General features: G+C 62.6%; 45 protein-coding genes and 8 pseudogenes (1 of these 53 running past the window's edge). 31 read left to right on the top strand and 22 right to left on the bottom strand.

Features of this window, described 5'->3' with window-relative positions:
- Nucleotides 1-285: 285 nt before the first annotated feature.
- Nucleotides 286-2,919 (top strand): MprA protease, GlyGly-CTERM protein-sorting domain-containing form, encoded by a 2,634-nt coding sequence (gene mprA, locus OR16_RS47340; protein ID WP_063709603.1) that lies wholly within the window; start codon nucleotides 286-288, stop codon nucleotides 2,917-2,919.
- Nucleotides 2,920-3,140: 221 nt separating this feature from the next.
- Nucleotides 3,141-4,601, top strand: a complete 1,461-nt coding sequence (locus tag OR16_RS20520; protein WP_423739668.1) for an ISNCY family transposase — start codon at nucleotides 3,141-3,143, stop codon at nucleotides 4,599-4,601.
- A gap of 79 nt (nucleotides 4,602-4,680) precedes the next feature.
- On the opposite strand, the gene OR16_RS20525 is transcribed toward OR16_RS20520, so the two are convergent.
- Both OR16_RS20525 and OR16_RS20530 read right to left on the bottom strand, forming a co-directional pair.
- A complete protein-coding gene (locus OR16_RS20525) occupies nucleotides 4,681-5,442 on the bottom strand; it encodes an oxidoreductase (protein WP_006159874.1) in 762 nt (253 codons plus the stop codon).
- 90 nt (nucleotides 5,443-5,532) lie between these two features.
- The gene (locus OR16_RS20530; protein ID WP_043420465.1) at nucleotides 5,533-6,993 is read right to left on the bottom strand and encodes an efflux transporter outer membrane subunit; all 1,461 of its coding nucleotides are present in this window, start codon (nucleotides 6,991-6,993) and stop codon (nucleotides 5,533-5,535) included.
- A gap of 85 nt (nucleotides 6,994-7,078) precedes the next feature.
- Between OR16_RS20530 and OR16_RS20535 the strand changes: the two genes are divergently transcribed.
- The 5 genes and pseudogenes from OR16_RS20535 (at nucleotide 7,079) to OR16_RS20550 (ending at nucleotide 13,668) form a co-directional block, all read left to right on the top strand.
- Nucleotides 7,079-7,693, top strand: a complete 615-nt coding sequence (locus tag OR16_RS20535; RefSeq protein WP_006159877.1) for a TetR/AcrR family transcriptional regulator — start codon at nucleotides 7,079-7,081, stop codon at nucleotides 7,691-7,693.
- Between the two features lie 87 nt (nucleotides 7,694-7,780).
- The gene (locus OR16_RS20540) at nucleotides 7,781-8,893 is read left to right on the top strand and encodes an efflux RND transporter periplasmic adaptor subunit (protein WP_006159878.1); all 1,113 of its coding nucleotides are present in this window, start codon (nucleotides 7,781-7,783) and stop codon (nucleotides 8,891-8,893) included.
- Nucleotides 8,894-8,925: 32 nt separating this feature from the next.
- Nucleotides 8,926-11,890 (top strand): annotated as a pseudogene (locus OR16_RS20545) (efflux RND transporter permease subunit).
- A gap of 148 nt (nucleotides 11,891-12,038) precedes the next feature.
- Nucleotides 12,039-13,124 (top strand): annotated as a pseudogene (locus OR16_RS41585) (porin).
- Complete coding sequence (locus OR16_RS20550; protein ID WP_006159881.1) at nucleotides 13,102-13,668, top strand: hypothetical protein; 567 nt, start codon at nucleotides 13,102-13,104, stop codon at nucleotides 13,666-13,668. Before OR16_RS41585 ends, OR16_RS20550 begins: the two are co-directional and overlap by 23 nt.
- Nucleotides 13,669-13,980: 312 nt before the next feature.
- Here OR16_RS20550 and OR16_RS20555 read toward each other — a convergent pair whose 3' ends face one another.
- Complete coding sequence (locus OR16_RS20555; RefSeq protein ID WP_006159882.1) at nucleotides 13,981-14,562, bottom strand: TetR/AcrR family transcriptional regulator; 582 nt, start codon at nucleotides 14,560-14,562, stop codon at nucleotides 13,981-13,983.
- A 133-nt stretch (nucleotides 14,563-14,695) separates the two neighbouring features.
- On the opposite strand from OR16_RS20555, the gene OR16_RS20560 reads away from it, so the two are divergent.
- The 5 genes from OR16_RS20560 to OR16_RS20580 all read left to right on the top strand — a co-directional run bounded on the left by OR16_RS20560 (nucleotide 14,696) and on the right by OR16_RS20580 (nucleotide 19,495).
- On the top strand, nucleotides 14,696-15,535 hold the full coding sequence (locus OR16_RS20560) for an alpha/beta fold hydrolase (RefSeq protein WP_006159883.1): 840 nt from the start codon (nucleotides 14,696-14,698) through the stop codon (nucleotides 15,533-15,535).
- 148 nt (nucleotides 15,536-15,683) lie between these two features.
- The gene (locus OR16_RS20565; RefSeq protein ID WP_006159884.1) at nucleotides 15,684-16,778 is read left to right on the top strand and encodes an alkene reductase; all 1,095 of its coding nucleotides are present in this window, start codon (nucleotides 15,684-15,686) and stop codon (nucleotides 16,776-16,778) included.
- 86 nt (nucleotides 16,779-16,864) lie between these two features.
- Nucleotides 16,865-17,653, top strand: coding sequence for an SDR family NAD(P)-dependent oxidoreductase (locus tag OR16_RS20570; protein WP_006159885.1), 789 nt, complete (start codon nucleotides 16,865-16,867; stop codon nucleotides 17,651-17,653).
- A 129-nt stretch (nucleotides 17,654-17,782) separates the two neighbouring features.
- Complete coding sequence (locus tag OR16_RS20575) at nucleotides 17,783-18,646, top strand: alpha/beta fold hydrolase (RefSeq protein ID WP_006159886.1); 864 nt, start codon at nucleotides 17,783-17,785, stop codon at nucleotides 18,644-18,646.
- Between the two features lie 105 nt (nucleotides 18,647-18,751).
- On the top strand, nucleotides 18,752-19,495 hold the full coding sequence (locus OR16_RS20580; RefSeq protein WP_006159887.1) for an SDR family NAD(P)-dependent oxidoreductase: 744 nt from the start codon (nucleotides 18,752-18,754) through the stop codon (nucleotides 19,493-19,495).
- A 248-nt stretch (nucleotides 19,496-19,743) separates the two neighbouring features.
- On the opposite strand, the gene OR16_RS20585 is transcribed toward OR16_RS20580, so the two are convergent.
- The 15 genes and pseudogenes from OR16_RS20585 to OR16_RS41590 all read right to left on the bottom strand — a co-directional run bounded on the left by OR16_RS20585 (nucleotide 19,744) and on the right by OR16_RS41590 (nucleotide 32,719).
- A complete protein-coding gene (locus tag OR16_RS20585) occupies nucleotides 19,744-20,907 on the bottom strand; it encodes a porin (protein ID WP_006159888.1) in 1,164 nt (387 codons plus the stop codon).
- Nucleotides 20,908-21,144: 237 nt separating this feature from the next.
- The gene (locus tag OR16_RS20590) at nucleotides 21,145-21,855 is read right to left on the bottom strand and encodes a haloacid dehalogenase type II (RefSeq protein WP_043420476.1); all 711 of its coding nucleotides are present in this window, start codon (nucleotides 21,853-21,855) and stop codon (nucleotides 21,145-21,147) included.
- A gap of 79 nt (nucleotides 21,856-21,934) precedes the next feature.
- Nucleotides 21,935-22,643 (bottom strand): annotated as a pseudogene (locus OR16_RS20595) (class II aldolase/adducin family protein).
- 49 nt (nucleotides 22,644-22,692) lie between these two features.
- The gene (locus OR16_RS20600; protein WP_237717138.1) at nucleotides 22,693-24,120 is read right to left on the bottom strand and encodes a long-chain-fatty-acid--CoA ligase; all 1,428 of its coding nucleotides are present in this window, start codon (nucleotides 24,118-24,120) and stop codon (nucleotides 22,693-22,695) included.
- 16 nt (nucleotides 24,121-24,136) lie between these two features.
- On the bottom strand, nucleotides 24,137-25,273 hold the full coding sequence (locus tag OR16_RS20605) for an alpha/beta hydrolase (RefSeq protein ID WP_006159891.1): 1,137 nt from the start codon (nucleotides 25,271-25,273) through the stop codon (nucleotides 24,137-24,139).
- Nucleotides 25,274-25,294: 21 nt separating this feature from the next.
- Nucleotides 25,295-26,464: pseudogene (locus OR16_RS20610) on the bottom strand (MFS transporter); the annotation flags it as partial.
- Nucleotides 26,410-26,976 carry an MFS transporter gene (locus OR16_RS39905; RefSeq protein ID WP_237717140.1) on the bottom strand — a complete coding sequence of 189 codons (567 nt, stop codon included), beginning with the start codon at nucleotides 26,974-26,976 and terminating at the stop codon, nucleotides 26,410-26,412. The gene OR16_RS39905 and the pseudogene OR16_RS20610, both read right to left, overlap by 55 nt.
- Before the next feature lie 102 nt (nucleotides 26,977-27,078).
- On the bottom strand, nucleotides 27,079-27,666 hold the full coding sequence (locus OR16_RS20615) for an HD domain-containing protein (protein ID WP_043420468.1): 588 nt from the start codon (nucleotides 27,664-27,666) through the stop codon (nucleotides 27,079-27,081).
- Nucleotides 27,667-27,784: 118 nt separating this feature from the next.
- Nucleotides 27,785-28,474 (bottom strand): Crp/Fnr family transcriptional regulator, encoded by a 690-nt coding sequence (locus OR16_RS20620; RefSeq protein WP_006159895.1) that lies wholly within the window; start codon nucleotides 28,472-28,474, stop codon nucleotides 27,785-27,787.
- 247 nt (nucleotides 28,475-28,721) lie between these two features.
- A complete protein-coding gene (locus OR16_RS20625) occupies nucleotides 28,722-29,723 on the bottom strand; it encodes an NADP-dependent oxidoreductase (RefSeq protein ID WP_006159896.1) in 1,002 nt (333 codons plus the stop codon).
- Nucleotides 29,724-29,731: 8 nt separating this feature from the next.
- Nucleotides 29,732-30,196, bottom strand: a complete 465-nt coding sequence (locus tag OR16_RS20630) for a DUF2147 domain-containing protein (RefSeq protein WP_050983043.1) — start codon at nucleotides 30,194-30,196, stop codon at nucleotides 29,732-29,734.
- A gap of 132 nt (nucleotides 30,197-30,328) precedes the next feature.
- Nucleotides 30,329-31,141 (bottom strand): oxidoreductase, encoded by an 813-nt coding sequence (locus tag OR16_RS20635; RefSeq protein WP_006159898.1) that lies wholly within the window; start codon nucleotides 31,139-31,141, stop codon nucleotides 30,329-30,331.
- Nucleotides 31,142-31,299: 158 nt separating this feature from the next.
- The gene (locus OR16_RS20640; protein WP_006159899.1) at nucleotides 31,300-31,893 is read right to left on the bottom strand and encodes a TetR/AcrR family transcriptional regulator; all 594 of its coding nucleotides are present in this window, start codon (nucleotides 31,891-31,893) and stop codon (nucleotides 31,300-31,302) included.
- Between the two features lie 78 nt (nucleotides 31,894-31,971).
- A complete protein-coding gene (locus tag OR16_RS44900; protein ID WP_202801092.1) occupies nucleotides 31,972-32,169 on the bottom strand; it encodes a hypothetical protein in 198 nt (65 codons plus the stop codon).
- Entirely contained in the window at nucleotides 32,120-32,719 is a 600-nt protein-coding gene (locus OR16_RS41590) for a TetR/AcrR family transcriptional regulator (protein ID WP_202801093.1), read from the bottom strand. Before OR16_RS41590 ends, OR16_RS44900 begins: the two co-directional genes overlap by 50 nt.
- On the opposite strand from OR16_RS41590, the gene OR16_RS40500 reads away from it, so the two are divergent.
- The 9 genes from OR16_RS40500 (at nucleotide 32,705) to OR16_RS20685 (ending at nucleotide 40,523) form a co-directional block, all read left to right on the top strand.
- The gene (locus tag OR16_RS40500) at nucleotides 32,705-32,887 is read left to right on the top strand and encodes a GMC oxidoreductase (RefSeq protein WP_237717141.1); all 183 of its coding nucleotides are present in this window, start codon (nucleotides 32,705-32,707) and stop codon (nucleotides 32,885-32,887) included. The genes OR16_RS41590 and OR16_RS40500 overlap by 15 nt on opposite strands.
- Nucleotides 32,888-33,143: 256 nt before the next feature.
- Nucleotides 33,144-33,920: an SDR family NAD(P)-dependent oxidoreductase gene (locus OR16_RS20650; protein WP_043420469.1), complete on the top strand. Its 777-nt coding sequence runs from the start codon at nucleotides 33,144-33,146 to the stop codon at nucleotides 33,918-33,920.
- 66 nt (nucleotides 33,921-33,986) lie between these two features.
- Nucleotides 33,987-34,940: a Bug family tripartite tricarboxylate transporter substrate binding protein gene (locus tag OR16_RS20655; protein ID WP_237717142.1), complete on the top strand. Its 954-nt coding sequence runs from the start codon at nucleotides 33,987-33,989 to the stop codon at nucleotides 34,938-34,940.
- 30 nt (nucleotides 34,941-34,970) lie between these two features.
- A complete protein-coding gene (locus OR16_RS20660; RefSeq protein ID WP_006159904.1) occupies nucleotides 34,971-35,444 on the top strand; it encodes a hypothetical protein in 474 nt (157 codons plus the stop codon).
- A 16-nt stretch (nucleotides 35,445-35,460) separates the two neighbouring features.
- Nucleotides 35,461-36,270: an enoyl-CoA hydratase/isomerase family protein gene (locus OR16_RS20665; RefSeq protein WP_006159905.1), complete on the top strand. Its 810-nt coding sequence runs from the start codon at nucleotides 35,461-35,463 to the stop codon at nucleotides 36,268-36,270.
- Nucleotides 36,271-36,281: 11 nt separating this feature from the next.
- Nucleotides 36,282-37,196, top strand: coding sequence for an alpha/beta hydrolase (locus OR16_RS20670; RefSeq protein WP_043420482.1), 915 nt, complete (start codon nucleotides 36,282-36,284; stop codon nucleotides 37,194-37,196).
- A gap of 47 nt (nucleotides 37,197-37,243) precedes the next feature.
- Nucleotides 37,244-37,984 carry an alpha/beta fold hydrolase gene (locus tag OR16_RS20675; RefSeq protein WP_237717143.1) on the top strand — a complete coding sequence of 247 codons (741 nt, stop codon included), beginning with the start codon at nucleotides 37,244-37,246 and terminating at the stop codon, nucleotides 37,982-37,984.
- A gap of 32 nt (nucleotides 37,985-38,016) precedes the next feature.
- Nucleotides 38,017-39,669 carry a fatty acid--CoA ligase gene (locus OR16_RS20680; protein ID WP_006159908.1) on the top strand — a complete coding sequence of 551 codons (1,653 nt, stop codon included), beginning with the start codon at nucleotides 38,017-38,019 and terminating at the stop codon, nucleotides 39,667-39,669.
- A 5-nt stretch (nucleotides 39,670-39,674) separates the two neighbouring features.
- The gene (locus OR16_RS20685) at nucleotides 39,675-40,523 is read left to right on the top strand and encodes an IclR family transcriptional regulator (protein WP_006159909.1); all 849 of its coding nucleotides are present in this window, start codon (nucleotides 39,675-39,677) and stop codon (nucleotides 40,521-40,523) included.
- Between the two features lie 129 nt (nucleotides 40,524-40,652).
- Here OR16_RS20685 and OR16_RS20690 read toward each other — a convergent pair.
- Nucleotides 40,653-41,241: pseudogene (locus OR16_RS20690) on the bottom strand (acetyl-CoA C-acyltransferase); the annotation flags it as partial.
- A 26-nt stretch (nucleotides 41,242-41,267) separates the two neighbouring features.
- Nucleotides 41,268-41,597: pseudogene (locus tag OR16_RS20695) on the bottom strand (ISKra4 family transposase); the annotation flags it as partial.
- Nucleotides 41,598-41,678: 81 nt separating this feature from the next.
- On the opposite strand from OR16_RS20695, the gene OR16_RS20700 reads away from it, so the two are divergent.
- From OR16_RS20700 to OR16_RS20730, 7 genes are all read left to right on the top strand, one after another.
- Complete coding sequence (locus OR16_RS20700; protein ID WP_006159912.1) at nucleotides 41,679-41,924, top strand: hypothetical protein; 246 nt, start codon at nucleotides 41,679-41,681, stop codon at nucleotides 41,922-41,924.
- 465 nt (nucleotides 41,925-42,389) lie between these two features.
- On the top strand, nucleotides 42,390-43,403 hold the full coding sequence (locus tag OR16_RS20705) for an SGNH/GDSL hydrolase family protein (RefSeq protein ID WP_043420471.1): 1,014 nt from the start codon (nucleotides 42,390-42,392) through the stop codon (nucleotides 43,401-43,403).
- A gap of 126 nt (nucleotides 43,404-43,529) precedes the next feature.
- A complete protein-coding gene (locus OR16_RS20710) occupies nucleotides 43,530-43,775 on the top strand; it encodes a hypothetical protein (protein WP_006159914.1) in 246 nt (81 codons plus the stop codon).
- A gap of 176 nt (nucleotides 43,776-43,951) precedes the next feature.
- Nucleotides 43,952-44,233: a hypothetical protein gene (locus OR16_RS20715; RefSeq protein WP_006159915.1), complete on the top strand. Its 282-nt coding sequence runs from the start codon at nucleotides 43,952-43,954 to the stop codon at nucleotides 44,231-44,233.
- 20 nt (nucleotides 44,234-44,253) lie between these two features.
- The gene (locus OR16_RS39910) at nucleotides 44,254-44,688 is read left to right on the top strand and encodes a hypothetical protein (RefSeq protein WP_006159916.1); all 435 of its coding nucleotides are present in this window, start codon (nucleotides 44,254-44,256) and stop codon (nucleotides 44,686-44,688) included.
- 344 nt (nucleotides 44,689-45,032) lie between these two features.
- A complete protein-coding gene (locus tag OR16_RS20725) occupies nucleotides 45,033-45,257 on the top strand; it encodes a DUF2188 domain-containing protein (RefSeq protein ID WP_006159917.1) in 225 nt (74 codons plus the stop codon).
- A 605-nt stretch (nucleotides 45,258-45,862) separates the two neighbouring features.
- The gene (locus OR16_RS20730; protein WP_050983045.1) at nucleotides 45,863-47,566 is read left to right on the top strand and encodes a response regulator; all 1,704 of its coding nucleotides are present in this window, start codon (nucleotides 45,863-45,865) and stop codon (nucleotides 47,564-47,566) included.
- Between the two features lie 317 nt (nucleotides 47,567-47,883).
- Here the strand turns inward: OR16_RS20730 and OR16_RS20735 are convergent, their stop codons facing one another.
- Entirely contained in the window at nucleotides 47,884-48,762 is an 879-nt protein-coding gene (locus OR16_RS20735) for a sensor histidine kinase (protein WP_006159919.1), read from the bottom strand.
- 599 nt (nucleotides 48,763-49,361) lie between these two features.
- Between OR16_RS20735 and OR16_RS20740 the strand changes: the two are divergent.
- Nucleotides 49,362-51,486: pseudogene (locus OR16_RS20740) on the top strand (glycogen/starch/alpha-glucan phosphorylase).
- Nucleotides 51,487-51,512: 26 nt separating this feature from the next.
- Here the strand turns inward: OR16_RS20740 and OR16_RS20745 are convergent.
- Nucleotides 51,513-52,922, bottom strand: coding sequence for a sigma-54-dependent transcriptional regulator (locus OR16_RS20745; RefSeq protein WP_006159920.1), 1,410 nt, complete (start codon nucleotides 52,920-52,922; stop codon nucleotides 51,513-51,515).
- Between the two features lie 334 nt (nucleotides 52,923-53,256).
- Here OR16_RS20745 and OR16_RS47345 point away from each other — a divergent pair.
- Both OR16_RS47345 and OR16_RS20755 read left to right on the top strand, forming a co-directional pair.
- Nucleotides 53,257-54,071, top strand: a pseudogene (locus OR16_RS47345) (sigma 54-interacting transcriptional regulator).
- Nucleotides 54,072-54,713: 642 nt separating this feature from the next.
- Nucleotides 54,714-57,671: the 5' portion of an alpha-1,4-glucan--maltose-1-phosphate maltosyltransferase gene (locus OR16_RS20755; RefSeq protein ID WP_006159921.1), read on the top strand. It continues 306 nt past the right edge of the window; the window shows 2,958 of its 3,264 coding nt (coding positions 1-2,958); the start codon lies at nucleotides 54,714-54,716; its stop codon lies beyond the right edge, outside the window.

Below are 57,671 nucleotides of genomic sequence, written 5' to 3' on the forward strand. Positions count from 1 at the left end.
CGTAATTATCAGTACGCAATTTCTATGAAATCTGTCTTTCAATCAGATGGAAAGATGGTTTGCGAAGATTGTCATCCATGGCGAACCTAGCATAAGGACCGATATTTTGGAATCGGACTAGTCCGATTTGTGCCGAGAAAAGCCGGATTTTTATATTCAGACAACACTTGTAATTTTACGAATAGGCAGGCGCCAGGCTAGCCAAGAGAATTCACGAACCGTATGTCAGTGTTGAAGAAAAGGACATAGGAACAGTCGGAACAAACTCCTGCCTGGTTCGTCGTTTTGAAATCGCCGCAGCAACCCTCGAGGACACCGCTGGATTGGGTCGAAGCGGAAACCCACCATCGGACGAACACGCTGAACGGCGGCTGGATTCCGAACGATCCCAACTTGGCCTCTGACCAATGGAACCTGCATGACCCGGCGATCCCGGGCAATGCCAAGGGCGCGATCAACGCGGTGAATGCCTGGTCGAGCAGCAAAGGCGATGGCATCGTGATCGCGATTGTCGACAACGGCGTGAGCACAACCCATCCCGACTTGCAGGGCAAGGTGCTCCCGGGCTACAGCTTCATCACGCGTACAGGCCGTGGCACCAACACGCTGCCGCCGGCCGTTGGTGCGCAATGCGCCAACCCTGCCCAGCAGAACGGCAGCGGGCCGTTGATGGTCTACCACGGCACCAGCATGGCGGGCATCGCGACCGCGGCAACCAACAACGGAATAGGCATCGCGGGTGTCGCCCCCAATGCATCCATTCTGCCCGTAAAGGTCATGGATGAATGCCAGGCGAGCAGCTTTGACGTCGCGGACGCTATTCGATGGGCCGCGGGTTCCAGCGTACCTGGCGTTCCTGCCAACCAGAACCCGGCTCGGGTCATTAGCCTGAGTCTTGGCGCTGCCGGAGTCTCCAAGTGCGATGCTGCCACGCAAGCGGCCATAGCAGATGCAAGCGCCAGGGGAGCCGTGGTGGTCGTGGCGGCCGGCAACGAAAGTGGTGCGGTGACAACGCCCGCTACATGTAATGGCGCGATTGCCGTTGCCGGATTGACCTACGCTGGCGCCCTCGGTTCGTATAGCAATTTTGGGCCGGCGATTGCGGTCGCTGCCCCGGGAGGGGGCGGCTCGATAGCGCAGGCTGATCCGGTCTATGGCTGGTCGTTGGGGACCATCGGCGCCACGTCCTATGGTAACGATGGCGCACCCATTTATAACTCGGGGGGGATCGGCACGAGCAACGCTGTTCCGCAGGTTGCTGGCGTTGCGGCATTGATGCTTGCTTTGCGGCCGACACTGACGCCAGCCGCGGTGCGCCAGCTGCTGCGCAAGAGCGCCCGGGCCTTCGTAGACCCAAGCTGCAGTACGTGGATTTGCGGCACCGGCATGCTCGACGCGTTCGGGGCCGTTACCCTGACCGCACAGGCCGTTGTTCCCACCGCGTCGGCGAGTGCGCCGAAATCGGTGAATACTGGCACGACGGTGGCACTTGATGGCAGCCAGTCCAGCAGCGCCAACGTCTCGTATGCCTGGAGCCAGCTTAGCGGCCCGAAGGTGACGTTGCTGAATGCCAATGCGGCGGTCGCGTCGTTCACCCCAACGGTGGCCGGCGACTACCAGTTCGGCCTGACCGTGACTGACAACGCCTCAGGACTCTCGGCCGGCACCAGTGTGCTGCTGTCAGCCACGGTACCTGCCAGCACCAATAGCGGCAGCAGCTCAAGTGGAGGAGGGGGCGGCGGCGGTGCGTTCAGTCTCTTCGAGGCGGTGCTACTCCTTGCTGGCGGCTTGCTGGCCTTCGTAGGTCGCCGCCGTATCGGAGCATACGCATTCACGGCCTTGGCGACCCCGAGCGGCCTCTTCGGCGCCGGTCCGAATAGCGCCGCGTGGATGTGGGTCTTCTGGCATGGCGGCTTTCCTTTTTTTGTGATCCTCGCAGTGGCGACGCGCAGTCTTTCCTCGGCCGATCTGATCAAAAGCAAGAACGTCAGTCTGTGGACATGGGGGCTAGTAGGGGGGCCGGTCGCAATCGGTGTGGCACTTTGCGGGGTAGCGATACACGGCGGATTGCCATCCGCTCTCAACGCGGCGGGAAACGCGGGAGCGTATGAGAAGAACGCGACCGCGCTAGCAATATGGTCGCTCAATGTCGCCGCCATTGCATTCGTATTGCTGGCCGGCCGCTTGCGGGCAGTGCTCGACATCTGGCTATCGATCGCCTTGCTGGCTTGTCTCATCGACACCAGCCTGAACCTGCTGAGTGCCACCACGTTCAGCGTAGGCTGGTATCTCGCGAGGGTATTCAGCATGTTCGCGCCCGGCGTCATGGTGTGCGTCCTAGTGTGGGAAGTCACGGTACTGTACCGGCGGCTTTTCGCGGTCCATGCCACCTTGCTGCAAACGTCGGTTCGTGATGCATTGACAGACCTCTACAACCGAAGCTACTTCAGCGGGCAATTCGGCAAGGAATTCGATCGTGCGAAGCGCGCCAATTTACCGAAGCGCGCCAATTTACCGCTGTCGCTAGTCATGATCGATGTGGACCATTTCAAGCTCTACAACGACACCTTGGGACATCTGAAAGGGGACGCTTGCCTGGTCAGAGTGGCGGCTGCGCTAGCGGGAGTCGTCCAGCGGCCAACGGACTTCGTTTGCCGATACGGAGGGGAGGAATTTGTGATTGTCCTGCCGGAAACCGACCTCCGTGGCGCCGCCGAGGTCGCGGCACGAGCGCTTCAAACGGTTACGCGATTGAACCTCGAGGCGCCGGCCGCCGTCGGCTACATCACAGTCAGTGCTGGTTGCGCGACCCTTCAGCGCGAACGCTTCGCCGATGAGCTCGTCGATGCAGCCGATATCGCGCTTTACAAGGCGAAAGGCGCGGGGCGAAATCGCGTTCATCTCTCGGGAACTGTATGACGGCGATGCCCATCATTACATGGGCTGGTGGGCTGGTGGGCTGGTGGGCTGGTGGGCTGTTTTTTTGATTTAACATAAGAACTATTATGCGCGGATACAGGTGTTACGGCCAAATCAGAATGTCCGCTTCCAGCCACATCAGAATGTCCTCTGGATAGACCTATACTGGTAGCGCCTGGGTTGTACGGGAGCGCGCCATGAAGGATCGAGGATTGATCACCATGAGTCTGCGCGATGTTGACCGCTTCAAGGTCATTCAGGCAACGGCCGAGGGCCTGCTGGCGCAATGGCGTGCCGCGGAGCGCCTGGATTTGACGGCGCGACAGGTCCGGCGGCTGGTCCAGCGCTGGCGAGCCGATGGCCCTATGGGCTTGCTGTCGCGCCAGCGTGGGCAGCCAGGCCATCGCCAACTGCCGAGGATGCTCGAAGCGCAGGCACGCGCGCTAATCCAGCAGCATTACGCCGATTACGGTCCGACGCTCGCCTGCGAGAAGCTGCGCGAGCGCCATGGCATCGACCTGGCCAAGGAGACGGTGCGCCGGATCATGATTGACGCCGGCTTCTGGGTCCCCAGGAAGTTGCGCCCGCCCAAGATGCACCAGCCGCGCAAGCGCCGCGCCTGCCTGGGTGAACTGGTGCAGATCGATGGTAGCGAGCACGCGTGGTTCGAGGAGCGGGCGCCCATGTGCACGCTGCTGGTCTATGTCGACGATGCCACCAGCCGCCTGATGCAGTTGCTGTTCGTGCCGACCGAATCGACTTTCGCCTATTTTGCAGCGACGCGTGCTTACATCGAGCGCCATGGCAAGCCGGTGGCCTTCTACAGCGACAAGGCCAGCATCTTCCGGGTCAATGCCAAAGGCGTCACCACGGGACGGGACCATACGCAGTTCGGGCGCGTGTTGTACGAGCTGAATATCGAGAGCCTTTGCGCTAACAGTAGTCAGGCCAAGGGCCGTGTGGAGCGAATGAATGGCACGCTGCAGGACCGGCTAGTCAAAGAGCTGCGCCAGCGCGGCATCTCGACGCTGGCCGAGGCCAATGCCTTTGCCCCAGTCTTCCTGGCTGACTTCAATGTGCGGTTCGCCAAGATGCCAAGAAGCGACTTCAACGCGCACCGTCCCGTACGGCCCGACGAGGACCTCGAGCGCATCTTTACCTGGCGTGAATGGCGCAAAGTCTCCAATCGACTGACGCTGCAATACGACCGCAAGCTGTACCTCATCACGGACCAACCCGAGCAGCGCTCCTTGATTCATCGCTACATCGAAGTGGCCGAGTATCCGGACGGCCGCATCGAGTTGTGGGCCGACGGGACTTCCCTGCCCTACGTCCTCTATGACCGGCTGTCCGAGATCAATCAGGGAGCGGTGGTGGAAAACAAGCGGTTGGGGCATGTGCTGGAGATCGCCCAGCGCGTGCAGGCCCAGCGCGACAATCGTCGCATCCTAGCGACACCATCGCGCACGCTGACCGGTCAAAAACCGCGGCAACGGCCCAAACAGGCGACCCCGGGCACGAAACCACAACGGCAGCTGAATGCGGAAGACTTGCGTCGCGCCATTGATGAACTGGCGCAACCGCCCCACCCTGTAGATACGTTACCGCCTCAGGCCAGCTCGACTGCCTTACGGAAACAGCCCAGAAAAAGACGCAAAAGAACCAACACCATCCTGCACTAGACCGGACATTCTGATCTAGCCAAAGACCGGACATCTCAATTTAGCCTAGACAGGCCAGATCTGTTTCCGGTAACGCGCTTCAGGAGAGTCCGAACGTCTTGCGCAGACTCGCACCGACCGGTCCTGCCGGCATGAAGCGGCGCAGCTTGCTCAGAAGGGAGGCCTCGCCTTTGGGGGTACGGCGCATCTTCCACGCGCCGAGAGCGGCATCGACGACCGTGCTCGCGACGCCATCGGGGTCCGGTGCTTTTTGGACACTTCTTTGAATCGCCTGCGAAACGACGCTGCGCTCGTCGTCGTAGGCAGATACCTTGGAAGCCGCGTGGGGGGCGTTGGTATCCAGGCTGGTCTTGGTAAATGAGGGTTCGACAAGCACCACACGGATGCCGAACTTGCGCACCTCGTGATCCAACGTCTCGGACATCCCCTCCACAGCGTGTTTGGATGCCGAATATAGGCCCATGTACGGCGCCGGCAGAAAGCCGAGCACGGAGCTGATGTTGATGATTCTTCCCGAACGTTGCGCACGCATGTGCGGCAATACGGCTCGGGTGGTGCGCAAGATGCCAAACACGTTGGTGTCGAACAGCGCCTGCGCTTCGGCGTTGACGAGCACATCGATGCGCTTGGCCTGCGCGATGATGGCCTGGATCCCCCGCTGAACCGAGGCTTCATCGCGGATATCCATCTCGACCAGCTCAACGCCCGGTAGCGGCTGCGCTTTTGCGAGGTTGCGCACGGTGCCGAATACCCGGCAGCCCCGCAGCGCAAACTTCGCGGCGGTGGCACGGCCGATGCCCGAGGACACGCCTGTAATGACGACAACTTTGGAATTCGACATGGCAGTTTCTTTCGGTATGAGTGGGTCGGTGCTGCGGTAAAGGTTCGAGCGATGAGCCGTGCTGAATGCGCAGCCTCATTCGCGGAGTGACTATTTGCTAGCAACGGCGGTCGATTCGTCGGGCTGCCACCCACCGCCCAGCGCCTTGAATGCCGCGACGGCAGCGCGCGCTGATTCGGTTTGCGCCTGCGCGCGCGCGTCTGATGCACGTAACAGGCTGTCGTCGGCTTGCAGGACTTCAATCAGGCTAACGACGCCTTTTTGATACGCAGCAAACGATGCATCTCGCGCGCGGCCAAGTGAATCCACGCCTTGTGTGAGCACGGCCGCTTGCTCCTCGCGCTTGACGAGGGCAGAAAAGGCGTCTTCCACATCCTCCGTGGCGCGCAGCACGGCGAGCCGGTACGCGGCCAGCATCTCCGCCTCTTGCCCCTTGGCCTGATCGATCTGCGCGTTGATACGGCCGAAGTCGAACAGGCGCCAGCGCAGACCGAGCACGCCGGCAAATTGACTGGCACCGCTACCGAACAGGCTGCCGGCGCCCACCGATGTAGCGCTGCCGAGCAGGCCGCTGAGCGAGAACTTCGGGTAGTACTCGGCTATGGCGACACCGATGCGCGCGTTGGAAGCCGCTAGGCGGCGCTCGGCGACGATGAGGTCGGGGCGGCGCCTCAGCAATTCGCCCGGCGATCCGCTGATCGTAATTTGCGGAGCGGCCGGGATGTCGCCGCCTTGCGCAAGCTCCGCCCGGTGCGTGCCCGGCAGCGAGCCGAGCATCACATCCAGCGCGTTCATCGCCGCATCGAGGCCAGCCTCAAGCTGTGGGATGGAAGCGCGAACCTGAGCGAGTGCGCCTTCGGCCTGCCGGACTTGAAGCTCGGCCGCCAGTCCCTTGCCGTACAGCAGGTTGATGGTGGAGAGCAATTCTTCTTGCGCCTGTACCTGGTGGCGGGCCACTTTCAAGCGCGTCTGTAAGCCGCGGATGGTGATGAAGATATCGGCAGTCTGTGCGGCCACGGTCAGCCGTGTGGCGACTGCGCCCGCCTGGGAGGCCTGGTAGTCGGCAAGTGCCCCCTCGCGGCCACGGCGCAGGCCGCCGAATACGTCCAACTCCCAGCTTGCGCTGACATCGGCCTCAAAAGCGTTGCCGTAGCGGTCGAAGCCGGGCCGCGAATTCAAGACGCGGCCCAAAGGGGTTTCGACGGACTGGTACGCACGCGCTGCCTGGCCCGTGACATTGCCGGAGGGCAGCAACACGGCATTGGCAGCGCCAAGCCCCGCACGGGCTTGCGTGACGCGGGCGAAGGCCTGTGCAAGGTCCAGGTTCTGTTCCAGAGCGAGCTGCACGAACCGCGTGAGTTGCGGATCGCCAAAGCCAGCCCACCACGCAGGTAGATCGGCTCCGGCATTGGCTGTCCGCTGCTCGACTGCCGTCTGGCCCTGGAATTGTTGCGGAACCGGCGCATTGGGCTTCACATAATCGGGGCCGACGGCACAACCGGTCGCCAGGCTGGCAACGCAAAGGGCCATAAGGGAGTGTTTTGGCAACATGGACGTCTTCCATCTGGTTTTTGTGACTATAGTACAAATTGGTCACACGTTGTTCAACTATCGCGACTCGCGTAAGCTGGAGCCTATGAAGACCACCCCCTACCCCGTTTCCGCCCGTGGCCCCGCGGACCATGACGTGCGAGACCAGATCGTTGCCGCCGCCACCGAGCACTTCAGCCGCTACGGCTACGAGAAGACCGCCGTTTCCGATCTGGCCAAGGCCATCGGTTTTTCCAAGGCCTACATCTACAAGTTCTTCGAGTCCAAACAGGCCATTGGCGAGATGATCTGCGCCAACTGCCTGCGCGAGATCGAGGCCGACGTGAATGCCGCCCTGACCGACGCCGACTCCCCGCCGGAGAAGCTCCGGCGCATGTTCAAAGCCTTGACTGAGGCCAGCCTTCGGTTGTTTTCCCACGACCGCAAGCTGTACGAGATCGCGGCCTCGGCAGCGACTGAACGCTGGCAAGCGGTGATCGCCTATGAGGACCGCATCCAGAGGTTGCTGCGCGATGTGCTGCAGGAGGGCCGGGAGACCGGAGACTTCGAGCGCAAGACGCCGTTGGACGAGGCCACGACGGCCATCTACCTGGTCATGCGCCCGTACATGAATCCGTTGCTTTTGCAGCACAGCTTGGACTACACGGAAAGTGCGCCCGGGCTGCTCTCCAGCCTCGTGCTTCGGAGCCTTTCCCCCTGACGCGCAGATTTTTTGAATGTGACCATTGACTAAAGTGGTCACAAGAACCAGAATGAAAGCCCAGATCATCTTGTTGATGGGGCTTTCATGCTTTCGCGTCGCTTTGTTACCTCTATCGTTATTGGTGCGTTGCCGCTCGCTTTGAGCGCTTGCGGCGAAAAGGCCCCTGCCGACCCGCGCACCGAGGCACCGTTGGTGCGTGCCGCGTTCGTTCAGCCCGTCGCTTCCGCGTCGCGTTCATTCACGGGAGTCGTCGCTGCCCGGGTGCAGAGTGATCTCGGGTTCCGCGTGCCCGGCAAGGTGTTGGAGCGGCTTGTGGATGCCGGGCAGACCGTCAAGCGCGGGCAACCGCTCATGCGCATCGACCCTGTCGATCTGAAGCTCGCCGCGCACGCACAGCAAGAAGCCGTGAGCGCTGCGCGAGCGCGCGCGCACCAGACGGCGGAAGACGAAGCCCGCTACCGCGATCTGCGCGGAACGGGCGCCATTTCCGCCTCAGCCTATGACCAAGCCAAGGCTGCGGCGGACGCCGCCAAAGCCCAGCTGAGTGCAGCGGAAGCGCAGGCCGATGTTGCGCGTAACGCCAGCCGTTACGCAGAGCTTGTTGCCGATGGTGAAGGCGTGGTCATGGAGACGCTGGCCGAGCCCGGCCAGGTCGTCAACGCAGGGCAAGCCGTTGTACGGCTACACGCTGGCCGCCGTGAAGCGGTGGTCCAGTTGCCGGAAACGTTGCGGCCGGCGATCGACTCTGTCGCACAAGCCACGCTTTTCGGCAAGGAAAGCGCCGGTGTACCTGCCAAGCTGCGGCAACTGTCGGATGCTGCCGATCGGCTTACCCGCACGTTCGAAGCGCGCTATGTGCTGGATGGGGAACTGGCCAATGCGCCGCTGGGCGCCACCGTGACGATCCAGATTCCCGATCGGCTCACCACCGTGCAAGGCGATCTGCAGGTGCCGCTTGGTGCCGTGCTCGATGCCGGCAAGGGCCCGGGTGTGTGGGTCATCCAGGGTGATCCGGCGAAGGTGTCGTGGCGATCCGTCACCATCGTGCGCCTCGGCGACGAAAGCGCTCGGGTTGCTGGCCAAGTCAAGCAAGGGGACCGCATCGTCGCGCTTGGCGCACAACTGCTGCGTGAAGGACAGCAAGTCCGTGTGGCAGGGCAAGGCGCCAGCACTGCCATCGCGGGGGTGCGTCTGTGAGCCAAGGTCGTTTCAATCTATCGGCGCTCGCCGTGCGCGAGCGCACCATTACGTTGTTCCTTATCTGCCTGATCTCCCTGGCGGGTCTCATCTCCTTCTTCAAGCTGGGTCGCGCGGAAGACCCGGCGTTTACGGTCAAGGTGATGACCATCATCACCGCGTGGCCCGGCGCGACGGCGCAGGAAATGCAAGACCAGGTGGCCGAGAAGATCGAAAAGCGCATGCAGGAGCTGCGCTGGTATGACCGCACGGAAACGTATACGCGGCCGGGCCTGGCGTTCACCACGTTGACCCTGCTCGACAGCACACCACCGTCGGAAGTTCAGGAGGAGTTCTACCAAGCGCGCAAGAAAGTCAGCGACGAGGTGGCCAACCTCCCGCCCGGCGTGATCGGGCCGATGGTCAACGACGAGTATGCGGACGTGACCTTTGCGTTGTTTGCGCTCAAGGCGCAGGGCGAACCGCAACGTGTGCTCGTGCGAGATGCGGAGACGCTGCGTCAGCGCTTGCTGCACGTGCCCGGCGTGAAGAAGGTCAACATCATCGGCGAGCAGTCGGAGCGCATCTATGTCGAGGGACGGCGCGTTCGACGAGCTGCAGAAGATTCGGGATACGCCGGTTGTATCGCAGGGCCGAACGTTGAAGCTGTCGGACATTGCCACGGTCAAGCGCGGCTACGAGGATCCTGCCACGTTCATGGTGCGCAATGGTGGCCAGCCTGCCTTGCTGCTGGGCATCGTCATGCGCGAAGGCTGGAACGGGCTGGACCTGGGCAAGGCGCTCGACAAGGAGGTGGGCGCCATCAACGCTGACATGCCGCTCGGCATGAGCTTGACCAAGGTGACCGACCAGGCAGTCAACATCGCCGCTGCCGTCGATGAGTTCATGCTCAAGTTCTTCGCCGCGCTACTGGTGGTCATGCTGGTGAGCTTCGTCAGCATGGGTTGGCGCGCGGGCCTGGTGGTGGCCGCGGCCGTGCCGTTGACACTGGCGGTCGTCTTTGTGGTGATGGCTGCGACAGGCAAGAACTTCGACCGCATCACACTTGGATCTTTGATTCTGGCGCTCGGCTTGCTGGTGGACGACGCCATCATCGCCATCGAAATGATGGTGGTGAAGATGGAAGAAGGCTACAGCCGCGTCGCCGCTTCGGCATATGCATGGAGCCACACTGCGGCGCCCATGCTGTCGGGCACGCTGGTGACCGCCGTCGGCTTCATGCCCAATGGCTTTGCGCGATCCACCGCGGGCGAATACACCAGCAACATGTTCTGGATCGTCGGCATTGCGCTGATCACGTCCTGGGTGGTCGCAGTGGTGTTCACGCCTTACCTAGGCGTAAAGATGCTGCCCGACTTCAAGAAGGTCGAAGGCGGCCACGATGCGATTTACGACACCCTGCGTTACAACCGCTTCCGTGCGCTGCTCGGGCGTGTGATTGCGCGCAAATGGCTGGTCGCGGGTTCGGTCGTCGGGCTCTTTGCCTTGGCCATCCTCGGTATGGCGGTGGTCAAGAAGCAGTTCTTCCCAATTTCGGATCGGCCTGAAGTGCTGGTCGAGGTGCAGATGCCCTATGGAACATCGATCAACCAGACCAGCACGGCCGCCGCAACGCTGGAAGCTTGGCTCGCCAAACAGAAGGAAGCCAAGATTGTGACGGCTTACGTTGGCCAGGGTGCGCCGCGCTTCTATCTGGCGATGGGGCCGGAACTGCCGGATCCGTCGTTCGCCAAGATCGTGATCCGCACCGACAGCCAGGAAGAGCGTGACGCGTTGAAGCAGCGCCTGCGCCAGGCGATTGCCGACGGCCTCGCCCCCGAGGCGCGCGTACGGGTCACGCAGCTCGTGTTCGGTCCGTACTCTCCGTTCCCGGTTGCCTATCGCGTGACCGGCCCCGATGCGGAGACGTTGCGCCGCATCGCGGCCGATGTTCGACAAGTCATGGACGCCAGCCCGATGATGCGCACGGTCAATACCGATTGGGGGATGCGCGTACCGACGCTGCACTTCACCTTGCAGCAGGACCGCTTGCAGGCCGTGGGGCTGACCTCCAGCGCCGTCGCGCAACAACTGCAATTCCTACTCAACGGCATGCCGGTGACGGCGGTGCGCGAGGACATCCGCACGGTGCAGGTGACCGCCCGCTCGGCCGGCGACATCCGACTGGATCCGACCAAGATCGGCGACTTCACGCTGGCAGGCGCCAACGGGCAACGCATTCCGCTCTCGCAGGTGGGCAAGATCGATGTGCGCATGGAAGAGCCCATCATTCGGCGGCGCGATCGCATGCCGACGATCACGGTGCGAGGCGATATCGCCGATGGCCTGCAACCGCCCGACGTGTCGACAGCCATCAGCGCGCAGCTTCAGCCAATCATCGAGAAACTGCCCAACGGATACCGCATTGAACAAGGGGGTTCCATTGAAGAATCGGGCAAGGCGACGAAGGCCATGCTGCCGCTGTTCCCGATCATGCTGGCAGTCACCCTGCTGATTCTCATCTTCCAGGTGCGGTCCATTCCGGCGATGGTCATGGTGTTCCTGACCAGCCCCCTCGGCCTGATTGGCGTGGTGCCAACGCTGATTCTGTTCGGGCAACCGTTCGGCATCAACGCGCTGGTTGGCCTGATTGCGTTGTCGGGCATCTTGATGCGCAACACGCTGATCCTGATCGGGCAGATTCAGCACAACAAAGACGAAGGGTTGGATCCATTCAGGGCCGTTGTGGAAGCCACGGTCCAGCGTGCGCGGCCGGTGATCCTTACCGCGTTGGCCGCCATCCTGGCCTTCATTCCGCTGACCCATTCGGTGTTCTGGGGCGCGCTCGCTTACACCCTCATCGGCGGGACGTTTGCCGGGACGATCTTGACTCTGGTGTTCCTGCCGGCCATGTACTCGATCTGGTTCAGGATCCGGCCCGGCAGCGCGGCCGATACGCAGCGTGATCGACACGAGACCGTGCAGCCCGCCGGACAACTGGCGCCCGAGTCATATTGAATTGCGAGGGCATGTTTCCGCCGCATGGCCCTTGATTTCAATCCACTTGCATTAAAGCGTCTTCTAGACGGGACATTGGGTACATGGCCTCCACCCAAGGCGTGCTGCTGTGCTAGAGGTCATAAAAATCGCGGTGAGGAGACAAAATATGAAGGTAAATCCAATTCTCCTGGGCTCCTTGAGCCTATTTTCTGGCATGACATGGCTCATGTATAACGTTATTCTGTATGGCGTTGCAGATATGAGAATGGAATACGAAAATCACGTCGGTACGGTGCCATTGGCAAGCAATGGGTTAAATAGTTGGCCCGGAAAAAACGTCTATCGAATGGATTCTGGTGGTCTGTCCGGATCGCGCTGGGGGATTCGCGGAACAGAGGATATTGGTGGGCGGCCTGCAGTCCATTTTTGTCCTTGAAAGCGGCGTGAGTATCGATAACGGCACCCAGATGCAGGGTCGACTTTTTTGCCGCCAAGCGTTCGTTGGATTGCAAAGCAGCTCACTTGGAAAATTCACATTCGGGCGTCAATACACATCGCTGTTCGATTCCATTGCGAATTTTTCACCAACGATCTACGCAACGCAATACTCACCAACCGTACTTCTTCTTGGGCCGGCCTATCGAGAAGACAACACGGCGAAATATAGCGGTGCTTTCGGTCCCTTCACTATCGGTGCTCATTGGTCCTTTGGAACAGGTCTTACGTTACCCGCCACCGCGCCAAGCACAATCCCGCTCACAGGAACCGGCGAGGTTCCGGGGCAATTTCACAGAGACTCTGCGTATGGCGTTGGAGTAAATTATAAAAAATCGCGGTTGCCGGAAGCTATGCTGCGGGGCCTGCAAAGCTAATGGCCGGGTACCGCTGGGGAAAGAATAAAGATGGGGCCCGAAAGGAAATCCTGCGAGACAATTTCTATTGGATCGGCGCAAACTACAAGTTGACACCGAGTGTGGATTTCACTTTGGAGTACGCGTACGACAGGATTCACCGAAGAGTGGGTGAATCGCAAATTGGCAATCCATGGCAAGTAACGGCAATCGCTAATTATTCATTCTCCAAGCGTACAAGTGCCTACGTCGTAACTTCTTTCACAAAGAACGCGGGACTCAATCTTGATAATAGCGCCGTAAATTATGCCAACAGTCTGGGGACAGGGAATAGCTACGCCCTCGGCGCAGGCGAGACGTCCATGCTCGGGGTAGGGCTTGGAATCCGTCACACGTTTTGAGGACCTCGAGCGCATCTTTACCTGGCGCGAATGGCGCAAAGTCTCCAACCGACTGACGCTGCAGTACGACCGCAAGCTGTATCTCACCACGGACCAACCCGAGCGGCGCCCCTTGATCCATCGCTACATCGAAGTGGCCGAATATCCGGACGGCCGTATCGAGTTGTGGGCCGACGGGGCTTCCCTGCCCTACGCCCTCTATGACCGGCTGTCCGAGATCAATCAGGGCACAGTGGTGGAGAACAAGCGGCTGGGGCATGTGCTGGAGATCGCCCAGCGCGTGCAGGCCCAGCGCGAAAATCGTCGCATCCTAGCGACACCGTCGCGCACGCTGACCGGTCAAAAACCGCGGCAACGGCCCGAACAGGCGACACCGGGCACGAAACCACAACGGCAGCTGAATGCGGAAGACTTGCGTCGCGCCATCGATGAACTGGCGCAACCGCCCCACCCTGTAGATACCTTACCGCCTCAGGCCAGCTCGACTGCCTTACGGAAACAGCCAGGGAAAAGACGTAAAAGAATCAAAACCAGCCTGCATTAAACCGGACATTCTGATCTAGCCACCGGCGATCTGTTCCTGCGGCACGGCATCGAGGTCTTCCAGGCGAGCGCGAACCGCTTCCTCTTCCGCTTCCCAACGGGCAACAACCAAATCAACCTACATCGACAGCGCCATTCCCATACACGGTTGCATATGCAATAGTGGCCCACCGGCAAATTGATTTTTGCCAGACACCAAGGGCCAGCCGCGGCACGGCGCACGCGTCGATGGCAATAGGCTTCAGCGGTCCCCGATATCGGGCTGCGCGGTGTCTTGATCTTGCGCAGGCTCCCGGGTCGCACGGCCTGCTTGCTAGTTGTCCACCGACGTCGACAATGGCGCGAGAATTTCTGAGCGGCAGACTTCCAGAATCTCGTCCGCCAGCGGGGAGTCATCCGGACAGGCTCGCGACAGCACGATCGCGCCGACCGAATGGGCAAGCATGTCGATCATCTTTGCGCGCGCCTTGCGCTGATCCAGCGTATCCAACGTCACGCCTTCGCGTTCAAGGGCCGTCAGCAGGCTTTCGATTCCAGCCGCAAACGTGGCCTTGATGGCTTCTGGTTGACGCGCCGCATCGCCGCAAAGGGCCGCCATCGTGCAGCCGCTGCCACGGGCGTCGCGGTGCTCCCGGGAAATGTAGCGATTGATGAACTCGGGGATGTCCACTCCCCCGGTCCGCGCCTTGGTTTGTGAGATCCCGCAGGCGGCCGCCTCGGCCATCAGGTCAGCTTTGGAGCGGAAGTGCTTGTAGAACCCGCCGTGGGTGAAGCCGGCGGCCGCCATCAGCTCTGCCACACCCACGCCGTCGTAGCCGCGCTCACGGAACAACGTGGACGCCGTCTCAACGATGCGCGCCCGGTTCTCCTGTGCCTGTGCTTTGGTGACTTTCATGCCCGTGAGCCTCTTTCTGTTAGCCAAGAAACAAAGCGTCAATATACATTGATGTTGACCATCATCAAAGCTATTGACATTTTAGATTATGATCATCATTATTGTGGATCGTCTTTTTCTAAGGACTTAGGCCATGAGCGACACTCACCTGAATGCACCCACCCGCTTCATCGAAGTGGACGGCGACCGCTTCACCTACCGCCGCTGGGGCAAGCCCTCCGGCGCCCCACTGTTCTTCGTGCAGCATTTCCGAGGCGGTCTGGACCACTGGGATCCTCTGCTGACCGATGGCTTGGCCGAGGGCCGCGAGGTCATCCTGTTCAATGGTCGTGGCGTTGCCTCGTCCACCGGTACGCCTCGCAACCGGATCGAGGAAATGGCCGACGACATCGCCTTGGTGATCCGGGCGCTGGGCCTGTCGCAGGTCGATCTGCTCGGCTTCTCGATCGGCGGCATGCAGGTGCAGGAGGTCGCGCTGCGCCACCCCGGACTGGTGCGCAAGCTGCTACTGCTCGGCACCGGCCTGCGAGGTGGTGATCCGACGATGGAACCGAAGGTGCTGCAGGTCGCGCCGAATCCGGTGCCGACCGCGGAAGACTTCCTCTACCTGTTCTTCGGCCGCTCAGAGGCCGCCAAGCAAGCGGGCCTCACGTTCTGGGAGCGGCGCCACCAGCGCGTCGACCAGGACCCGCCCAGCTCGGCCGAGGTGGCCAAGGCCCAGGCCGAGGCGCACGTGGCCTATTTCGCGCCGCTGCCGGGTGAGAACCCCTATACCTACCTAAACGCGATCCAGCAGTCGACTCTAGTGCTCAACGGCGTCAACGACATCATGATCGCCTCAATCAATTCCTGGTACCTGGCGCAGAACATCCCCAACGCCCAGTTGCTGATCTACCCCGATGCCGGGCATGGCGCGCAGTATCAGTATCCCGAGCGCTTCCTGAAGCACGCGATCCAGTTCCTGGAGGAGTAGTACTTGGCGCGCGGTCGCCGTGACCGCGAGGCATTGGTCTGAATTGAGCGGTCCCGAGGGGCTCGACACAAGCCCCATTCGGATGATCGACCGTGCGACGACGCGCACGCGCAACAACGACCATCAATCAACTGAAAAGGAAGAAGACATGACCGACAAGACTTTGTTCAAGCCCTACACGCTTGGCTCCCTGACCCTATCCAACCGGGTCGTGCTAGCGCCGCTGACGCGCAACCGCGCCGGCGCCGGCTTCGTTCCCGGCGAGCTCGCTGCCACCTACTACAGCCAGCGCGCGTCGGCCGGCCTGCTGATCTCCGAGGCCACGCAGATCTCGCAGCAGGGACAGGGCTACCAGGACACGCCCGGCATCTACACGCAGGCGCAGATCGACGGCTGGCGCCAGGTCACCGACGCTGTTCATGCGAAGGGCGGGCGGATCTTCCTGCAGTTGTGGCACGTCGGGCGCGTCTCGCACGTCGACCTGCAGGAGAACGGTGCCGCTCCGGTGGCGCCCTCGGCCATCCAGGCCGGGACCAAGACCTTCGTCAACAACGGCTTCACCGACGTGTCCGCGCCGCGCGCGCTCGAACTCGACGAGCTGCCGGGGATTGTGAACGACTTCCGCCAGGCCGCGGCCAACGCCATCGCCGCCGGCTTCGACGGCGTCGAGATCCATGGCGCCAACGGCTATCTGCTGGACCAGTTCCTCAGGGATGCCGCCAATGTCCGCACCGACGCCTATGGCGGCTCGGTCGAGAATCGCGCACGGCTCGTGCTGGAGGTGGCCCGTGCCGTGGTCAACGAGATCGGCGCCGAGCGCACCGGCATCCGCATCTCGCCGGTGTCGCCGGCCAACGGCGTTTCCAGCACCGATCCACAGGCGCAGTTCGACTACCTGGTCGAGCAGCTCGACGCCCTGGGCCTGGTCTACCTTCACGTCGTCGAAGGCGCCACTGGCGGCCCGCGCGACGTGGCCCCGTTCGACTATGACGCGCTGCGCAAGCGTTTCAAGCACACCTACATCGCCAACAACGGCTACGACCTGTCCCTGGCCGCCGCCCGCCTCAACGAGGACAAGGCGGACCTGTTCGCCTTCGGCCGCCCGTTCATCGCCAACCCCGACCTGGTGGAGCGGCTGAAGACCGGCGCACCGCTGGCGGACTTCAATCCGGCCACGCTCTACGGCGGCGGCGCGAAGGGCTATACCGACCACCCAACGCTGGCCGAGACCAGCGCCCAGTAAGCCTCTCCGGGGCCGCACCGCAATGCGGCCCCGGCCCACATGCCGCGCCATCGCGGCCTGTTCACGTTTCGCCAGAGAACAAGCACATGACAACCCGTTCGACTGTCCTCATTACCGGTGCCTCCACCGGCATCGGTGCCACCTACGCCGAGCGCTTCGCGCACCGCGGCCAGGATCTCGTGCTGGTGGCGCGCGACAAGGCACGGCTGGATGCACTCGCGGCCCGCCTGCGCGAGGAAACCGGCGTCGCCGTCGATGTCCTCCAGGCCGACCTGACCCGGCCCGACGACCTGACCGCGGTCGAGAAGCGCCTGCGCGACGACGCCAGGATTGGCATCCTCATCAACAATGCCGGGGTCGCCCAGTCCGGCAGCTTCGTCGAGCAGAGCGCCGAGAGCATTGACCGGCTGGTCACTCTCAACACGACAGCTCTGGCCCGGCTGGCCGCCGCCATTGCCCCGCGCCTGGCACAGGTCGGCGAAGGCGCCATCGTCAACATCGGTTCGGTCGTCGGCCTGGCGCCGGAGTTCGGCATGTCGGTCTACGGGGCGACCAAGGCCTTCGTACTGTACCTCTCTCAGGGGCTGAGCCTAGAGCTGGCGCCCAAGGGCGTCTACATCCAGGCCGTGCTGCCAGCGGCCACCCGCACCGAGATCTGGGAGCGCGCGGGCATCGACCTCGATACCCTGTCCGGAGTGATGGAAGTGGACGAGCTGGTCGATGCCGCGCTGGTCGGCTTCGATCGCCGTGAACTCGTGACCATCCCGCCACTGCACGACGCCGCACGCTGGGACGCCCTGGAGGCCGCGCGGCAAGGCCTGCTTCCGGACATCAGGCAGGCGCACGCCGCAGCGCGGTATCGCACTGCCTCGTAAGGCGCCCTCCAGGAACCTACGGCGCACAATGGTCGAATGAACGCGTGGGCGCCGCATCGTACTTGACGGCGGGCCTTCTCCTTCACATCCCCAGATTTCCGGTTCCATACGGGGCACGCGGAGTAAACAATGACCAATTCCGACAAACACGTTCGATCGGGCACGACCTACGCCAATGCCGCGAACCTTTTGATCGACGTCGGGGGTACTGCCTTTGCCTACCGCGACCTGGGGCCTCGCAGTGGAGTACCACTGATTCTTCTCAATCATTGGGGCGCGGTGCTGGACAATTTCGATCCGCGGATCGTCGATGGCCTTGCCGGCAGGCATCGCGTCATCGCCACCGACTACCGGGGAATCGGCGCGTCGGGCGGCACGGCGCCCTTGACCATCGATGAGATGGCACGCGATGCCATCGCCTTGATCCACGCACTGGGTTTCGAGACGGTGGATCTGCTCGGTTTTTCGCTCGGCGGATTCGTGGCGCAGGACATGGTGCTGAAAGCGCCCGGCTTGGTGCGCAAGCTCATGCTAACCGGTACGGGCCCGGCGGGCGGCCAAGGCATCGACAAGGTGGGCGCGGTCTCCTGGCCATTGATCATCAAGGGCCTGCTGACGCGGCGGGATCCCAAGTACTACCTGTTCTTCACGTCCACGGCGAATGGTCGCCGAGCCGCGAAGGCCTTCCTGGAACGACTGAAGGAACGCCAGGGAACCCGGGACAAAGACCCGACACCGGTCGCCTTCCTGCGGCAGTTGAAGGCGATCAAGGCCTGGGGCCGGCAAGCGCCGCAGGATCTCGGCAGCATCCGGATCCCGGTCCTGATCGCTAACGGCGACAACGACATCATGGTGCCCACCGTGAACAGTACCGACATGGCGCGCCGCATTCCGGACTCACAACTGGTCATTTACGAAGACGCCGGGCATGGTGGGATTTTCCAGAATCAGGCCGATTTCGTATCAAAGGCCCTTTCCTTCTTGAATGAATGATCGATCTCATGCGACGCATAAGTTCGGCAACCTGGCCGCCGTCGAGGCATGCGTGCGCGATGACGCCAGTATCGGCATCCTCACTAACTGAATGGAGACAATGACATGAGTCAGCCAACTGCAATCGTGTTCGGCGTGGGATCGGTCCGCGGAGTCGGCGGCGCCGTGTGCAGGCGCTTCGCACGCGAGGGCTATCACGTCATCGCGACCGGGCGCACGCTGTCCAAGATTGAGGAGGTGGTTGAGGAGATCACCGCGTCGGGAATCGGCAGTGCCGAAGCGCTTCGGACTGACGTGACCGATGAAACGCAGGTGATCGCCGCTTTCGACCGGGCGATGAACCCAGGGCCGGGCCGCAGGCCCGCCGATGTCATCGTGTCCAACGCCGGCAACAACGCCCTCATCGATTTCACGAAACTAACCGCAGCACAGTTCGAAGACTTCTGGCGCGTTGGCTGCTATTCGGGCTTCTTGGTCGGTCGTGAGGCCGCGCGGCGACTGGTCCCGCTGGGCCGCGGCACCGTGATCTTCACTGGCGCCTCAGGCAGTCTGCGCGGCAAGCCCGGCTTTGCGCACTTCGCCGCGGCCAAGGCGGGGCTTCGAATGATCGCGCAAAGCATGGCCCGCGAATACGGGCCCAAGGGAATTCACGTCGCGCATATCGTCATCGATGGCGGCATCCTCGGAGACCGGCTTCAGGGTGCCTATCCACAAATGATTGAGCACCTCGGTCCGGAAGGACTCCTTGAGTATGATGCCATTGCCGAAAACTACTGGATGTTGCACCGCCAGCCGAAATCGGCGTGGACGCAGGAACTCGACCTGAGACCGTTCAAGGAAAACTGGTAACCACACCGAATCAAACAGCTGCCGGCTCAGGAATCGACGCCCCTTGACAGCATGGATTTTGCGATCCGGTGCAACCTGCAATTCTGGTGGTCTTAAACGTTCACCCCTGCACGAGGGATCAGAGATTCGTCCTGCCAACAGGATGCCTCTGGAGATAGCGCGACCGGTGCGGGGGGGCCGATGTGGTTCGCCATACCCTCATCGTAGTGGACTTTCACCACCTGCTCCTTGCCGGTGTCCCAGCGCACTCAGAACTGATGGCGAACGCCCAGGGCAACACCCACCATTGAGGTCTGGCCATTGCCCAGCGCATAGCTGTTGCCCACGGAGAGGCTGGTGGCGAAAGTCGTCGCCAGTGATTCCATCATCAGACCGGCGTGCTTCGCGTATGCCGTGCTCAGATAAACATCGGTACGCTTGGAGAACGAGTAGGTCGAAATGAAGGCGATCTGCCACGGGTTGGCCACGTTCGTGTTGCCGAACAGGCTCTTGAGGTCATCGTAGCTGTACTCGAGCGTCAGGCCAACCGCCGGCGTCACTCGATAGGTGCCGCCGATCCAGTAGTAGTCATCACGCTGGATCAGGACGTCGGTCGCATTCTTGGTATGACCCCAGCGATAGCCGCCCATCACCTTCGCCGGCCCATAGGTGTAGCTTGTGGCGACCACAGCCTTCTTGGCGGTGCCGCTGCCGGTGCCGATGGTCGGATTCCACTGATCGTAGCCAGCAGTCAAGCCGAACGGGCCCGCTCCATAGACCAGCGCGGCGCCATACGCGGTGTCACGCCGGAACTGGCCCGGGACTTCCCCGTTGCCGCCGATTGGCCCCGCCACGCCCACCGCGGCCGGCAGTGCCACCCCGGCACCGAACGACCAGTGAGCGAGGGCTGTTACAGGACCGAGCTTGCCCGTGTACTTGACGGTGTTGTCCTCACGATAGTTGGCGCCCTGCTGCAACACAGTGGGCTCATACTGGGTCGAGTAGGCTCCTGGCACGAAGTTGGCGAGTGCGTCAAACACCGAGGTGTACTGGCGGCCAAGGGTGATCTGACCGAAGCGCGCATCTTGCACGCCCACAAATGCCTGTCGCCCGAACAGTCGGCCGCCTTGTTGCAGGGTGCCGGTATCAAGACCGAAGCCGCTCTCTAGCACGAAAAGCGCTCGAAGTCCCTGACCAAGGTCCTCCGTACCGCGTAGGCCCCAGCGCGAACCGGACAAACCACCGGAGTCCATGCGGACAACGTTGTTCCCCGAACCGGAATTGAAGCCGTTGCTTGCCGTGGGCAATGCGGCAACGTGATTGGCGTACTCGACGTTGGCGTCCGCGACGCCATAGAGCGTGACGGACAACTGCGCGAATGCAGCCGGCGGACAAGCCAGCAGTGCTGCAAGGGCGATTTTCCTGAGGGTCATTGGTGTCTCTCTCCGTTTCTCTTCTTGTTACTACTGATGGAACCAGATTCCTTCCCTGATTGGAATCGCCGAACCAGCGTGCAATGTGTCGATGACTAGCCAAGCAGCGCGTACGTGATCCCTGCACCGTCCCCACGATGGAGGATTGGGGGGGGGCGCAGATCCGTACCCGTCTGGGCAATCAATGCCCGAAATCGGGGCGTCGCGGTGTTGCCCGAATTGTTCTCGGGCCTTCGATTAACAGCCCAGCGCAACGGCAAGTTCCACCAGATTCCTGGCGTGAAGCGTGTTGTCCGCATTGGGAGAGACGTCCTTGTGCTGGAAGGGACCGTATTCCAGCGACCTCTCGATGTAAGCGGTTTGCAGTCCGCATGCGCGCGCATGTGCCAAGTCATCCTGATGAGCAGCCACCATCATGACTTCGCCTGGATCGATATCGAACACCTGAGCGACTCCCAGGTAAGTCGCCGGGTCGGGCTTGTACTTGCGAAAGACCTCTGCCGAAAGAATGCAGTCCCACGGTAGAGATGCGCTCTTAGACATATTGGCCAGCAATCCGATATTGCCGTTCGACATGGTGCAGATCGTGTATCGCGACTTCAATCTGGTAAGGCCTTCCACGGTATCCGGCCACGCCTCCAATCGATGCCAGGCCTTGTTCAGGTTGCGTTTCTCCGCCTCCGTCAAGTGCAGCACCTGAAACGTTTCCAGGAGTTCGTCCAGGACCATCCTGTGCAGGTCGTCAATCGAAGTCCAGCCAAGTTCGCCGGACATGACCTTCTGGATAGCCGGCATGTAGCCTGCCCTCCAGGCCAGCGTGAACTTGTTGCGGTCCACGTCGAGGTTCATCGCGCCGAGTTCTTGCATGACGCTCTTGTACCAATCGACGACTGTCCCGAATACATCGAAGGCAAGCACTTTGGTACCGGCAACCAATTGAGGGTTCATGTGTTCTATCATTTTGTTTACTTCAAGCCCCACTCTTTGAGGAGGATTCACAGGGCCGCTCGCGCGACCATCGAATCAATCACACGTCGTACCCGGGGTTGGTACGCTCGAGCTTTCGCAACAGGGCCGGCCACACGAAACGGCCGCCAATGCCGCCGGTCTGCGCGCGCGCATCGGCCTGCGCGGTCGCCTGGATGGACTCATCGACCATGGTCAACGGCCCGCCGGCCTGTGCCGCAATCTGAATCTGGCAGGCGCTCTCGAAGATGTACATCGCCAGGAACGCGTCGGCGACGCGTCGCACCTACCGTGAGTAGGCCATGATTGCGCAGCATCAGGTAGTTGGCCTTGCCCAAGTCCGATTGCAGTCGCGGCTTCTCCGCGTCACGCAGCGCAATACCTTCATAGTCGTGGTACGCCAGCGAACCCTGGATCACCATCGACTGCTGCGAGATGGGCAGCAGCCCTGCCTGCTGCGCGCTGACGCCGACACCGGCACGCGTATGCGTGTGCAACACACACTGCACGTCAGGCCGTGCAGCATGGATGGCGCTGTGGATGACGAAGCCCGCGCGGTTCACCGTGAACGGCGACTCGGTGAGCTGGTTGCCCGATGCGTCGACGCGCAGGAGCGATGACGCCGTGATCTCGTCGAACAGCAGGCCGTAGGGGTTGATCAAAAAGTCATGGCCGTCACCCGGCAGGCGCGCACTGATGTGCGTGAACACCAGGTCGGTCCAGCCGTGCAGCGCCACCAGGCGATAGCAGGCAGCCAGGTCGCAACGCAACTCTTGTCCAGCTTGCCCACGCTGGTCTTGGGCAGGCTGTCGGCGAACATCACCTCTTGCGGGAAATACCGATGATGGCGGCTTCCTGGATCTGCGGATGCTTGAGGAGAATGTCCTCGAGCTGCAGCGACGAGACCCATTCGCCGCCGGTCTTGATCACGTCCTTCAATCGGTCCACGATCCGGACGCAGCCATCTGCATTCATCACGGCGATGTCCCCTGTGTGCAGCCAGCCACCGCCCCACAGCGCCTGGCTCGCTTGTGCATCACCAATGTAGGACTGCGTGAGCCAAGGCGATCGCGCCACGAGTTCACCGGGCGAGCGGCCATCCCACGGCAGGTCGTTCATCGCTTCGTCGACGACGCGCAACTGGACGAGTGGGATGGCCCAGCCTGCATGGCAGCGGGCTTCGATCTCCTGGTCAGTGGGTGCCTCGGACCGTGCCGACCGGGGTTGTGCCAACGTCAGGATGGGCCCGGTCTCCGACATGCCGTAGCCGGCAAAGACGTCGACTCCGCGTGCCATTGCGGCTTTGGCCAGGGATTGCGCGAGCGCCGCCCCGCCGATGACGACCGTCCAGCCGTCGAGGCGCTGGCCTCTCGCCACTGCCGCGTCCAGCATCATCTGCAGGATCGTCGGCACGCAGTGGGAGAAGGTGACCTTCTCGCGCTCGAACAAGGTGAGTAGACGGTCCGGAATGTATCGCCCGGGGTACACCTGCTTGACGCCCATCATCGTGGCGACGTAGGGCATGCCCCAGGCGTGAACGTGGAACATGGGCGTCACCGGCATGTAGACGTCGTCATGATTGAAGCGACCGGTGCCCGGCCCCGCCAACGCGCAGCGGCTAGCCAGGGTATGCAGCACGAGTTGCCGATGGCTGAAGCAGACCGCCTTGGGCAAGCCGGTGGTGCCGGTTGTGTAGAAGGTCGTGGCACGCGTCGACTCGTCCAGATCAGGCCAATTCTTCACCGCGTTCGAGCGAGCGAGCAGTGCCTCGTATTCGGCGGCGATTGGAAGGCGGATTGCACCCGGATGCGCCTCGTCTGTCATCAGGACCAACTGCTTTCCCGGGTCCACGCGATCCCAGATGTCCTCGAGCATCGGCAGAAACTCCGAATTGACGAGGATGAAGTCGTCCCGTGCATGGTTGATGGTGTAGAGCAATTGCTCGGCTGACAGCCGGACATTGACCGTATGCAGGACCATGCCCGCCATCGGGACCGCGAAGAAGCACTCCAGGTAGCGATGCGTGTCCCAGTCCATGACGGCGATGGTGTTGCCGGGCCGCGCGCCCAGCGACGCCAGGCCCGCCGCCAAGCGCCCGATGCGTTGGCTCAGTTCGGCGTAATCGAAGCGTACGGCATCTCCGTACACAACCTCCTGTGAAGGGCTGCGGGTCAGCCCCGCCTCCAGCAGTTGCTTGATCAGCAACGATTTCGGACCAAAGGCGTCAGATGTGGTGTTCGGTTCCACGGTTACAGATTGCATATCAACAGCCCCTATTCAGAAAATCGAGGAGCGCGGCATTCACCGCCTCCGGTTTTTCTTGTTGCACCCAATGACCGGCATCGGCGATGAACCGGGACGAGACCAAGCGAGGGCAGGCATCGAGGTGCATCGCTTCGAGCGCGCCCGGAAGCATGTGGACACCCCAGTCCTGCTCACCGGCGATGAAGCAGCTGGGCACGTCGATGGTCAATCCGGCATAGAGCTGCAGCCCCTGCTGAAGCTCACGGCTGGTGGCGGCCCGGTACCACAGCAGGCCGCCCTGGAAACCCGTGCGGCCAAATTCCTGGCTATACACGCGAAGCGCTTCTTCCGACAGCCACCGGCTCGGCCGCATCTCGCGTTGTGCAAGGCTGCGGGCGACGGTTTCCGACATCCCCAGGTCGGCGTCCATCACGTAGTAGGTGGGCAGCCGGGCCAAGGATTGCGCGGTCAGGTCGGGCAAGGGCTCGGGCCGCTCGTCGGTGCCCTGCGCACTCTTCAGGTAGTAGTAGCCCCGCAGGAATTCATGCAAGCCCTGGCGGGCGGCGTGCATCTCGGCATTGGCGCGCGGGCCGGAGTAGTAGAGTTGGTAGTGCTTGCGCGGGCGCTCGAGGGCCGAAAGGCCCGCGAGGGCTTCCGCCAGTTGCCTGGAACGAAGGTCCGGGGCATCAGGTGCGCCGAGCCGGAACAGCGGCGGCCCGGTGAAAGGCGTGGCCAACATCGCCAGTGAACGGAAGACGTCGGGGCGGATCAGCGCGCACCAGGCCGCCACGTGCGAGCCGAAGTCATGACCCACCACGGCGTGGACCGACGTCCTTCCAAGCGCCTGGACAAGACCCAGTACGTCTCGCACCAGGTTGTCCATTCGGAATGTGCAAAGGTCCGTGTCGGCCTCGGCGATCCAGCCCGTCGTGCGGCCATAGCCGCGCTGGTCGGGCGCGACCACGTAAAATCCCGCTTGCGCCAACGCGTTCAGCTGGTGCCGCCAGCTGAACGCCAGCTCGGGGAAGCCATGCAGCAGCACGATCATCGGCGTCTCGGGACGCGGGTCGCCCGCCTCCAGCCAATGCATGCGAAGGCCATTGCCGTTGTCGGAATAGCACGCGCGCACGCCGGGCTCGAGCGGCAAGGTCATCATGGATGGTTCCTGGGTCATTGTTCAGCGCGCGGAGACATCCGACATCTTCCCGACCGGAAGCGATCGATGATCAGCGCGGGGGCGAATCGACCCGCTGCCGATCATCACGAAGGCGCCGGCCAGCATGACGCCGGCGATCAGGAACAGCCCGCCGGTCAGGCTGCCGGTGGATTGCTTGATCACCCCTAGCACGTACGGGCACGCAAGTCCGGCCAGGTTGCCCAAGCTGGTGATGATCGCGATGCCTGCAGCAGTCGATTGCGGGGACAACTGGGCGGTCGCGACCGCCCAGAAGACCGGTAGCGCCGACACCGAGCCGGCAATCGCGATCGCGATCAACCCTACCGACAGCCACATGTAGGCACCGGTCCAGCTTGTGAGCGCCAGCCCCACCCCGCCGATGGCAACCGCCACGGCGTAGTGCCAGCGACGCTCGGCTCGCTTGTCCGAGTGGCGGCCATACAGGATCATGGCCAGGGCCGCGAATGCATAAGGCACGGCGGAGATCAGTCCAATGATCTGCATGTTCTTTGCGCCCAAGCTCTGGATCATCGTGGGCATCCAGAAACTCAGGGTGGTGCCGCCGCAAACGGCCGCGAAGTACAGGAAAGACAGCAGGTAGACCTTGGGGTCGCGCAGTGCGGCACCCGCGGCCTCCAGCGCCGGCGTCGAGGCGTGAGGGGCAGCTTGCGTGGGCAGTTCGACGCAGATCATTCGCTTCTCGTCCTCCGACAGCCACTTGGCCTCTTCAGGCGAGTTGGACAGGCAGGCGTAGACAACGAAACCTAGAAAGGCAGAGGGCAAGCCTTCCAGCAGGAACATCCATTGCCAGCCGGACCAGCCGTTGCGGCCGTCGAACGATTGCATCATCCAGCCCGACAGCGGGCCGCCGATCACGCCGGAGAGCGCGATCGCGGTCATGAAAAAGGTGGTGGTGCGCCCGCGCCGGTGCGACGGGTACCAGTAGGTCAGGTACAGGATGATGCCGGGGAAGAAGCCTGCCTCGGCAATCCCCAGCAGGAAGCGCAGCACGTAGAACATGGTCGGCGTGGTGACGAACATCATCGCCGCCGAGATCACCCCCCAGGTGATCATGATGCGCGCGATCCAGATGCGCGCGCCGACCTTGTGCAGGATCACGTTGCTCGGCACCTCGAACAGGAAGTAGCCGATGAAGAAGATGCCCGCGCCGCAAAGAGGCCGCCCACCACCGTCGCGCTCATGAGCAAGGCGATGATGCGCGCGCGGCGTGCTGCCGGGAACCAGAAAGTCAGGTAGAGCACAATGCCCGGGAAGAAGCCAGCCTCGAACGCCCCCAGCAGGAAGCGTGCAATGTAAAACTGCGAGGGCGTAGTGACAAACATCGTCGCCGCGGAGATCAGGCCCCAGCACACCATGATGCGCATTATCGTCAGGCGCGCACCGATCTTCATCAGGAAGATGTTGCTGGGCACCTCAAACAACGCATAGCCGACGAAGAAGATGCCCGCGCCGAGTCCGTAGATAGAATCGGTCAGGTGCAGGTCCGAGCTCATCTGCAGCTTGGCATAGCCGACGTTGATCCGGTCGATATACGAGATGACGTAGGCCAGGAAAAGCAGCGGAACCAGCCGCCACGTGATCTTCCGGTACATCTTCTCCCTGCGTAGTTCATACGCATGGTCCATAGGACCTGCTAGGGCGGGTTTTGCGGTTCGGTTCATCGTGGGTCTCCAACATTCTTCTTATATTTAAGGGCCGTATCAGTCATCAGGGCCGTGCCGTGGGATGACCAGGGCCGAGCGGGGCCGGTCCGCAAGGCCCCGTCAGGTCTCGGCCATCGCGGCCGCTTTCTTGTAGATGCTGTTGACGGGATGCTTGAACAGGCGGCGCACCATCGGCTCGAACTCCGCAAGCGGCAACGTCTCGGCCGTCGGGTCGAAGGCCGGGCTGTCATACAGCTCGCAGAACTCCGCCGTGCGGTCGTAGTGCGGATGCCCGGCGAACTGCTCGCGCATGTCGCGGTCCATGCCCAGATGATGGAAGAAGTAGTGCCCCTGGAAGATCCCGTGGTTCTGAACCATCCAGTGATCGGCTTCGCTCACGAACGGCTTCAGCACCGCTGCGGCAATGTCCGGGTGGTTGAAGGTTCCCAAGGTGTCGCCGATGTCATGCAGCAAGGCGCAACATACGTACGCTTCATCGCGACCGTCGCGCAAGGCCAGGGTTGCAGTTTGCAAGGAGTGGTCAAGCCGGTCGACAGGAAAGCCGCCAAAGTCGCCCCGAAGCAGACTCAGGTGATGAAGGACTCGGTCGGCTAGCCCTTGGGAGAACGATTGAAACTCACCCGCGATTGCCATCCAATCTTGGGCCGTGCTTTCTTGGAATCTGCGAAATGTTGCGCGCTCAGTCATGGGTGTCAACCAGTGTGATGAAGGATTGCATATGGTACGGATGGGCATGCGCGCGCGAATGCAATGCAGCTGACATTCCACGGGTAAGTCCTAGGGTCAGTCGCTCGCGGCGCCGTGCTCAGGCCTCGCTGAGCGCGCGCAGCGTCTGCTCCGACTCGATGACGATGCGGCCGTACGACAGCGACAGTGCACCCGTCGCGGCCAGGGCCTTGAGCTCCAGGGACAAGGTCTGGCGGGTGAGGCCCAGCATCATCGCGAGGGTCTCCTGTGTGATGGGAATCATCCGCCTGGAACGGGGCAAAGCCGGGGCGTCGCCGCGCGCCAGCCTGAGCAATCGCCGCACGACGCGAGCGCGCGTGCTACGCAGCGCCGCATCCTCGAAGAAACTGAACATGGTTCGGGTGCGCGCGGTCTGCAGGACCGCAATCGCCCGTGCGAACCGGGCATTCAGCATCAATTGCTCGAACAGTGGTGGCGCGATGTGCAGCACGTCGGCGTTGCGCACGGCATGGATGTCGTGCGTGCGGGGCAATCCGTCGAGCGACGATGCCTCGCCGCACCAATCCCCCGGCTCGAGCAAGCCGAAAATCATCTGCCGCCCGTCTTCAAGGACCGAGGAGGCAGCGAGAGCACCACTCACCACGCCGAAAAACCCGTTCGCCGGATCCCCCGTGCGCACAACGAACTCGCCGCTTCTGACACGAAACGGGCGCCCTTGCGTTAGCAATGCCTCTTGCGACGCCGGTTCAAGCGACTCGAACCATGGGTCGCCGAAAATGCCCAGCAGCTCTTTGTATGGCGTCGACATTTGAGGATGCTCTGTTACCGGGGGGACGAGCCGCCCGGTCTGCGCATCGCCGCCTTCAGTACGGCGAGGGCATGGCTTCCATTCACATCAAGCTGGAGGCAGGGCATATCTGGTCGCTTGGTTGGCACTGCGCAATGAGGGATCGCATCAGCCCTTGGGCATTCGCTGGCGGCATGCGGTTTCTGCTCCCCGGCTGGTCATTCATGCAGTGGAGCAGGGTCCGAAAAGAACCAACCGGAAATCGCGCCTACCTGACCCGGACGACGACCTTTCCCTTGGCTCGGCCTTTCTCGACATAGGCCATGGCCTCGTTGGTCGAATCAAATGAAAAAACCCGATCCAATACCGGCCGTATTGCGCCGGCATCAATCAGTGAAGTGATCTCGCTCAACTGGCGCCCGCTGGCCTTCATGAACAGGAATGAATATTTGAGGTCACGACGTATCGCCCGCTTCCGGACTCCGTAACTCAGGAGACGAACAGCCGATCTCACGAACCACGGTGCTCCGATGCCACGTGCGAAAGCGGGATCGGGAGGTCCGGAGATCGAGATGAGTGTTCCGCCGGGCTTAAGGACGCGCAGAGATTTCTCCAGCGCAGTTGCGTCTTGGCTGTGGAGGACAACATCGTAGCCCTGCAGTACTTTCTCGAAATCGTCTTTCTTGTAATCGATGACGACGTCTGCCCCAAGACCTCTTACCAGGTCGGTGTTGGCGCTGCTCGTGGTGGTGGCTACAGTGGCGCCAACATGCTTGGCCAACTGGATCGCAAATGTGCCTACGCCACCGGAACCCGCCTGGATGAATACCTTCTGTCCTTTCTTCAGATTGGCCTTCTCGATCAACGCTTGCCATGCCGTCAGCCCCACCAGGGGGATCGATGCGGCTTCTTCCATGCTGAGTGCCTTGGGCTTGATCGCCAGAGACGCTTCCTTCACCGCGATGTACTCGGCGAAGGTGCCGATGCGGAAATCATCAGGCCGGGCATAGACCTCGTCGCCCGGCTTGAACTGCCGGACGCGAGAACCGACCTCGACTACGACGCCGGCCACGTCGTGACCCAGGACAACGGGCAAGCGATAGGGGAGGATCAGCTTGAACTCGCCGTCCCTGATCTTGGAATCCAGCAAATTCACACCTGCCGCATGGACCTGGACCATGACCTCATCCTCACCCAGCTTCGGGCTCGGTACCTCCGCGCAACGCAACGCGCGCTGTTTCCCGTACCGATCGAGAAGAAATGCTTTCATGGTCGCTCTCATTCCTGACGCCCCCAGGTCTGCGAGCGGCCCAGCATTGGCACGCCAATGTAGCCGCGCACGCTGAGCGTCTTGCCATCGTCGGCCAGGCGGACCTTGCTGCGATAGACCTTGCCGTTGTCGGGATCAAGAATCTGGCCGCCGACATACTCTTCGCCCTCCTTCTTCAGGCCACTCAGGATGACCAGGCCGATGACCGGCGCATTCTTGTTCGCGCCCTCGCATTTATCGCACTTCGGATTTGGGTCTTCGCTCGGGGCGGGAAACACTTTCTCTATCTTGCCCTGAAGCGTTCCATTCGATTCAGTGATGCGGATCAGCGCGCGCGGCTTGCCGCTGACGTCGTCAACATTCTTCCACAGGCCAGCGGGCGAAGCATCACCGGCCCGCACCGGCGGCGCCGCGAGCGCCGCGGCGAGAATCAGAGCGACGCCGGCCGCTTGTTTCAAACGAAGCGTTGCCATGGCTTCAACGGTTAACGTTGCCTGGCCAGCGCGTGGCCGCCTGGCGATGCATGATGACATGGGCATTCCTTTCTCACAGATTGGATGACTGGGTATGTGCAACATGGAAAAGCGCGCGAAGCGGGTAACCGGCTACGCTTCAAGCCGCAGGTCTTTGCGAACCCCCGCATCCAGCACGCTGGTAGGCGCAAACCTGCGCAGCATGCGCATGCGCCTTGCCAGGCCGGGGGCGTAGTGAATTTTTGGATGCGTCGCCATGGCCGCCTTCAGCACGACGTCGGCCACCACTTCTGGCCCGTCCGCGTTGACGAGAACTTCCTTCACCCGCCTCTCCACGCTCGCGCGAATCTCTCGATACACATCGAGAGGGGCATCGGGTTTCATCAGGTTGGCATCAAAAGGGGTATTGATGTAGGCCGGCTCGACCACCGAAACGCGGATCCCCAACGTGCGCAGCTCATGGTCGAGCGCTTCCGAATAGCCGGCCACCGCGTGCTTGGTGGCGGAATATAGCGCCATGTAAGGCATCGGCAGGAAGCCGAGCACGGAGCCAATGTTGATGATGCGGCCATCCCCTTGGCGACGCATATGTGGCACGACGGCCCGTGTCATACGAACTATCCCAAAGAAGTTCGTATCGAAGATCGACTGGGCCTGCTCGATCGAGCTCTCCTCCGCACCCGCCGGAGCGACCCCGAAGCCGGCGTTGTTGACGAGAAGATCAATACGGCCTTCCAGTTGCATCACCTTTTGGACGGCAGCATCGACGGACTCGTCCCTCGCTACGTCGAGAGACAGCAGCTCGAACGAGCGCTGACCGGTTGTGCCTGCGCGTCTACTGGTCCCGTACACCTTGTAGCCCGCCTTCGCGAGCCGCTCCGCGGTGGCTTGGCCGATGCCTGAGGAGGCCCCGGTAACGAGGGCAATCTTGCCGCGCATGTTCATGAAGTTTCTCCGTCAGAGTGTGGAGTTCGGGATCGTCCGGGATGCGCGTTGAGGGCGATTCGACGTGACGCTCCAATACGAGCGTCATCGTCATTTCGCATGATGCGCATCATATTAATTGGCGAGCGAAATGGGTTGCATTAGCGAGAGTTCAGATTTTAGATACCAGGGGGGACCAGGCGTTTCAGCGCAGCTTCGAGCAGGCGATTGGACAGTGCCGGCTCGTCGACTGCACGAGCCAGCACCAAGGCACCAACCATGGTAGCGATGGTCACGAGTGCTTGTTCGTGTGCCTCGGGTTGTCCCCAGTCGGGAGATTGTCGGGCGACCAGGTCCGTCATCGCCTTGACGTGGCGAGTCGTCGCACGGCGCACTTCGGGCGCCTGTCGCGGCGTCTCCGAGCCTAGCGCGGCTAAGGGACATCCCATCTCGACAAGTTCGAGGTGTTCCTTGGACAGATAGGCTCGACACATGGATTCCAAGGCCGTCCTGGGGGTCGCATTAGCAACAACGTCTTGCGCGACGGCCGCGGACTCCGCACACGCTCGATCCGCGGCTTCTGCCAGCATGGCTTCGCGCGAGGGGAAATGAGCATAAAACGCCCCATGCGTCAGCCCGGCGTCCTTCATGATGTCGGCGACGCCAGCGCCGTCATAACCACTGCGCCGGATCGCCCTGGCAGCCGCGGCCACAATGCGTTCGTGCGACGCTTCCTTGGCAGCGCTTCTAGCGTTGATTTTCGTATTTCGCATGATTTATATCATACCAAATCTGCCCGATGTGTGTGCTGCGGTTTTCCCGCAGACGACAACTGCCTAGTCAGCGTTCCCTCAACCGGCCTTCCTGGTTCGCTTGCCATCGGGTTCAGCGCTCGGCGAACCTCCCCATCCGGCTGTTGCATTGGCGGCCGAAGTCTCGGCACGCTTGCGATCCGCCCCAAGCCCGACGACGACGTTGATACACATCGGCACCAGGATTTCAGCAGATGGATCGTCGATGGCCGCGAAGTGACCACCGAATTCGAGCATGATGAATCCGTGCAAGGCGCTCCACTAACTGGGCCGCAATCCGATCGGGATCGATCTTGCGCACGATGCCGCCTTCGACCAGGCGGGTGCACTCCCAATGCAGATACGCGTAGGACGCGGTGAACGATGCCGAGCGCCCTCTCGACTCCGACTCCGGCGTGCCTCGCGAGGGGCTATATCTGCCGTGGATTGACAGACCGAACATCAGGTCGTACAGATGAGGGTTGCTTCTCGCGAAGTCACGGCACGCGAGAGCCATCGCACATAGATCGATCATGGGATCGTCTGTGTTTGCAACCTGCTTGATCGCAGCCTGCCGTTCAAATCCGTCATCCGCAACGGCCTGAAGCAATTCAGGCACGCCGCCAAAGTACGTGTAGACCCCCATCGTTGACAGCCCTGCTTCACTCGAAACCGAACGGGCCCTCACTTCGGAAGGGCCATTCGTCGTGGGCAGACGAATCGCTGCCTCGGCTAGGCGGGTGCGCGCATCATTCTCGGTGGTGCCGTGATCGGCGCCGATGACGCGAGCGGCGTGATCGATCGTCATTTGCATATTTTCGGCTACCGGAACTTGCTGGTGTGCGATGGTGCCGCGATGCCGGCAAATCCTGGCGTGAATCCGGCGCTGACGATCACTGCGCTAGCCGAGTACGCGATGGCGCAGATTCCCTCAGCCGCTCCGGCATCGGTGCCGGATTCGCCAATAGCGCGCTGAAGATATCCCCTTTCCTCCTCCCCAAGGTGCAGACCGCAGAGCGGAACGCACCGTTGGTTCGCCCCAGCGGGTCCACTAGACTCTCCACACCGTCGCGCGATTGCACGGCGTTCCAGAAAACCATTCGGAGACAGGCTTTTGGCAGGCCCCGCGCATCACAGGCGCGCGGGCCGGCCGCACGTACTCGCATGCAAGCGGCCACGTGCGACGTCCAGACCTCCATGGAAGTCCAGCCACATTCTAGAAGCACAGGTGTATGACTAGTCCAATTTCCATCTTTGACCTGCGAGGCAAGGCCGCCTTCATATCCGGTGCATCAAGCGGTATCGGTCAACACACTGCCCGTATGCTGGCAGAAGCAGGCGCAGCCGTTGCCCTGGCGGCTCGCCGAGCGGATCGTCTTGATGCGGTTGTTGCCGAACTACGGTCTGAGCGCCACAAGGCCTGCGCAGTAAGACTCGACGTCACCGACCCGTCGACCATTGAGCCGGCATGGCGCGAAGCCGAGCATCAGCTCGGCCAGCCGATCGACATCCTGTTCAACAACGCCGGTGTCATCTACATCGAGCGCTTTACCTCCCAGTCATACGAAGCGGTATCCCGCATCTTCGACACCAACCTGAAAGGCGCCTTCATGGTCGCCCAGGAGGCCGCACGCCATATGTCGACGCGCGGCCAGGGCAGCATCATCAATATCGCCTCATCGTCGGGGTTGCGCGCCGGCGGCCAGATGTCGAGTTACGGCGCGTCCAAGGCCGCGCTCATACATCTGACGCAAATCATGGCCCTTGAACTCGCCAGGAAGGGTGTGCGCGTCAACGCCCTGGCGCCAGGCAACATCCAGACTGACATGCAGGCGGAGTTCACCGAGCGCGGCATCGAAGACGGCATCATGAAGCGAATCCCGATGCGCCGGTTTGGCGAGCCCTCCGATCTCGACGGCGCGACGTTGCTTCTCGCCTCCGATGCCGGCCGTTACATGACGGGTGCAGTCATTCCCGTCGACGGCGGACAAGTCCTTAGCTGGATGTAAGCGGAACTTCAAACAAACAACATGGAGACAGACATGAATGCGAAATCGCGCCGCTGCTACGCGGCCATGCTCGGCACGGCATTGCTCGCCTTGACCCAGATTTCCTTTGCCGATTCATACCCTTCTCGCCCGATCAAGGTCGTGGCCCCGTACGCGGCTGGCGGGGCGATCGATATCGTCGCGCGCACGTTGTCAGACCCGGTGGGCCGCGCGCTTGGACAACCCATGGTTGTCGACAACAAGACAGGGGCGGCAGGCAACCTTGGCGTGGATGCCGTAGCCAAGGCAGCGCCAGATGGCTACACGTTGACCGTGGCCCTGAGCTCCAACCTGATGATCAACCAGTTCCTGTATGCGAAGCTGCCTTACAACCCGGGCAAGGATCTGACGCTGATTGCAAAAGTCGCGGATGCCCCTCTCGTGCTTGTCGTGAACTCGCATCTCGGCGTCAACAACCTTGCGGACCTGCGCAAATACGCGCAGGCCCACAAGGGCAAGATGTCGTATGGATCGTGGGGAGTCGGGACCATTTCTCACCTCAGCGCGAGCCGGCTCAATGACCTGCTTGAAGGCGACATGGCGCACGCCGCCTACCGCGGTGAAGCGCCAATGATCAACGACCTCGTCGCAGGGAATATCCAGCTTTCATTCGTCACCGGTGCACAGGCGCCACAGTTCATCGCGGCCGGACGGCTCAAGCCCATCGGGGTGACCGGGCCGGCCCGCCTGGCAGCCTTGCCCAATGTCCCGATCTTGAGCGAGGTCGGCATGAATGACCCGACGCTACGCGCGGTGGGCTGGGTTGGCGTGGCCGCCCCGGCCGGAACGCCTGAGCCCATCGTCCAGCGACTGGCTGACGAAATCGACAAGGCACTGAAGAAGCCGGATATCCGGAAGCGCATCCTCGACCTCGGCTGGACACCGAGCTACCAGGACCCCCAGGGCATCGCCGCGACATACGGCCGCGAAGCCCCGGTCTGGAAGGAAGTCGTACGTCAATCCGGCGCAAAACTGGACTGATCAATCCCCGCTCATACGAGACAACGCAACATGACCAATGCCGCAACCACGATGACAGCCGATCGCACGGCCGTCAGGGAAATGAATAGCTGGTTCTTCGAGACTTACTTGCCTGCGTGGGTACAAATGGGTTCCGATGCCACCTTGAACGACGGGGCAATCCTCGAATACTGGGGTGCGCCGTTGCACGCCGCGTCGGTCAACATGACGCGGTGCCTGCTCACCGGCGACGAAGTCATCGGCCTGCTTCGCGCGAACCAGGAGCCATTGCAGGCGCAGCAGTACACCCATACCGTGGTACTCGATCGCCATGTGAAGGGCTACAACAGCAACGCCGGCTCCATCGATGTGATCTGGTCGCGCCGACGTGCGGACGAAACCGAGATTGAACGCCGCGCGGTCCATTTCGACATCCATCGCACCGGCCAGGGCTGGCGAGTGGTCACCGTGGCAAGCACGCTGACCGACCGTACATCGCTCGGCGAAATCTGGGAAACCGTTTAAACGAGGAGAAGAAAACATGACGCAATCCAACGATGCAGCGCTCGTGCTCTGCGAACTGCGCCAGGGCGTCGCCATCGTGACGCTCAACCGCCCGCCGCAAAACCGGCTGAATCGCCCGCTCTATGCCGAGCTGGAGGCCGCGGTGCGCCAGGGCGTTCGTGAGGGTGCGCGATGCATGCTGTTTCGCAGCAACATCGATGACTTCTGCCTCGGTGGCGACTTCCGTGAGTGGCCACATCTCCAAACACACAGCGCGCGACGCGAACGCTTTGGCTATTCGAACGGCATCCTGAACGCGATCGAATCGCTGCCGATCCCGACCATCAGCCAGATCAACGGCCGGGCATATGGCGGCGGCTTCGAGTTTGCGCTGCACACCGACCTGATCATCGCTGCCGAATCGGCAAGGTTCCGCTTTACCGAAGCGACGCTGGGCGTCTCTCCGCTGGCAGGTGGCGTACAACGCATCGCCGAGCGCTGTGGCCGCAGCGTGGCTGCGCGACTGGTGATGCTGTCGGAGGAAATCACCGCGGCAGAGGCCTTGTCCCTGAATATCGTCGCCAAGGTGGTGGCCGATGAGCAGCTCGCAGAGGTGGCACTCGCTCACGCCGAAGGACTTGCCGCGGGTCCCACGCGCGCACACGCCGTTACCAAATCGATGCTCGGCGCATGGTCCGCGGGCGGCGTGCGCGGCGCCGATGAAGTGATGATCGAGCATGTCTCGGTGTTGGTCGCCACCGACGATGTGCAGCGTGGCGTCAGCTCCGCGATCAAGGCGATCGACGCGGGCGTGGCCCGGCCGGAGATTTCATTCAACGGGCAGTGAGGACCTTTTTTATGCAAGCAGAAGAACACTACATCGCCGCCGAAGGCGGTATTGAACTCCACGCATGGGTGTTCCGGGCGGCAGCCGGCACGGGGCCTGTTCCAGCGATCACGATGGCGCACGGCTTTTCCGGCCTCAAGTATCGGGGTCTACGCGCGTACGCCGAGCGGTTTGCGGCGGCCGGTTTTTCCGTGATCGTCCACGACCATCGCAACTTCGGCCTCAGTGGCGGCGAGGTTCGCGGCGATATCGATCCTTGGCGACAGATCGCAGACTGGCGCCGTGTCATCACCTACCTCGAGACGCTCGACGGCATCGATCGGCAACGCATCGGCATTTGGGGAACAAGTTATGCCGGAGGTCACGCGGTGGTGCTTGGCGCGACCGATGCCCGGATCAAGGTGGTGGCGGCACAGGTCCCTATCGTCAGCGGCTACGAACAGAGCCTGCGACGGGTCGCACCTGACGCCCGCACGGCTCAGCAAGCGCTCCTCAACGAGGACGAACTTGCGCAGCTGCGTGGGGAAGCGCCGATGATGCAGCGTGTGGTGAGTCTCGACCCTGCCGTGCGTGCCGTCTACCGGTCCAAGGAGATGATGGAGTTCCATGACGCTTTCGAGATTCCGGACGGCGTCGATCACAGCGAATTCGTTACGGTGCGCTCGACAAGGCTGTCCCAGATGTATGAACCGGGTCAGTGGATTTCACGCATCGGGCCGAAGCCGCTGCTCATGGTGGTGGCAGAGCACGACACGGTGACACCAACCGATCTCGCGCTGGCCGCCTATGAACGGGCCGTGGAGCCGAAGCAGCTCAGGATTATCGGCGGTGGGCATTTCGACGCCTACCGCAAGGAGTTCGAGGCTTCCAGCAGCGCCGCACTGAGTTGGTATCAGAAACACCTGATGCCCGGGACACACGTATGAGGGGTATAGCGACGCCACTCGATCCTGCGGTACCGGAGGGCATCCTTGTGCTCGTGCACGGCTATCTCGACGGCCCCGATGTCTGGGCTCGCGTTGTCGAAAGACTCGAACTGCCCGGCTGGAGCATCCTCTGCGTTGCATGGGGAGAAGACCAACCACCGGAATCCACGTCCGAACTGCAACTCGAACAGTACGCCAGCGCGGTCCTGGCGGAAGTGCATCTCGCATGCATTTCGGGCTCGGCAACCGTCGTTGTTGTAGGCCATAGCATGGGCGGCCAGATCGGCGAGCTCGTGGCCCGTCGTCTTGGGTCTCGCGCAGCGGGGCTGGCCCTGGTCACTTCTGCCCCGCTGGGCGGTTATGCCTTGCCGCCTCCGGTCATGGAGCGCTTCATGTCACGCGCCGGCATGAAGGACAAGGACGCGATCCGCGAAGGAAAGCGTAGCCTGGCCATGGCGCTGGACGAAGAAGGGTTGGATATCTTGGTCCGCTGCACGGTCGCAACGAGCCACGACCAGGCTCTTGCGCAACTGCGCGCATGGACCGGAGGCCATCCGGCCGGCGGGTCCCCATCATCGGTCGACCAACCCGTTCTCTGCATTGCGACCGACGACACATTCTTCAGTGAAGAACTTGTGGGAGCGACGGCGGCACGTTTTCCAAACGGGACAACGGCCAGGGTGCCCGGCGCCGGCCACTGGCCCCAACTGGAACAGCCGGAAGCGTTGGCGCAAACACTGACGAACTTCATCCGGACGCTGCCAGGACAGACTGCCAACCAACCCTGACTTTCCGGCGACAACAAACAGGAGACATTCGGATGCAATCCAAAGAGACACGCTCTCGGCCGGCAGGGAGCCAGTATCCCTTGCTAATCAAGCAACTGCTGCTTTCGCCATTGACGCAGGCCCCCGATCAGTCGATTGTCTACCGCGACAATCACTCGTATACATACCGCGCACTCAGGGAGCGGATCGGCAGGCTCGCTTCCGGACTGCAATCGCTCGGGGTTGGCCACGGCGACACCGTGGCGGTACTCGACTGGGACAGTCACCGGTACCTGGAGTGCTTCCTCGCGGTGCCGATGATGGGTGCCGTACTGATGACGGCCAACATCCGCTTGAGCCCGCAGCAGCTTCAATATACGCTTGAGCAATCGAAGCCGAAAGTCCTGCTGGTTCACCGCGACTTTCTCGAACTCGTGGAATCGTTCAGCGAAGTCGTCAGGAACGCGAAGTGCCTGCTGATCCTGGATGACGAAGATGACTGCACCGCGGCTGGCGGTTACGAAGCGCTGCTGGCCCGGAGTCGCGCCGATTTCCGATTCCCCGACTTTGACGAGAACACCTGCGCCACGCTGTTCTATACGAGTGGCACGACAGGATTGCCCAAGGGAGTCTCCTACAGTCATCGCCAGATCGTGCTCCATACGCTCGCCGTCTGCGCGGCGTTTGCCATGCCAGCCAGCCAGGGGCGCTTTCACAGGGGCGATGTCTATATGCCACTCACGCCAATGTTCCACGTCCACGCGTGGGGCATGCCTTATGTCGCGACCATGATGGGGGTGAAACAGGTCTATCCCGGGCGCTATACACCCGAAGGGATCCTGGCACTGCGCGCCCGCGAGGGCGTGACGTTCTCCCATTGCGTTCCCACTATCCTGCAGATGCTTCTCGATCGGGCCGAGCTTGATCGCGTCGACCTCTCGGAGTGGAAGATCGTGGTCGGCGGCGCCTCGTTCCCCACGAGCCTGGCCAGCAGAGCCGTGGAACACGGGATCGATGCATTTGCGGCCTACGGTATGTCGGAGACCTGCCCTTTCGTCACCAGCTCGCATCTGGAACCGTCCCTCTGCGCTACGGACGATTCAGCCGAGGCGATTACATCCCGGACACGCGCCGGGCGCGCATTACCGCTGATGGATATACAGATCGTCGATGCTGCGATGCAGCCGGTGCCTGAGGGAAATCACACCCAAGGGGAAATCGTGCTGCGCGCCCCGTGGCTCACGCAGGCGTACCACATGAATGCGTCCGCCTCAGAAGAGCTCTGGCGCGGCGGTTATCTTCATACAGGCGATATTGGTCTTCTCGATGAAGCCGGATACTTGCGCATCACCGACCGCCTGAAGGATGTGATCAAGACGGGAGGTGAATGGTTGTCGTCGAGCACATTGGAGGACCTGATTCGTCAGCATCAGTATGTTCGCGAAGCCGCCGTTATCGCCGTCCCCGATTCCAAGTGGGGTGAGCGTCCGATGGCGATCGTCGTCGCAGCGACGTCTTCCCCAGGCTCGTTCGATGCAACCGCCATCCGGAACCACCTGTCAGACTACGTCACCTCAGGGCACATTCCGAAGTATGCTATCCCGGAGACGATACACTTTGTCGACGACTTGCCGCGCACCAGCGTGGGCAAGTATGACAAGCGTGCCATGCGCGAACGTTACCAGCATGTCGGGGGACCAAGTTGAAGAAAATGGCGAAGGAGCACCCTTCAACCGAGACAATCGGAAAGGTTGACCCCGTTGCATACGATAGCGAGGAAGGCATCGATCGGAACTTTGTCGAAGCCCTCGCCCGAGGGCTGCGCATCCTCCAGGCATTCCATTCAAGCGAAGAGCGCCTGAGCAATCTCGAAATCGCTCTGCGATGCGGGCTGCCGAAGTCGACGGTGACCCGCCTGACCTATACGTTGACGACGCTCGGCTTTCTGCATCACATCCACGAACTCGGACGCTACCGTATCGGTCTGGCCACGCTCACGCTGGGACGCATGGCCCATTCCCGGCTGGATCTCATGCAAGCGAGCGAAGGATTGCTGCAGGAGCTCGCTGATAGTACTCGCACAATGATTTCGCTCGGCATCCGCGACGATCTTTCGGTCCTGTATATCGACAGTCACCGAAGCCAGTCAACTGCGATTACGCTGAATCTAGATATCGGTTCGCGATTGCCACTTGGAACAACTGCAATGGGCCGAGCGCACATAACGATCATGGGCGTTGCCGAACGTCGAATCGTTCTCGATCGTCTGCGGGCGTTGAGCGAGGCCAACTGGCCTGCGCTCGAGCACGGCATCTCGAGGGCTTTCCTCGATATTGCAGAACTCGGGTGCGTGACGTCGTTCGGTGACTGGAACAAGGAAATCAATGCTGTCGCAGTGCCCCTGAAGCTCGGCAATGCGCTGCCTCCGGTAGTGATCAACGCCGCTGCGCCCACCAGGACGGTATCAGCGGAGACATTCATCTCGGAGGTTCGCCCCCGCGTGATTACGGCAGCCAGGATTATCGAGAATCGCTACAAACGCAACTGGCTGCAAGCCTAGCAGGGTCCGAAGAGAATCAAGGGATACGGGTACGAAACGCGCGCACTTCCTGCCGGATTTCCCCCCTTTTTGCCACGCCCTAACTGCTCCTCCCTCGCCCAGTGCCAAGCGCAATGATTTGGCCTTGCTTCAGACCATCTCAAAAATAGCAGCAATACCCTGCCCGCCCGCAAATGCACATGGTCACCAGCGCATGGCGGCCTTGCACGCGTTGCAGTTCGTACAGGGCCTTGACGGTGATCAGCGCGCCGGTGGCGCCGATCGGGTGGCCCAGGGAGATGCCCGAGCCATTCGGGTTGACCTTGGCCGGATCGAGACCGAGCGCCTTGGTGACCGCTCAGGCTTGCGCGGCAAAGGCTTCATTGGCTTCGATCACGTCGAGGTCGGCCACGGTCAGGCCGGCACGGTCCGGCGCCTTCTTGGTGGCCGGTACCGGGCCGATGCCCATGGTCTTGGGATCGATGCCGGCATGTGCATAGGAGACCAGGCGCGCCATCGGCTTGAGGCCGCGCTTCTCAGCCTCGGCGCGCTCCATCAGCACCACCGCGGCGGCGGCATTGCTCAAGCCCGAAGCGTTGCCCGCGGTTACCGTGCCGTTCTCCTTGACGAAGACCGGCTTGAGCTTGGTCATGTCTTCCATGACCGCGTCGTGGCGCACGTGCTCGTCGGTGCCGAAGGTCACATCGCCCTTGCGGACCTTCAGCGTGACCGGCAGGATGGAGACCGCGCCGAAGCGGGGGCTGACTAAGCGGCAATGCGGTGGTTTTCTGCTCTAGCGATGGAGGGAGACCATCGTTCAACGTGCGATCGGAGCGGGTCATTGAGGACGGCAGTCCGGATCTCTAGCAGTGCGTGCGCGTGCCGCCGCCGCCAGGCCATCTGTTGGCGTTTGACGAACCGATTGCTGATCACCTGGTTGACGGTCGACTCGACGAAGCCCGATGCAATGGGCGCGCCGTGGCGATAGCGGTCACCGTAGTTCACGACGAAGCCCCTGTTGTTATCCAGATAAATGATCAACGCCTCGAGCTTGCCAAGGACCTTAGCCTCCTCGGGGCCGGCCTCGGCGTCGAGAATCAGTGGCTGGCACACTGTATATTTATACAGTACGTGTGTTACATTACGCAGCACCCACCAACGCCCGGAGTTGCCGCCATGCCCGATTCTCGCGCCATCAAATACATCATCGTGCCCTACCGCAAAGGCAAGAGCGACGCACTCCTGCCCGGTGAGATCCGCCAGGCGTCCAGCGAAGTCAACGCAATCCGCATTGCCAACGCTATGGCATCGAGCTTCGTCGGCGTCGCGGCTTATGAGGTATTGGTGGACGAGGAAACCGGCGAGATGAATTCGCCTCGAATCCTGGTGCAGGAAGGGAGCGTCCCTGCCCTGGGCGAGTGACAAAAAGGGAGCCGTCCAAACGCCTACAGTCGCGCATCCACCGGGCCGACGGCAGACTGCTGAGCGACCGGGATCCCGAGCGCGCGCAGTTTCCCGAGCGGGCGCGCGGCTTCATGCGGCCCTGCCCGCCCGAGTTCCATCTATGCGCCCCCCTGCGCCGAAATCTGGGATCTGCTGCGAGAGATCCACCGCCTGCAGGTCCTACTGCTGCGCGCAGATTGTTCTCCGAGGCGGTGTGTCCATGTCATCACTATGAGAAGTATCAAGTCGCGTTGGCGCGCTGGGCGGAAACCAGCCATGTGCTGCCCTACAATGAAACGCGCAATGCCCGCCGGAATGGTGAAATCAAGACGATAGCGCATGCTTTTTGCTTAACGAAGGTGGTTATCGCAAGAGCGATATGCAGGCTAGCGATAAGCTAGCCGCGTGAGGGCATCTGCTCGGCCTACTAGTGGTGGAGAGGCTATGCAAGGAAGCAATGACAAGGTGCGTGTTGTAATTTTTGCCGTGTTGATTGCACTGCTTACTGCATGCGGCGGAGGTGAAGGTGGCTCGAGTGGCACGGCCACCCCACCGGGCGGCATTCATCTGCAAATAGTCTCCTTCGGCGACAGCCTGTCTGACGTCGGGACCTTTGCGCCGATCGCTAGCGCGGTCGGTGGGGGGCGTTTTACGACCAATCCGGGGCAAGTGTGGACTGAGGATGTTGCGCAATACTACGGTGATACGCTCACCGCTGCATTTACGATCAGCATTACTCATCAGTTAAGTGCGCAAGGTGGCCTCGGCTATGCGGAGGGCGGCGCCACGGTGGCAACGCCGGCAAACCTGTACGATTTTCTTACGGACGTGATCGGCAATATCGAAATGCCCGTCAACCAGCAGGTTTCGAGCTATTTGACTGCTCACGGGAACTTCAACGCCAATCAACTGGTGCTGGTCTTTGCCGGCTCGAACGACGTGCTTCGCGCCGGGGCGCTGCCGGCCGCGGCGCAGACCGTGCAGACAGCGGCGACCACCCTGGCTCAAGTTGTCGCACAAATCGTCCAGAACGGCGCCACGCATGTCGTAGTGGTCAATGTCCCGAATATCGGACTGTCGCCCAAAGGCATCGCCTCGCTCGACGGCGGGGCAAACCTGACACAGCTATCGCAAATATTCAACAATAGCTTGAACGCAGCCTTGCAGGCCGATGGCTTGCAAGGCAAGGTCATCCAGATCGATTCCTATACATGGGAGAACCAGGTCATCGCGAACTTTCAGGCCAATGGCTTCGTCGTGTCAAACACCGGCGTCGCCTGTGACCCTGCGAAAACGCCTAAGGACACTGCCTTGCTGTGCTCGCCGGCTACCTACGTGACGGCCAATGCCGATCAGACATACATGTTCGCCGACGACCTTCATCCGACGACACGTCTGCATGCACTGTTCGCCCAGTTCGTGGAGCAGCAGATCGCTAGGAGCGGTCTTGGCCGCTGAGCCTGAGGATGGGATGCCTCGCCAACTCGGTCCGACCTTGTCTTGCCGTTGTAGGACGCACTCCCATAGCGGCGCCTTCATTCCTGACCTAAAACCCAGGCATCCGCATCAGCATGGAGTCCCATCGTGCGACCAGGCGTAGAAGTCACGCGCAACATAGAGGAAGAGTTGGAAGACCTGGACGAAACGGATAGGGCCATCGAACGCTCAGGGAAACGCATTGAGGCTCAGGAGCAACGCATTGCGCACTTGAAGAGGGACGGCGTAGATAGAGAAAGCGCCGAGCTGCTTCTCGCCGACATGCGCGACAGCCTCAAGCAACTCATCTTGCACCGCGCGCTTATTGTCACGGCCATCACGCGCAGGGAGTGAAGAACCCGCTGCTAGTCTGTTCATGTGCACGCACTATCCACGCGCGTCGCGTGCCGCCCTTTTGCTTGTGAGTGCGACGACTCGCTTCTTTCAATCGCGAATAGGACAACGCCCTACACGCCTATCGCACGGCCTCACCTAGAACAAGGACATGTCCACTACGAAGGAATGTGAGCATGTCAATCACAACGGTTCGGGTATTGCGGGCTGACGACGCCAGTGGGGTCATAGAACCCGACGCCCCCAATGGTAAGCGCGTCACCTACCCGTGCAGAGGTGCCGCCATCGCCGCCGGCGTCCATCTAGCCATGCAGGAAGATGCGGTCCTAATGATCCATGGAGTCGGTGAGCAGAAAAGCGAGTTCGACTTTAGCGGCGACGAATCCCCGACGATCAAACTGGTCGAACCAACGACCATCACAGGATGTAGGACGCAGACCGACGCCGTTGCCTGCTGAACCGCCCTACAATCAGTTACATGAGTGACGAGCGGGCCGTTGGCTCATTGGTAATGCTCAATTTTTTCGCCAAGCTTGTAGGGGGTGACGAGGACGAACAGATTCACTTTCGCGCCTCCGGCACCTACCCGAAGTGTCGCCTGCAGGGTCGCTATCGTGACCAGACAATTGACGTGACGGCAACGGATTTCTTTCAAGCCCTTTGCCAAATCCGAGAAGTACTCGCGGGGGATGGGTTATATCCGCAGTGTCACGGGTCTAGCCTGAATGTGTACTCCGTAGGTCGCCCTCACAAGGTAGATGACGGCTTGCGCGCGTACCGACTCAGCATGGGCCGCGATGTCACGCCGTTCGATATGGTTGCCGTCTTCGATGCATGCGAAGCGAGTGTTCTGCCGGCCACTGTGCGTGAGCAGCATGACTACTACTGGCAATGGTTGCAGTCGACTGCATGATGGTCGCCACGCATCGGTCTCCTCCGACGCGCGGTAACCTAAACCAATTGGACTGCATTCAGGATGCCACAAAGCAGGAAGACTGAGATTGAGCCCTCGGCGTCTCCCGCCGAAGGCGTTTCTTCCCGCTACCACGTCTTGCGCATGACGTGCGGCCACCTCCCTCCCGCCGCCGGATCCTCCATCATTGAAGCGCTACCGCAAATCATTGCCCGATACCGCGATACCGCGATACCGGCCACCTTGAGTCCTCCCTTCCTGCTTCGTGCTGTCGGACGCCAACCGATAGCCGGCGTCTTGCCATCAGGCTATAAGTTGAGGACAAACCACTGTAGGAGACAACCATGAAAGGAGACATTCATGTGATGCCCGCAACTGGAAAGCGATGGGCAGTTGACGTGGAGAGCACTGAGCAAAGCGTGGTCTTTTACGACACAGAGCAAGAAGCCATCGACGCCGGGAAAGCGAAAGCTAGGCGTAACCAGGTTGAATTGCTGATCCATGGCCTGGATGGCCGCGTTCGCGAGCGCGATATGCACGGCCGCAACCCACGGAAAAACTGGGGATAGCTACTACTGGCGCGCAAAAAGCACCGTGCCCCGTGAAGATCCAGGATGACGGGAAGCAGATCGCGGTGATCTGCCATGGTGCGAGGAAACACCAACTGAAGCCGCGCCGATGCCACGCGGACTACCGCTACCGGATAGTCCGGGGCCGCGGGTGGGACGGCGCGGCCTTTCGTTTGCGGCCCTGCCCCACACGCCTACACGCCTACACGCAGGCATGCCTTTTGCCCTAATTTTCCCATCCCGGTTGCGGCACTGCCGGCCACCGGCGGGCCTGATTGCGAGCGGCCAGCCACACCCCGCCGCCGGCAAAGCGTTACGCAGTTTTCTGCATAACCAGCGAGAATCGCGGCGCTAACGATACATGCGGAATCTACCGATTGAGCGGAGGAATTACTTGTAGTTATTACAAGGGGAACCCGATCAGTTGCCGGAGATCAGATCGACAACGCACTCAACAGACCCGCCAGTCAGCCGATTTTCCGAACGGCGATCTCCAGGTCAAAAGGACGGTAGGCAAGAGATCGACCTTCACGCTGGCGATCTCCGCCCATTGCCACGCGCGCGGCCGGCTGCGCCGCTCGATCCCTGATATCGCTGAGCTCGCCATGAACGTCCTGCCCTCTCAAGATTCCACCAGGCGCCCTTTGATCCTCAATGTCGACGACAGCGACGGTGCGCGCTACGTCAAGGGCCGCATCCTGCGGCGCGCGGGCTTCTGGGTGCTGGAGGCGGCCAGTGGCCAGGCCGCTCTGTCGCTGGTGCGACAGCATGCACCGGACCTGGTGCTGCTCGATGTGAAGCTCCCTGATATCAATGGGCTGGAAGTGTGCCGGCTGATCAAGAGCGACCCGGAGACCGCCGGCACGCTGGTGCTGCAGACCTCGTTCCTGTACATGAGCCCATCGTTCGCGCAGCTATGGGGCCACCCGATCGATGACTTGAGACATGACCCGCGCAGTTGGCTGGAATGCGTGCAGGCAGAGGACCGCGAGCGCATGAAGGTGGCCTTCGACGCGATGATGATCGACGGGCATATGGATGCCGAATTCCAGCTGGTGCGCGGCGACGGCAAGGTGCGCGAAGTCCGCGCCCGCGCGTTCCCGGTCTCCAATACCGCAGGCGTCTTTTACCGCGTGGCAGGCATCTGCCAGGACATCACCCAGCAGAAACGCGCCGAGCGCATGCTGCTGAAAGAAGACCGCCGCAAGGACGAATTCCTCGCCATGCTGGCCCACGAGCTGCGCAATCCGCTGGCGCCGATGCGCAGCGCTGCCGACTTGCTGATGAGCTGCACCCCCTCGCGCGAGGACACCTTCAAGGCGCGCGACGTCATCGCCCGCCAGTTGCACCACTTGACCCGGCTGGTCGACGACCTGCTCGACATCTCGCGCTTCACCCAGGGCCGGATCGTGCTGCACGACGACCTGGTCGAGCTACGCACCGCGCTGAACACCGCAGTGGAAGCCGTGCGCCCGTTGATCGATTCGCGCGGCCATACACTTCGGCTGAGTGTGCCAGAAGGGCCGATGCCCGTACGTGGGGACCTGGTGCGGCTGACCCAGATCTTCAGCAACCTGTTGCACAACGCCGCGCGCTATACGCAACCAGGCGGCCAACTTGCGCTCGAAGTCGCGAGCGACGGCAACGTGCTCATTGTCAGGGTGCGGGACAACGGACCCGGGCTATCGCCGCAGGCGCTGCAGGCCATCTTCGATCCGGGCACCGCGCAACACGGCGACAAGGCCCAGGCCATCTCCGGCCAGGAGGGCATGGGCATCGGGCTCTCGCTGGTACAAAAGCTGGTCAAGCTGCATGGCGGCAGTGTCCATGCCGAGAGCGCCGGGCCGGGCCTGGGCTCCACCTTCGTGGTGGAGCTGCCCGCCCAGCCTTGGCAGAGCTGGCAGCCCAAGGTGGGCAAGCGAGCGTCCCCGATGGGAGCGCCACGCAAGGTGATGATCGTGGACGACAATATCGATGCGCTGGAAGCGATGGCCGTGACGCTGGAAGCGATGGGCCACATGGTGGTGACGGCCATCGACGGCCCTGTCGCCATCGTGCGTGCGGTCGAGTCGCAGCCCGACGTCATCCTGCTCGATCTTGGCATGCCGGCCATGGACGGTTTCGAGATTGCACGCCGCCTACGCGCCATCCCGGAACTACAACATGTACACCTGGTGGCCGTGACCGGCTACGGCCAGCCGGCCGATCGCAAGCGTACGGCGGAGGCCGGCTTCGATCGCCATCTGGTCAAGCCGGTCGACCTGGAAGCGCTGTTGCGCATCCTGGACGAACTTGGGGAGGCAGCTTGAGGGATGCCCCGCCCTTGCCTCTCAATCGCGGCCCAAGCCCGCACCGGACCAGCCGCGCTCCCCCCGGAGAGAAACATGCAGATCCAGTTCCATATCACGCCCGAGCCTGACCAGGCACCGCCCCCGCCGGAGGTTCCACCGCCTGAAGTGCCCGACCCGGACCCGCCCGCGCCGGTCAAGGACCCACCGCCCGGTGACCTGCCCTCGCCTGCGCCTCAGCGCGCAAACAAGGGATCGGCAAAGGATGGCGCGGCGCAAGCGGCGGGCACCGTGCACTTTATGGCGCAACCGGTAAAAGGTACGAGGTTGGAGCCAGATCAGCGGGGCGCGCAATGTATCGGGAAGCAGACCGAGATGCACACCGATAGGCTGCCCGTCGAGCAGCGATGGCCTTCTGCCGTCATGCGTGCTCCCTGAGTCTCGGCCAGCCGCCTCGCCAGCAGCAGCGCGGAACCCTGGCGCGGTGCATGCACATCGTCCGGCCCTGTGCGCCTGCGGAGGAAGTCCGCTAGAACCGCGATGCGTTCGTCCCTGCGGGCATCGCTGGGCGCACGGCATTCGGTAATCCGCAGGCGGATATGGCCGGCCTCGGGCGCCAGGTGCGCCTCAATCGTATCGGCGCTGCGCGCATGCCGGACACAATGCTCCAGCAAATAACGCAGTAGTGGATCGAGGCGGAGCGGGTCGGCGTCGATGATAAAGACATTCTGCAACCCCGCGGCATCCGGACTGCCTGGCGCCTGTTTTCCGTCCGGGCCGTCCAGATGCGCCACCGCCAGGATCAAGCCACGCGCTTCGGCGGCGGGGCGTACCGCCTCCATTGCCGTGCCCAGCGCAGCCAGCAGGTCGATGGGCTCCCAGCGCGGCGGGCTGTCGTCGGCAAGCAGCGCGACCGCCTCTTCCATGTGTTCGATTAACGCCAACTGCTGCTGCATGCCGGTGCGGATACCCGCCAGCGCGCGTTGCGCCGGCGTGGACGGTATGTCGAGCGAACGGTCCAGCACATAGACCCAGCTTTGCACGCCATTGAGCGCGGAGCGCAGGTCATGCGCAACCTGCCCAATCAGCGTGGCGACCTCAACGCCCTGGACCGGTTCCAGTGGCACCGGCATCAGGTGGGCTTCGTGCCCGGGTTCGCCGGGCTCGGGCCGATCCAACGCGCCTCGGTCGTCGGAAGGATTGGTTTGCTGCGACATCGATACCTTGTACTGGCTGCGTGCTCGCCCAGTAGCCAAGCAATTAGCATACCGCACGCAAAAAATGATCGCTACGCACGTGCGGGTCAACCATGCAATCCGGGCACTCGCCCGGCAGGATATTGTCTAGGATCAGAGACGTAGAGACGTAGAGACGTAGCGGTGCCCAGCCCGGCGCACCAGCTTCTTGCATGCCATCCCGCGCGGCCCGGTCGCGCGCGCCAGCGGCCGATGCCGCCAGGAGGATCCCGATGACGGAAGATTCCGAGCCGAACGCCCCGCCCCCCTCGCCGCCTGCCTCGCAGCCCGGACACGACACCCGCACCGCGATGTCCAGTGCCACCATCCGGCGCGCCTTTCTCGATCATGTGTTCTATACGCAGGGCAAGCTCCCGGGGCTGGCCAGCGGCAACGATCTTTACCAGGCCCTGGCCCACACGGTGCGCGACCGACTGGTGCAGCGCTGGATCAGCACGGCGGAGGCCTACCTTGGCCAGCCTTCCCGTACCGTGGCCTACCTCTCCGCGGAATTCCTGATGGGGCCGCACTTGGGCAACAACTTGATCAACCTTGGCATCTGCGACGAAGTACGGGAAGCGATGGCGGAACTTGGCCTCGACCTGGACGAAATCCTGGCGCAAGAGGAAGAGCCAGGGCTGGGCAACGGCGGCCTGGGCCGCCTGGCGGCCTGCTTCATCGATTCGCTCGCCACCCTGGAGACGCCGGCGCTGGGCTACGGCATCCGCTACGAGTACGGCATCTTTCACCAGTCCATCGTCGACGGCATGCAGGTGGAGAGACGACCGTGGGCACTATCGCGTGCGTTGGGTACCGGACAAGACCGTGGTGGGTGTTCCCTTTGACTCGCCGATCCTCGGCTACCGCGTGAATACCGTGAACACGCTGCGCCTGTGGCGCGCGGAGGCCACCGAGGCATTCGACTTCAACGTGTTCAACCGGGGCGACTACCTCGGAGCGGTCAGCAAGAAGGTGACCTCGGAAAACCTGACCAAGGTGCTTTACCCGAACGACGAGACCTTGCAGGGCAAAGAGCTGCGGCTGGAGCAACAGTATTTCTTCGTCTCGTGCTCGCTGCAGGATATGCTGCGCCTGCTGGATGCGCACGGCATTGCGCTGACGTGTTTTCACGATAAATTTGCCGTGCAGCTCAACGACACCCATCCCTCGATCGGCATTGCCGAGCTGATGCGCCTGCTGGTGGACGAGCACGACGTGCCATGGGACCAGGCCTGGGAGATCACCCGGAGCGCCTTTGCCTACACCAACCATACGCTGCTGCCCGAGGCGCTGGAGCGCTGGCCGCTACCGCTGTTTGCACGCATCCTGCCGCGCCACCTGGAGATCATCTACGAGATCAACGCGCGCTTCCTGGATGAAGTCAGGATCCGTTTCTACGGCGACGAATCGCGCTTGGCGCGCCTGTCGCTGATCGACGAAAGCGGCCCGCGCTATGTGCGCATGGCACATCTTGCCTGCGTTGGCAGCCATGCCATCAATGGCGTGGCCGAACTGCACTCGCGCCTGATGCAGCAAGACGTGCTGAAGGACTTCCACGAAATGTGGCCGGAGAAGTTCACCAGCATCACCAACGGCGTCACGCCGCGGCGCTGGATCGCGCTGGCCAACCCGCGACTTACCAAGCTGGCCTGCGACGCCATCGGCGACGGCTGGATACGCGATCTCTCGGGGCTGCGTGCGCTCGAACCCTACGCCGACGATCCTGCCTTCCGTCATCAGTGGCAAGCGGTCAAGCGTGCCAACAAGGCGGACCTGGCGCGCCTGATCCGCGAGCGCACCGGCGTGGCGGTCGACCCCGACTCGATGTTCGACGTCATGATCAAGCGCATCCACGAATACAAGCGGCAACATCTCGCCGTATTGCATATCGTCGCGCTTTACCATCGCATCAAGTCCGACCCGCATGCCGACATCGCGCCGCGCACCTTCCTGTTTGCTGGCAAGGCCGCGCCCGGCTACCACTACGCCAAGCTGATGATCCGCTTCATTACCGCGGTGGGCGAGGTGATCAACCGCGATCCGCAGGTGCACGACCGGCTCAAGGTAGTGTTCCTGCCGAACTTCAACGTGACTTACGGGCAACGCATCTACCCCGCCGCCGATCTCTCGGAACAGATCTCGCTGGCGGGCAAGGAGGCCTCCGGCACCGGCAATATGAAGTTCGCCATGAATGGCGCCATCACGATCGGCACCATGGACGGCGCCAATATCGAGCTGCGCGAGCATATCGGCGCCGACAATTTCTTCTCGTTTGGCCTGACCGCGTCGGAGGTCTATGCACTCAAGGCGGCCGGCTACCGGCCGGGAACGTTCTACGATGGCAACGCCGAATTGCGCGCGGTGATCGGGCTGGCGCGGCAGGGCTTCTTCGCCAAGGGCGACGCGGCCGTGTTCCAGCCGCTGTTCGACGACCTGCTGCAGCACGATCCGTACCTGTTACTGGCGGACTTCGCCTCCTACCTGCATTGCCAGCAGGACGTCAGCGCCGCGTTTGCCGACCAGGAGCGCTGGCAGCGCATGTCGGTGCTATCGTCGGCGCGCTCCGGGTATTTTTCGTCCGACCGCGCGATCAAGGAGTACTGCTCGCAGATCTGGCACGTTCACCCGGTGCCAGTGCCCTTGCTGCAGCAGGCGGGAGACGCGCTCGCCGCGCAGCGACGGCGCCGCCGGCTCACCCATGCATGACATGCATGCCAGCCGGCACGCTGGCTCTAGTTCGGCGTCGTGATGCCGCCGTGCGTGGCGCCCGAGCGATTGGCGCGCAGCCGCTCGGGCAACTCGCCCCTCGATGCATACTCCTCCAGGCGGTTGTACAAAGTCTTCAGGCTGATGCCAAGTATCTCGGCGGCGTGCTTCTTCACGCCGGCGCACTGCTCCAGCGTGGCAAAGATCAACTGGCGGTCGGCATCGGCCAGGGACATGCCCACCGGCACCGACACCATGGTGGCGGCGGCCGCGCTTGACGCCGCCGCCTGCAGCGGCACGAGAGCGTCGGAGATCAAGTCCTGGTCGGCCATGATGTAAGCCCGCTGCACGAAGTTGCGCAGCTCGCGCACATTGCCGGGCCATGCATGCAGCAGCAAGCTGTCCAGCAGCGCCGAGGCAAAGCGACGCTGCGTGCCGTGCTCACCGTTCATCTGTTCCAGTAGGGTATTGGCGATCTGCACCACGTCATTGCCCCGCGCGCGCAGCGGCGGCAGCTCGATCGGGAAGACATTGAGTCGGTGATAGAGGTCGGCGCGCAGCTTGCCGTCGGCCACCGCCTCTTCCGGATTGCGGTTGGTGGCCGCCACCACGCGCACATCCGCGTGCAACTCGCGGTTGGTGCCGACCCGCATGAATGCGCCGGACTCCAGCACGCGCAACAGCTTGACCTGCAGCTCGACGGGCATCTCGGTGATTTCGTCGAGAAAGAGGGTACCGCCGTCGGCCCGCTCGAAATAGCCCTTGTGCTGGCGCTCGGCGCCCGTGAAGCTGCCGCGCTCGTGGCCGAACATCTCAGACTCGATCAGCGCGGGGGAAATGGCGCCGCAATTGACGGGCAGGAAGGGCTGGCGCCGGCGCTCCGAGAGCTCGTGCAGGGTCTGCGCGGCCAATTCCTTGCCGGTGCCGCTCTCGCCCACGAGAAACACGGTAGCCTCGGTGGGCGCAACCTTGGCAAGCTGGTCGTAGACCACCTGCATGGCGTCCGAACTGCCGAGCAGCCTGCCGAAGCGGCCGTAGCGGCGCAGCTCGCCGCGCAGCGAATAGATCTCCGCCTTCAGGTCGCCCGTGGTTGCGATGCGCTTCAGGACTGTGCGCAGCCGCGTCACGTTGATCGGCTTGACCAGGTAATCCGTGGCGCCCATGCGTAGGGCATCCACCGCGGATTCCACGCTGGCGTAGCCAGTCATCAGGATCACCTCTACCCCCGCGGTGCCGACCTCGTTGAATAGGCCCATGCCGCTACCGTCAGGCAACTTCAAATCCGCCAGCACCGCATCGGGCATCTGCCAGCCGATTTGCAGGCTGGCTTCGCGCAGATCGCCAGCGGTGGCGGAGGTAAAGCCTTCGGTCGCAACGATTTCCGATAATGCGGCACAGGTATTTTCGTCGTCATCGACGATCAGGATGTGAGGCATAGATTTCGTATCCGTAGCGTACAACCCCGCCGAATCCGCCGACACTGGGCCACGGCAAGCACGATCCCGGCCCTATGTCAGAACATACGGCAATGATGAGTCACAGCGCGAAGTGTAAATCCGACGATAGATCTCATTTTATGCAGCCGCCAGCAGCAGCGGTACCGGTGTCTGTCTGACAACGCCGCGCCCGTGCGGCGGCGAACGCCGGAACAGCGCAAAACAGTGGCCTATCGCCATCCCAAGCGATAGGATTGAGTTGCATCCCTCCTATGGGAGGGCGCGAGCCACCCGCCCGCCGACCCGGCCGAAGGCAGGCGCCCCCGACCATTCAATGACAAGCAGAAATCCATCCTCCTCTGCCCCACTCCCTGCCACGCCTGCCCGCGACGCACCGTGCCGCGGCGTTGTCCAGAGCCCAACGGCCCTGTTGTGGCAAAGCGCTTCGCCTGTCATGCAGATGCTGCTGGCGCAGATCGACCGCGTGGCCGCCACCGAAGTCACGATGCTGGCGGTCGGCGAGAGTGGCACCGGCAAGGAGCTGGTGGCCCGTGCGGTGCACGACCGGGGAGTCCGCCGGGCTGGGCCGTTCGTCGCGGTCAACTGCGCCGCGATTCCCGCCACCCTGATCGAGTCGGCATTGTTTGGCCATGAGAAAGGCGGGTTCACCGGTGCCACACAGCAAAAGGCGGGTTACTTCGAGCAGGCCCGCGGCGGCACGCTATTCCTGGACGAAGTCACGGAGATGGCGGCCGAGATGCAGATCAAGCTACTGCGGGTGCTGGAAACGCGCGCCTTCCATCGCGTCGGCCGCGCCCCATCCTCTCCGAGCTGCAGCGCCAGGCGCTGATGCAGCGCGCCTGGCCCGGCAACGTGCGCGAGCTCCGGAACACCATCTACCGCGCCTTTATCCTGGCGGACCGCGTCATCGATATCGCCAACCCCAGTATCGCTACCCAGCCGCCCCGCCCCAATACGCTGGACCGCTTTGTTAACGTGCCCATCGGCACCTCGCTGGCGAACGCGCAGCGCGAGCTCATCCTGGCCACGCTGGCGCGTTTCGGCGGCGACAAGCGGCAGGCAGCGCGCTCCCTGGGCATCAGCCTCAAGACGCTCTACAACCGTCTCGACACCTATCGCGCGAACTGAATCCCGCCTTGCGGCGAGGCGGACACGGCTCTTCTTGCTTGGCAACCCGCTGGACATCCTCACCGGCTGCCGGCAAGAGCCCCCCGATCCTCTCGCCTGCCGCCGTCCACCGCGCAGCGACGATGCGCCCTGCCCCTCCTTGCGCACCCTCCTGCCGTAAGTGCAGCGCACTGGCCAGCGCGCATGCGCGTTTCTGCCAGAATGGCCGCCGCCAGACTATAGTTTTTACACTGTCTGCCTCACCCCGCACCGCAAGCCTCGCGCTGCACACCTCATGCGTTCCGGCCGCGCGGCCTTGGCATTGCTGGCTTGCCCGGGATTCCCATCAGCCTCGGCACTTGCCTGGCACGCACTTCGCATAGCCAGTGAGACGCAATATCCTGCCGCGCTGAGGTGGACAGCCCCGACCCGCAGGGAAAAACGCGACAGCAAGGCGAACCGCCGCAAGCGCCAGCACGCGCCGTGCCAGCACAGCGGCACCTAACCATCACTTTCCATCGCCGCTATCCACCATAGGCATTGGATATCGAAGGAGTTCCACCTTGATCCCGAGCATGCCATTTGTGGCCTTCGAGGCAATCCCGCCCGGCGGTGGACTGCTTACGGCCGCTCCGGCCTGACGGCAACCGGCGGGAAGAGAACATGCGAATCTGCCAGATAGACCTGTCGGCCACCCTGCTTGATGGCGCCCCCGTTGCAAATGCCGATGCACTGGGCCGCGCCGCGGCGCTTGGCTTCGACCATGTCCTGCTGGCAGGCTGGCCGGTACTGCACGCACAGGGCGCCGCGCTGGCACGGGCCGTTGCGGCCTGCCGCGCGCACGGCCTGTCGTGCCTGCTGGAGCTTGCCCTGGACCGCTACCCAGACGGCGGCGCCGGCCTGGATCCCGGCTGGCGCGAGCCCGGCGGCCTGGCCGCGGATCCGCGTGACACCGACATCCATCTGCCCGGCGTACGCCTGCGCTGGCACGATCCGCAAGTTGCATCGGCATTGGTGCCGTGGTGGGGCGAACGCCTGCGCATGACAGTGGCGGCCGGCATTGCCGGCTTTGTCTGCCGCGCGCCGGCACGCGTCGCCGGGCGGCACTGGGCTGAACTGATTGCCGGCGCTCGCCGCGCCGCGCCTGGCCGCGGCCTGGCTTTCCTGGCGTGGACGCCTGGCCTGGCGCCGACGCAACTCGACGACCTCGCGCAGGGCGGCTTCGACGGCGCCTTCTGCTCGCTGCCGTGGTGGGATTACCGCAGCGCCTGGCTCACCGAAGAAATCGCGCGCCTGCGCACCTTCGGCGCCGTGCTGGCCGCGCCGGCGCTGGAAGCGCAGGGCATCGACGCGCTGGTTGCGCGGCGCGCCCTGTGGGCCGCCGCCGCCATCGGCGATGGCCTGCTGGCGCCGGCCGGATTCGAAGCCGGCGGCGACGGCGAAACCACGCAACCCTACGATCTTTCCCACGAGGTAATCCACGCCAACGCCTGGCTGGCTGCGCGCGGCTGCGCACCGGCGCGCAGCTTGCGGCTGGTAAACGGTGGCAACTCGCCGCTCACTGTGCTCACGCGCATGGCCGGCGCCGCCGGCGAGGACGCCACGGCACTGGCTATCGTCATCAATCCCGATACCCAGGAGGCCGCCACGCTCGGCGCCGACCGCATCCTGGCCGCGCTGCCACAAGGCGTGGGCGCGCTGCTGCCGGCCGAGGGAGGGCCAGGTGGGGCGGATCATGCCGGGGCCATGCTCGACGCCATGGCCAATATCGCGCTTGCACCGGCCGGCATCCGGCTCTACCGCCCGGTGCCCAGTGCCGTGCAGGCCGCGCCCGCGCGGCGCGATGACAAGCGCATTGCCGCTGCCGTGCGCGACACGCTGGAAAGAAGCGTGGCCGCCGCCCTGAAAGCGCCGCGCATCGCCATCGAGAACGTGACGCCGGCCTGCGATGCCGGGCGCTTCGCGGTACGCCGTGTGGCCGGCGAGCGGGTGGAGGTGGAAGCCGATATCTGGATGGACGGCCATGACAAGCTGGCCGCGGTGTTGCTGTGGCGCGGCCCCGGCGAGCAGGAGTGGCAGCAATCCGCGCTGGAGCCCGGCGTCAATGACCGCTGGAGCGGTAGTTTCCCTCTACGCGGGATGGGCCGCCACGAGTTTACGGTGGAAGCATGGCGCGACACGTTCGCCAGCTGGTGCGACGAAGTCGGCAAGAAGAAGCAGGCCGGCCTGGACGTGGCGCTGGAGATCGAGGAAGGCTCGCGCCTGGTGGCCGCGGCGGTGAGCACGGCGCCCGCGGACGATGCCGAGGTGCACGCCATTGCAGCCGAGCTGGAAGCTGCGCGCGGCAATCCCGGCGGCGATGCGCACCGGCTGGAGCTGCTGCTGTCGCCGCGTACCCGCGCCGCCATGCAGGCCGCCGATCCGCGCCCTTTCTCCACGCGCCACCCGGTGGTGCTGCCAGTGGAGGCGGACCGGCTCGCGGCGCGCTTCGCCAGCTGGTATGAGCTGTTCCCGCGCTCGCAGAGCGGCGACACGCAGCGCCACGGCACCTTCGACGACGTCATCGCGCGGCTGCCTGCCATCCGTGCCATGGGCTTTGACGTGCTGTACTTCCCGCCCATCCATCCCATCGGCCGCACCCATCGCAAGGGCCGCAACAACAGCCTGCGCGCCGACCCCGGCGAGCCGGGCAGCCCTTATGCCATCGGCGGGGAAGAAGGCGGCCACGATGCGATCCACCCGGAGCTGGGCACCTTTGACGATTTCAGTCGCCTGCGCGAGGCCGCCGCCGCCGAGGGCCTGGAGCTGGCGCTCGACTTCGCCATCCAGTGCTCGCCCGACCATCCCTGGCTGCGCGACCATCCGGCGTGGTTTGCGCACCGGCCCGACGGCTCGCTGCGCTACGCGGAAAACCCGCCCAAGAAATACGAGGACATCGTCAACGTCGATTTCTACTGCAAGCCACCGGCGGACGCCGCGCTGTGGCTGGCGCTGCGCGACGTCGTCGTGTTCTGGGCCGAACAAGGCGTGCGTATCTTCCGCGTGGACAACCCCCACACCAAGCCGCTGCCGTTCTGGGAATGGATGATCGCCGACGTGCGCTCACGCTTTCCCGACGTGCTGTTCCTGGCCGAGGCGTTCACACGGCCCAAGATGATGGCGCGCCTGGCCAAGCTCGGCTTCCATCAGTCGTACACGTACTTCACCTGGCGCAACCACAAGCGCGAGTTGATGGAGTACATGACCGAACTCACGCAAGGTCCGCTGCGCGAGTATTTCCGGCCGCACTTCTTCGTCAATACGCCGGATATCAACCCCTACTTCCTGCACGATAGCGGCCGGCCGGGCTTTTTGATACGGGCCGCGCTGGCTACCCTGCTGTCGGGGCTGTGGGGCATGTACAGCGGCTTCGAGCTGTGTGAAGGCACGCCGGTAATGAAGGATGGCGTGCCCAAGGAAGAGTATCTGGACTCAGAGAAGTACCAGTTGCGCGCATGGGACTGGCAGCGGCCCGGCAACATCATTGCCGAGATCTCGCGGCTGAACGCGATTCGTGCCAGCCACCCGGCTCTGCAGAATCACCTCGGCCTGCGCTTCTACCACGCCAGCGACGACGCGATG

It is taken from the genome of Cupriavidus basilensis OR16, from assembly GCF_000243095.1.
Lineage (GTDB): Bacteria > Pseudomonadota > Gammaproteobacteria > Burkholderiales > Burkholderiaceae > Cupriavidus > Cupriavidus basilensis_D.

Bases quoted from the DNA above. Each gene is read 5' to 3' on its own strand.
- OR16_RS20730 (WP_050983045.1), top strand. From the start codon at position 45,863: ATGAACGTCCTGCCCTCTCAAGATTCCACCAGGCGCCCTTTGATCCTC.
- OR16_RS20680 (WP_006159908.1), top strand. From the start codon at position 38,017: ATGCAATCCAAAGAGACACGCTCTCGGCCGGCAGGGAGCCAGTATCCC.
- OR16_RS20725 (WP_006159917.1), top strand. From the start codon at position 45,033: ATGAAAGGAGACATTCATGTGATGCCCGCAACTGGAAAGCGATGGGCA.
- OR16_RS20530 (WP_043420465.1), bottom strand. From the start codon at position 6,993: ATGTTGCCAAAACACTCCCTTATGGCCCTTTGCGTTGCCAGCCTGGCG.
- OR16_RS20590 (WP_043420476.1), bottom strand. From the start codon at position 21,855: ATGAACCCTCAATTGGTTGCCGGTACCAAAGTGCTTGCCTTCGATGTA.
- OR16_RS39910 (WP_006159916.1), top strand. From the start codon at position 44,254: ATGAGTGACGAGCGGGCCGTTGGCTCATTGGTAATGCTCAATTTTTTC.
- OR16_RS20630 (WP_050983043.1), bottom strand. From the start codon at position 30,196: ATGGCAACGCTTCGTTTGAAACAAGCGGCCGGCGTCGCTCTGATTCTC.
- OR16_RS20605 (WP_006159891.1), bottom strand. From the start codon at position 25,273: ATGATGACCTTGCCGCTCGAGCCCGGCGTGCGCGCGTGCTATTCCGAC.
- OR16_RS20735 (WP_006159919.1), bottom strand. From the start codon at position 48,762: ATGTCGCAGCAAACCAATCCTTCCGACGACCGAGGCGCGTTGGATCGG.
- OR16_RS20660 (WP_006159904.1), top strand. From the start codon at position 34,971: ATGACCAATGCCGCAACCACGATGACAGCCGATCGCACGGCCGTCAGG.
- OR16_RS20665 (WP_006159905.1), top strand. From the start codon at position 35,461: ATGACGCAATCCAACGATGCAGCGCTCGTGCTCTGCGAACTGCGCCAG.
- OR16_RS20655 (WP_237717142.1), top strand. From the start codon at position 33,987: ATGCTCGGCACGGCATTGCTCGCCTTGACCCAGATTTCCTTTGCCGAT.
- OR16_RS20520 (WP_423739668.1), top strand. From the start codon at position 3,141: ATGAGTCTGCGCGATGTTGACCGCTTCAAGGTCATTCAGGCAACGGCC.
- OR16_RS20745 (WP_006159920.1), bottom strand. From the start codon at position 52,922: ATGCCTCACATCCTGATCGTCGATGACGACGAAAATACCTGTGCCGCA.
- OR16_RS20700 (WP_006159912.1), top strand. From the start codon at position 41,679: ATGCCCGATTCTCGCGCCATCAAATACATCATCGTGCCCTACCGCAAA.
- OR16_RS20575 (WP_006159886.1), top strand. From the start codon at position 17,783: ATGACCAATTCCGACAAACACGTTCGATCGGGCACGACCTACGCCAAT.
- OR16_RS20620 (WP_006159895.1), bottom strand. From the start codon at position 28,474: ATGTCGACGCCATACAAAGAGCTGCTGGGCATTTTCGGCGACCCATGG.
- OR16_RS20670 (WP_043420482.1), top strand. From the start codon at position 36,282: ATGCAAGCAGAAGAACACTACATCGCCGCCGAAGGCGGTATTGAACTC.
- OR16_RS20625 (WP_006159896.1), bottom strand. From the start codon at position 29,723: ATGAAAGCATTTCTTCTCGATCGGTACGGGAAACAGCGCGCGTTGCGT.
- OR16_RS20535 (WP_006159877.1), top strand. From the start codon at position 7,079: ATGAAGACCACCCCCTACCCCGTTTCCGCCCGTGGCCCCGCGGACCAT.
- OR16_RS20715 (WP_006159915.1), top strand. From the start codon at position 43,952: ATGTCAATCACAACGGTTCGGGTATTGCGGGCTGACGACGCCAGTGGG.
- OR16_RS20580 (WP_006159887.1), top strand. From the start codon at position 18,752: ATGAGTCAGCCAACTGCAATCGTGTTCGGCGTGGGATCGGTCCGCGGA.
- OR16_RS39905 (WP_237717140.1), bottom strand. From the start codon at position 26,976: ATGAACCGAACCGCAAAACCCGCCCTAGCAGGTCCTATGGACCATGCG.
- OR16_RS20525 (WP_006159874.1), bottom strand. From the start codon at position 5,442: ATGTCGAATTCCAAAGTTGTCGTCATTACAGGCGTGTCCTCGGGCATC.
- OR16_RS20540 (WP_006159878.1), top strand. From the start codon at position 7,781: ATGCTTTCGCGTCGCTTTGTTACCTCTATCGTTATTGGTGCGTTGCCG.
- OR16_RS20685 (WP_006159909.1), top strand. From the start codon at position 39,675: ATGGCGAAGGAGCACCCTTCAACCGAGACAATCGGAAAGGTTGACCCC.
- OR16_RS20615 (WP_043420468.1), bottom strand. From the start codon at position 27,666: ATGACTGAGCGCGCAACATTTCGCAGATTCCAAGAAAGCACGGCCCAA.
- OR16_RS41590 (WP_202801093.1), bottom strand. From the start codon at position 32,719: ATGACGATCGATCACGCCGCTCGCGTCATCGGCGCCGATCACGGCACC.
- OR16_RS20705 (WP_043420471.1), top strand. From the start codon at position 42,390: ATGCAAGGAAGCAATGACAAGGTGCGTGTTGTAATTTTTGCCGTGTTG.
- OR16_RS44900 (WP_202801092.1), bottom strand. From the start codon at position 32,169: ATGCTCGAATTCGGTGGTCACTTCGCGGCCATCGACGATCCATCTGCT.
- OR16_RS20585 (WP_006159888.1), bottom strand. From the start codon at position 20,907: ATGACCCTCAGGAAAATCGCCCTTGCAGCACTGCTGGCTTGTCCGCCG.
- OR16_RS20560 (WP_006159883.1), top strand. From the start codon at position 14,696: ATGAGCGACACTCACCTGAATGCACCCACCCGCTTCATCGAAGTGGAC.
- OR16_RS20650 (WP_043420469.1), top strand. From the start codon at position 33,144: ATGACTAGTCCAATTTCCATCTTTGACCTGCGAGGCAAGGCCGCCTTC.
- OR16_RS20565 (WP_006159884.1), top strand. From the start codon at position 15,684: ATGACCGACAAGACTTTGTTCAAGCCCTACACGCTTGGCTCCCTGACC.
- OR16_RS20635 (WP_006159898.1), bottom strand. From the start codon at position 31,141: ATGAACATGCGCGGCAAGATTGCCCTCGTTACCGGGGCCTCCTCAGGC.
- OR16_RS20640 (WP_006159899.1), bottom strand. From the start codon at position 31,893: ATGCGAAATACGAAAATCAACGCTAGAAGCGCTGCCAAGGAAGCGTCG.
- OR16_RS20570 (WP_006159885.1), top strand. From the start codon at position 16,865: ATGACAACCCGTTCGACTGTCCTCATTACCGGTGCCTCCACCGGCATC.
- OR16_RS20555 (WP_006159882.1), bottom strand. From the start codon at position 14,562: ATGAAAGTCACCAAAGCACAGGCACAGGAGAACCGGGCGCGCATCGTT.